The sequence below is a fragment of the Leptospira andrefontaineae genome (assembly GCF_004770105.1).
Lineage (GTDB): Bacteria > Spirochaetota > Leptospiria > Leptospirales > Leptospiraceae > Leptospira_B > Leptospira_B andrefontaineae.
In genome coordinates this window covers 115,343-173,013 of sequence record NZ_RQEY01000005.1, presented here as the reverse complement: position 1 = coordinate 173,013, position 57,671 = coordinate 115,343, and the positions used below count along the sequence as shown (strand labels likewise).

Annotated in this window: 47 protein-coding genes (1 of these 47 cut by a window edge); 14 read left to right on the top strand and 33 right to left on the bottom strand. The window is 40.7% G+C overall.

The window, feature by feature from the left end:
- From EHO65_RS02560 to EHO65_RS02540, 5 genes are all read right to left on the bottom strand, one after another.
- A protein-coding gene (locus tag EHO65_RS02560) for a TIGR04388 family protein (protein WP_135772640.1) crosses the window boundary here: on the bottom strand, positions 1-4,130 show its beginning. Its footprint begins 4,951 nt before the window's first position; the window shows 4,130 of its 9,081 coding nt (coding positions 1-4,130); the start codon lies at positions 4,128-4,130; its stop codon lies beyond the left edge, outside the window.
- Between the two features lie 127 nt (positions 4,131-4,257).
- Positions 4,258-4,923: a hypothetical protein gene (locus EHO65_RS02555; RefSeq protein WP_135772639.1), complete on the bottom strand. Its 666-nt coding sequence runs from the start codon at positions 4,921-4,923 to the stop codon at positions 4,258-4,260.
- Positions 4,924-4,936: 13 nt separating this feature from the next.
- On the bottom strand, positions 4,937-5,518 hold the full coding sequence (locus EHO65_RS02550) for an Lcl C-terminal domain-containing protein (protein WP_244243416.1): 582 nt from the start codon (positions 5,516-5,518) through the stop codon (positions 4,937-4,939).
- Between the two features lie 11 nt (positions 5,519-5,529).
- Entirely contained in the window at positions 5,530-8,427 is a 2,898-nt protein-coding gene (locus tag EHO65_RS02545) for an Lcl domain-containing protein (RefSeq protein ID WP_244243415.1), read from the bottom strand.
- A gap of 5 nt (positions 8,428-8,432) precedes the next feature.
- Complete coding sequence (locus tag EHO65_RS02540) at positions 8,433-11,612, bottom strand: Lcl domain-containing protein (RefSeq protein ID WP_167481997.1); 3,180 nt, start codon at positions 11,610-11,612, stop codon at positions 8,433-8,435.
- A gap of 555 nt (positions 11,613-12,167) precedes the next feature.
- Here EHO65_RS02540 and EHO65_RS02535 point away from each other — a divergent pair.
- The 11 genes from EHO65_RS02535 to EHO65_RS02485 all read left to right on the top strand — a co-directional run bounded on the left by EHO65_RS02535 (position 12,168) and on the right by EHO65_RS02485 (position 26,785).
- Positions 12,168-13,721 carry a TolC family protein gene (locus EHO65_RS02535; protein ID WP_425269319.1) on the top strand — a complete coding sequence of 518 codons (1,554 nt, stop codon included), beginning with the start codon at positions 12,168-12,170 and terminating at the stop codon, positions 13,719-13,721.
- Between the two features lie 27 nt (positions 13,722-13,748).
- Entirely contained in the window at positions 13,749-15,569 is a 1,821-nt protein-coding gene (locus EHO65_RS02530; protein WP_135772635.1) for an Ig-like domain-containing domain, read from the top strand.
- 11 nt (positions 15,570-15,580) lie between these two features.
- Positions 15,581-16,285, top strand: a complete 705-nt coding sequence (locus EHO65_RS02525; protein ID WP_135772634.1) for a lipoprotein — start codon at positions 15,581-15,583, stop codon at positions 16,283-16,285.
- Positions 16,286-16,408: 123 nt separating this feature from the next.
- Entirely contained in the window at positions 16,409-16,969 is a 561-nt protein-coding gene (locus EHO65_RS02520) for a tetratricopeptide repeat protein (RefSeq protein ID WP_135772633.1), read from the top strand.
- An 18-nt stretch (positions 16,970-16,987) separates the two neighbouring features.
- Positions 16,988-18,472, top strand: a complete 1,485-nt coding sequence (locus tag EHO65_RS02515) for an efflux RND transporter periplasmic adaptor subunit (RefSeq protein ID WP_135772632.1) — start codon at positions 16,988-16,990, stop codon at positions 18,470-18,472.
- Entirely contained in the window at positions 18,469-21,582 is a 3,114-nt protein-coding gene (locus EHO65_RS02510) for an efflux RND transporter permease subunit (RefSeq protein ID WP_135772631.1), read from the top strand. Before EHO65_RS02515 ends, EHO65_RS02510 begins: the two co-directional genes overlap by 4 nt.
- Positions 21,579-24,473, top strand: coding sequence for an efflux RND transporter permease subunit (locus EHO65_RS02505; protein ID WP_135772630.1), 2,895 nt, complete (start codon positions 21,579-21,581; stop codon positions 24,471-24,473). Before EHO65_RS02510 ends, EHO65_RS02505 begins: the two co-directional genes overlap by 4 nt.
- A 26-nt stretch (positions 24,474-24,499) precedes the next feature.
- A complete protein-coding gene (locus tag EHO65_RS02500) occupies positions 24,500-25,174 on the top strand; it encodes an MORN repeat-containing protein (RefSeq protein ID WP_244243413.1) in 675 nt (224 codons plus the stop codon).
- Between the two features lie 226 nt (positions 25,175-25,400).
- A complete protein-coding gene (locus EHO65_RS02495) occupies positions 25,401-25,856 on the top strand; it encodes a hypothetical protein (protein WP_135772629.1) in 456 nt (151 codons plus the stop codon).
- 91 nt (positions 25,857-25,947) lie between these two features.
- Positions 25,948-26,541 (top strand): hypothetical protein, encoded by a 594-nt coding sequence (locus EHO65_RS02490; protein ID WP_135772973.1) that lies wholly within the window; start codon positions 25,948-25,950, stop codon positions 26,539-26,541.
- Between the two features lie 7 nt (positions 26,542-26,548).
- Positions 26,549-26,785: a hypothetical protein gene (locus EHO65_RS02485; RefSeq protein WP_135772628.1), complete on the top strand. Its 237-nt coding sequence runs from the start codon at positions 26,549-26,551 to the stop codon at positions 26,783-26,785.
- Positions 26,786-26,823: 38 nt separating this feature from the next.
- Here the strand turns inward: EHO65_RS02485 and EHO65_RS02480 are convergent, their stop codons facing one another.
- Positions 26,824-27,960: a DUF1343 domain-containing protein gene (locus EHO65_RS02480; RefSeq protein WP_135772627.1), complete on the bottom strand. Its 1,137-nt coding sequence runs from the start codon at positions 27,958-27,960 to the stop codon at positions 26,824-26,826.
- A gap of 174 nt (positions 27,961-28,134) precedes the next feature.
- On the opposite strand from EHO65_RS02480, the gene EHO65_RS02475 reads away from it, so the two are divergent.
- Complete coding sequence (locus tag EHO65_RS02475) at positions 28,135-30,669, top strand: Crp/Fnr family transcriptional regulator (protein WP_135772626.1); 2,535 nt, start codon at positions 28,135-28,137, stop codon at positions 30,667-30,669.
- Between the two features lie 107 nt (positions 30,670-30,776).
- Here the strand turns inward: EHO65_RS02475 and EHO65_RS02470 are convergent, their stop codons facing one another.
- Both EHO65_RS02470 and EHO65_RS02465 read right to left on the bottom strand, forming a co-directional pair.
- Positions 30,777-31,655, bottom strand: a complete 879-nt coding sequence (locus tag EHO65_RS02470; RefSeq protein WP_135772625.1) for an SDR family oxidoreductase — start codon at positions 31,653-31,655, stop codon at positions 30,777-30,779.
- 195 nt (positions 31,656-31,850) lie between these two features.
- Complete coding sequence (locus EHO65_RS02465) at positions 31,851-32,537, bottom strand: hypothetical protein (protein WP_008592254.1); 687 nt, start codon at positions 32,535-32,537, stop codon at positions 31,851-31,853.
- A 172-nt stretch (positions 32,538-32,709) separates the two neighbouring features.
- Here EHO65_RS02465 and EHO65_RS02460 point away from each other — a divergent pair, with 172 nt between their 5' ends.
- On the top strand, positions 32,710-33,183 hold the full coding sequence (locus EHO65_RS02460) for a hypothetical protein (RefSeq protein ID WP_244243412.1): 474 nt from the start codon (positions 32,710-32,712) through the stop codon (positions 33,181-33,183).
- A complete protein-coding gene (locus EHO65_RS02455; RefSeq protein WP_135772623.1) occupies positions 33,183-33,680 on the top strand; it encodes a hypothetical protein in 498 nt (165 codons plus the stop codon). The genes EHO65_RS02460 and EHO65_RS02455 overlap by 1 nt, the downstream gene beginning before the upstream one ends.
- A gap of 131 nt (positions 33,681-33,811) precedes the next feature.
- Here the strand turns inward: EHO65_RS02455 and EHO65_RS02450 are convergent, their stop codons facing one another.
- The 25 genes from EHO65_RS02450 to dapA form a co-directional block, all read right to left on the bottom strand.
- Positions 33,812-34,867: an alcohol dehydrogenase gene (locus EHO65_RS02450; protein WP_135772622.1), complete on the bottom strand. Its 1,056-nt coding sequence runs from the start codon at positions 34,865-34,867 to the stop codon at positions 33,812-33,814.
- A gap of 3 nt (positions 34,868-34,870) precedes the next feature.
- Complete coding sequence (locus EHO65_RS02445) at positions 34,871-35,812, bottom strand: alpha/beta hydrolase (RefSeq protein ID WP_135772621.1); 942 nt, start codon at positions 35,810-35,812, stop codon at positions 34,871-34,873.
- A 96-nt stretch (positions 35,813-35,908) separates the two neighbouring features.
- The gene (locus tag EHO65_RS02440) at positions 35,909-36,529 is read right to left on the bottom strand and encodes a GNAT family N-acetyltransferase (RefSeq protein WP_135772620.1); all 621 of its coding nucleotides are present in this window, start codon (positions 36,527-36,529) and stop codon (positions 35,909-35,911) included.
- Positions 36,530-37,000, bottom strand: a complete 471-nt coding sequence (locus tag EHO65_RS02435) for a tetratricopeptide repeat protein (RefSeq protein ID WP_086446712.1) — start codon at positions 36,998-37,000, stop codon at positions 36,530-36,532.
- A gap of 47 nt (positions 37,001-37,047) precedes the next feature.
- Positions 37,048-38,961, bottom strand: coding sequence for a 1-deoxy-D-xylulose-5-phosphate synthase (dxs, locus tag EHO65_RS02430; protein ID WP_135772619.1), 1,914 nt, complete (start codon positions 38,959-38,961; stop codon positions 37,048-37,050).
- 21 nt (positions 38,962-38,982) lie between these two features.
- Complete coding sequence (locus tag EHO65_RS02425) at positions 38,983-41,310, bottom strand: adenylate/guanylate cyclase domain-containing protein (protein WP_135772618.1); 2,328 nt, start codon at positions 41,308-41,310, stop codon at positions 38,983-38,985.
- 96 nt (positions 41,311-41,406) lie between these two features.
- Positions 41,407-42,213: a tryptophan synthase subunit alpha gene (gene trpA, locus EHO65_RS02420; protein WP_135772617.1), complete on the bottom strand. Its 807-nt coding sequence runs from the start codon at positions 42,211-42,213 to the stop codon at positions 41,407-41,409.
- Entirely contained in the window at positions 42,210-43,424 is a 1,215-nt protein-coding gene (trpB, locus tag EHO65_RS02415) for a tryptophan synthase subunit beta (RefSeq protein ID WP_135772616.1), read from the bottom strand. The genes trpA and trpB overlap by 4 nt, the downstream gene beginning before the upstream one ends.
- Positions 43,425-43,441: 17 nt before the next feature.
- Complete coding sequence (locus tag EHO65_RS02410) at positions 43,442-45,178, bottom strand: proline--tRNA ligase (protein ID WP_135772615.1); 1,737 nt, start codon at positions 45,176-45,178, stop codon at positions 43,442-43,444.
- A 9-nt stretch (positions 45,179-45,187) separates the two neighbouring features.
- On the bottom strand, positions 45,188-46,879 hold the full coding sequence (locus EHO65_RS02405; RefSeq protein ID WP_135772614.1) for a site-2 protease family protein: 1,692 nt from the start codon (positions 46,877-46,879) through the stop codon (positions 45,188-45,190).
- The gene (gene dxr, locus EHO65_RS02400) at positions 46,873-48,042 is read right to left on the bottom strand and encodes a 1-deoxy-D-xylulose-5-phosphate reductoisomerase (protein ID WP_135772613.1); all 1,170 of its coding nucleotides are present in this window, start codon (positions 48,040-48,042) and stop codon (positions 46,873-46,875) included. Before dxr ends, EHO65_RS02405 begins: the two co-directional genes overlap by 7 nt.
- 8 nt (positions 48,043-48,050) lie before the next feature.
- A complete protein-coding gene (locus EHO65_RS02395; protein ID WP_135772612.1) occupies positions 48,051-48,965 on the bottom strand; it encodes a phosphatidate cytidylyltransferase in 915 nt (304 codons plus the stop codon).
- The gene (locus tag EHO65_RS02390) at positions 48,958-49,683 is read right to left on the bottom strand and encodes an isoprenyl transferase (protein WP_135772611.1); all 726 of its coding nucleotides are present in this window, start codon (positions 49,681-49,683) and stop codon (positions 48,958-48,960) included. The genes EHO65_RS02395 and EHO65_RS02390 overlap by 8 nt, the downstream gene beginning before the upstream one ends.
- A gap of 2 nt (positions 49,684-49,685) precedes the next feature.
- Positions 49,686-50,240 carry a ribosome recycling factor gene (gene frr / locus EHO65_RS02385; RefSeq protein WP_135772610.1) on the bottom strand — a complete coding sequence of 185 codons (555 nt, stop codon included), beginning with the start codon at positions 50,238-50,240 and terminating at the stop codon, positions 49,686-49,688.
- Complete coding sequence (pyrH, locus tag EHO65_RS02380) at positions 50,230-50,982, bottom strand: UMP kinase (RefSeq protein WP_008592152.1); 753 nt, start codon at positions 50,980-50,982, stop codon at positions 50,230-50,232. Before pyrH ends, frr begins: the two co-directional genes overlap by 11 nt.
- A gap of 3 nt (positions 50,983-50,985) precedes the next feature.
- Positions 50,986-51,585: a translation elongation factor Ts gene (tsf, locus tag EHO65_RS02375; RefSeq protein WP_100724224.1), complete on the bottom strand. Its 600-nt coding sequence runs from the start codon at positions 51,583-51,585 to the stop codon at positions 50,986-50,988.
- Positions 51,586-51,596: 11 nt separating this feature from the next.
- Entirely contained in the window at positions 51,597-52,490 is an 894-nt protein-coding gene (rpsB, locus tag EHO65_RS02370) for a 30S ribosomal protein S2 (protein WP_135772609.1), read from the bottom strand.
- 7 nt (positions 52,491-52,497) lie between these two features.
- On the bottom strand, positions 52,498-52,758 hold the full coding sequence (locus EHO65_RS02365) for a hypothetical protein (protein ID WP_208743949.1): 261 nt from the start codon (positions 52,756-52,758) through the stop codon (positions 52,498-52,500).
- Positions 52,759-52,780: 22 nt separating this feature from the next.
- A complete protein-coding gene (locus EHO65_RS02360) occupies positions 52,781-53,164 on the bottom strand; it encodes a bactofilin family protein (protein ID WP_100709399.1) in 384 nt (127 codons plus the stop codon).
- Between the two features lie 9 nt (positions 53,165-53,173).
- Positions 53,174-53,395, bottom strand: a complete 222-nt coding sequence (locus EHO65_RS02355) for a tetratricopeptide repeat protein (RefSeq protein ID WP_008592471.1) — start codon at positions 53,393-53,395, stop codon at positions 53,174-53,176.
- 5 nt (positions 53,396-53,400) lie between these two features.
- On the bottom strand, positions 53,401-53,781 hold the full coding sequence (gene acpS / locus EHO65_RS02350; protein WP_135772608.1) for a holo-ACP synthase: 381 nt from the start codon (positions 53,779-53,781) through the stop codon (positions 53,401-53,403).
- A complete protein-coding gene (locus EHO65_RS02345) occupies positions 53,778-54,842 on the bottom strand; it encodes a YbbR-like domain-containing protein (RefSeq protein WP_135772607.1) in 1,065 nt (354 codons plus the stop codon). The genes acpS and EHO65_RS02345 overlap by 4 nt, the downstream gene beginning before the upstream one ends.
- Complete coding sequence (gene cdaA, locus EHO65_RS02340) at positions 54,835-55,674, bottom strand: diadenylate cyclase CdaA (protein ID WP_135772606.1); 840 nt, start codon at positions 55,672-55,674, stop codon at positions 54,835-54,837. Before cdaA ends, EHO65_RS02345 begins: the two co-directional genes overlap by 8 nt.
- Before the next feature lie 10 nt (positions 55,675-55,684).
- Complete coding sequence (gene dapB / locus EHO65_RS02335; RefSeq protein WP_135772605.1) at positions 55,685-56,491, bottom strand: 4-hydroxy-tetrahydrodipicolinate reductase; 807 nt, start codon at positions 56,489-56,491, stop codon at positions 55,685-55,687.
- A gap of 10 nt (positions 56,492-56,501) precedes the next feature.
- The gene (dapA, locus tag EHO65_RS02330) at positions 56,502-57,386 is read right to left on the bottom strand and encodes a 4-hydroxy-tetrahydrodipicolinate synthase (RefSeq protein ID WP_135772604.1); all 885 of its coding nucleotides are present in this window, start codon (positions 57,384-57,386) and stop codon (positions 56,502-56,504) included.
- Positions 57,387-57,671 lie beyond the last annotated feature (285 nt).

The window sequence follows — 57,671 nt, the reverse complement described above, 5'->3', positions numbered from 1 at the left end:
TGGTCGTTTTTCCATTGATGGATCGCATCTTTAATATCTTTTAGTTTGATATCGTTAATCGCATAGCGCAGATCTTTGTTAAAATTTCTTTCTGCACTTTCCCCCACGATGCCTAGATCACCACCTAGATGAGCTAGTCCAGAAAGGATCCCTCCTGCGCCCTCTGTAACCCAGCCGTCCACATAACTGCCAAGCAACTTATTCAAACCGTTTAATGAATTTAGAGAGAATGCAGCACCATCAATTCCCAATGCATGCTTCGCATCCTTCATCTTCATGTAATCTGCAACGAACTGGCCTGCCATCGCAGTTTGGTTTGCATCCCATCCGTGTTCTTGTCCGTATTTTTGGATCCCGAAACTAGCTACATTGTATTTGAAATTATGCCAAGCATCGAGTGCTTTCAAATTATCCGCGTTATGAGTTTTATCCGCTAGGGTTACGGCTTCAAATCCCCAACCAATCGGATTACTATACTTAATATAATCTCCGATCACGCCCATATTATCGACCAAGTCTTCATACTTATGCAGAAGCCAACCATGCCCGCCATACTGAGTGTTCATCTCATGTCTTGCTTGGTGGGCCGCTTGGTTTGTCATATACATACCGGCAACGAATGATGCCGTTTGTGGATCCAGATCGAATACTTTTACTAAAGCAGAAGCATACACGTCTTGAACCGCTTGGTTTACTTGGCCTGCCACCCATTCCCCTGTGCCCACTCCTCCAAGTAGTACACTTTTTACATAGTCTACGACCATATTGGCGACCTTGACCTGGCTCATAGCAGAATTAGAAGCCATATTAGAAAGTGAACTATTACGTAAATTGAATGCACTAACTTCTGAGAATAGATTAACGGAAGTTTTAGAATTGGATAAATAGCTATTTATATTTCCAAAGCTAGAACTGATATAATCTCCTACACCGTTATTTTCTGCATCGAATACATTTCCTAAACTGGAAATCCCTCTTCCCATCAGAGCACGTTTAGGTGCATTGACTGTAACGACTTTATTCTCTGTATCGAATACATAGTCGTTATAATTGGTGGCATCTCCTCCTGCTCTTAAATGGTTTTTGCCTGTATATGCCTTTGTAGTAGCAGAGATTGATCCGTCTGCGTTTACCGTTACCTCGCTATACTTATTCTCTACAAACTTGGAACAAGCATCATTGCTTAGATCATCCCCACATTTTTCCTGGAGCCAATCACTAACAGTTTTATAAACTAAATTTCCTTCTCCATCCTTCTTTTGGTTCCCGTGATCATCTAACATCGCAATCCTTTGCCCATGATCTAATACGTAAGATTCCCCTTTGACCTCTTTTGTCTGGATATGATACGCTTCTAATAAATTTCCAACTCCGTTCTGTTTGAACGTCTTTTCATTTCTCATAGAATCAGCAATGCCTATCATATAATTCGCAGTGCTATCCATTACGCTATTATTCGTAGCGGAAAGAAGAGAAAGATTAGAAGCTCCAGCGACTAAATTCGAAAAGCTATTTGCAAAATTGCTGAGTAAGGTTGAGTCCGGAACACCACTCGAAGATTTATCATTTAATCCTTTGGATAAGTTCGCAAGGCTCTCCGTATACGATGCCAAATCCGCGGAAGCCTCCGAGTTGGCATTCAAACCGCCTTTACCCTGGTTCAAACCTGCCATGATCTGAGCATACAACGTATCGTAATTGCTTTGGCCTTTCGCATCCCTGAGAGCGTTCTCTGCAGCGTTAAACGCTTTTTCTGCAGAGTTCTGGACAGCGTTCATAGAAGCCATCCAAGCAGATTCTTGTGATTGTAGATCGCTCACACCTTGGCTGTAAGTGGATTGAGCTTCTGCGATTGCTGCTGCTTTTTCAATCTGCCAATTATCATACTGAGCCTGGTAGTTCGCGACCTGAGCCACCCAATTCGTGATAGAAGGCATAACGTTCTGGGTCCAATCGTATTGGAAAGATTGCAATTGCAAAACCAGATCTTGGTAAGTGGTTACGTTTGCACTTGAGTTATTATTCTGAGTATTGAGAGTCAAATCGATCCATAGATGATCCTGGATTTGTTCTACACCTAATACTCCTCCTACAGGAACACCTCCCCACCAAAGGAACACGTCTGCATGGTATTTGGCAAAATCCGCTCTTGCTTCCGAATAGCTCTGATTCGTATCATAAATCCAAGAGCAACCTCCCCAATAATGACAATAATCGTTCGACCAGTCCCCAGCCCAACCATCGAAAGTATAATTCTCATCGTTAAATGCGACCAAGTCTGCATCCGCAATGCTCGAGATGGTAGTGCCTGGATTTAGCCCAAGCATCGCAAAAAAACCACTGTCCTTTCCGGTAAGCAAACTGTCTGAATAAGCAGACATGATCCAATTGACTAGGTCGATTTGAGAAACGCTTCCGTCGATATAGTTTGCGATCATTTTCGAAAGACCGGCCATACCAGTCGTATTAGCTGAGTCATTATAATCGGCCATACTGACTGCAATTGAGGAGCCGGCCGTAGGAGTTGCAAAATTGCCACAATCCGCACTATAAAAAGCGGTAACACCCAAACAACGATCCTGGTATTCACTTGATCCGGCATGGATCTGCCCACTTCCATTCCCTCCATTGATCAAATTTTGTAGACCGGTCTGAACCACGCCTAACTCGTTATTTAAGAAATTCATCATCTGATTGGATGCATATAACAAAGTAGCATCCATTGTCTGTACCTTGCAAGAATGACCGCTTGCACAAACCACACAAGATGTATCTCCTACATTACAGGTGGTAGCAAAATAAGTTCCAGTAAGAGAACTGCCACTTGTATTCACAACAGCACTATAACAAGTCGAAGTATTACTGCAAGTCCCTGTGGTAAAACTACTCGTGCTGGAATCATACCAGCCCTTAACGCAAGTATCTCCGTTCAGACAGCCAATATTATAATTGAGCATTGTCCCGCTTGTGGAATCAAAGATCGCAGGCATAGTATAACCTGTCTGTAATGCACCTATTACATTATTGATCGCAGTTTGGAAAGCCTTACCATCCGCATTCAAACCAGTACGGATAGAAATGTTTTCTTTTTCTTCTCCGTCGCAAGTGTGACCTGTTGGGCAACTTGCTTCTAAATACTTTTTGTCTGTCGTATCATATAGAACGCTAACGCAAGATTGGCCTAGAGGGCAAGCACCCTGGCTGAAAAACTGTCCCGTTGCCTTATCGTATTCATATGTATTACAAACATGGCCCGAGGCGCAGGCTGCGATCACATAGGAATTCACATCATTATCATAGACTACATTGATCGAATTCCAAAATAGATCGTTATCGTTCAGATAAGTCTGGTAACCATCCAAACTAGATTGGATCTGATCTTTTACATTCGCTTCTGTTTGTTGCACCATAGCCAAGTAAGCTTGGTATTGACTCTCGGTTTGGTTGATCTGGTTTAAAATATTCTGATAACTTTGCGTAAGGTTTTGAAGTGCTTGTTGGTACGTCCAAAGACCGTTTTGGATATTATAATTGAATTGGTTCCACCATTGTGTTTCCATATTCTCCAAATTTTGTTGAGCACCGTTTAGAGAAGCCTGGTTATTCGAACCTCCTTGATTCAAATCCATACCTTGTCCGTTTACAAACTGTTCCCATTGGGTGGAAAAAGAATCCATCGCTGCTTGGGTAGAAGCACTATTTTCCCCGAATACATCTCCTAAATACTTACTTCTTTCTTGAGTGATCTCTAACTCTGCAGCCTGCTGCCATTCTAAAAGAAGTTCATTCGCTTGCCCTTGGAGAGAATCATACACATAACTTTGGTAATCTGCGACAGTTGCGTAATGATCGCTTGTATCGATCGAATTCACCATCTGAGTGATCTGCATCTGTAGTTGGATTTCCCATTGGGACTGCAAAACACCCAAACTCTGGAAAACAAAAGCATCCCAATTGCTTATGGACTGCATCTTATCCGCCAAAACAAAAGTTTGGTCCAGAGAAGTTCCGTTAAAGACTGGAGCGTTTAAAGTAGGAACAGTAACGCTTTGAGGAAAGGAGCGATCCAGACCTATAAAAAGAAGAAAAAGTAGAAGAATATATTTAGTTTTTTGAATATATCTACTCATAACGATTGAACTCCGGCAAAAAGGGTGAGAAAGAAAAATGAGAACTGGGATCCGGAAGACGCAGTAGGAAAACCGTTTCGGCTTAGCGACTTCGCATGAGAAGAAGTGAGTAAGTAAGAATACGACATTAAGCGATTTCCTCCGGATCTGAATGATGTAAACGTGCAAGATAGCGGGATAATTTTTTATTTTTGGTTAACGCGATCTGAGAATATTTCGGATAGCAAAATCCGATCTGATCCTCAAAGCCTAAGAAAGTATGAGAAAAGCAGGATAGTCCGAATCGATTTTGCTCTCTATTTGAAAATGAAAAATTAAAGCTGATTTTTGAGAGCAGTCTCCAGGTCGGAAAATTCGCCACAGGCTCATCTTTTCTTTTTTCAGAATAATCCTGGCTCTTGGATCGATTACCATCGGCGTAAGAAGTAGATACGGCAAAATAAAATTCATGTATCTGAGATAGATTATAGAAATACTGGATACGATCCAAATAGACTTCCAACTCGAAGTCTTCCTTCTCCAAAGGTTCAAATCCTAGACTAAAAAGATCGTTAGGAACATTCGAATAGGAAACCGACTCCGAAGAACTAGCTGGACTAAATTCCGAACCGATATGGAAATTTTCTGTAGTTTCCCAAGAAGCAACAGAAGTGAAGGACGATCCCATTTCGGGTTTTTTCTTAAAACGATTCTCTAAAATAAAAACTGCAAAAACGAAAACAAATAACACGAATACATAATGGATTCTACAGACGGAATTGATTGCCCTATGTGTATTTATCGATCTTATCATCTACAATAATCTCCTACTGAGTCACGCATCTCACGTAATAAGCGGAGACCTTCTGAGCATTATAATACGAATAACCGTAGTAAAAATTAACAGTCCAGGCCGCGGAAAGCTGGTTATAAGAGGTGGTAGAAGACCAGAAAAAATCCGGGCTCCCCGTTCCAATGACGAAAGAACTTGTATCTAAGGAAGGATTATAAACGGATCGATCCACAATGCTTAATAATTCTCGAATATTAGGAAGTCTCCATGTTTTACCCGCAAAACTGCCCGTCAAAGCAGGAGGTTTTACTGTACCGGTCCCATTGCAATAGGCCAACGCCTCCTTCCAAGTAAAGGTAGAAGGAGCACCGTTAGTATCGCTTCCGCTTATATTTCCAGCACCGCAAGTAGAAACAGGAGGAGTGCTTGCATCTTTCGAGCCCACTCCCGCCGTACATTTCTGCCAGATCAAATTCGTAATTTTATCGGTGAGCGTACCATCTCCGTTATCCGTAAATCTAGAAGGAGCAGCTCCTAAATCGGAGGAGAAAGAAATGAGAACGAATAAAAATAATACCAAATAACGTCTCAACATACTCTCAACCAATGTCCCCATACCGAAAAGCCTCAATTTCCGCTCACACACCTTACTTTTCTCGGAGTAGAACCTACGGCATCAAAATAGATACTACCGTTTGCAAAAGTTGCGTACCAACCGCTGGATAAATTCGGCGCAAAGAATGTGGAAGACCAAAACTCCATAGTGGAACTGTCAGAATCAGGGAATTGGGTAGAATTCAATCCGGAATAAGTGTAGGAGATCAAGTATTCCAATTCGTTGATTGTAGGTAATCTCCAATTCGTCAAACCTGCGTAACCTTTAAACGCTCCACTTCCATCCGGATTCATTGTATTCAGTGAAGAACAGGCAGACCATGCATTTGCAAAACTGAATTTACCTTGGATGCCAGCTTTCCAAACGAGAGAATATACAAAATCCTTGATCACTACATCGCTCGGATAAGAACTCGAAAGAGCAAACGGAGTAGAAGAAAGATTTAATGTAGTTCCATAACCAAAATATGCATCCTGCCCCTTTGTAGGAACCGAAGTCCCTCCTGAACCTACAGTCGTATTTACCCCGGAACAAGAACTATATACCGCATTACCAGAAACATTATAACAAGTGGTTTGTGCCGTTTTTAAGATAGGATAGTTCAAACTTGTTCCTGCGGCAATTGCAGCAGAGATCGCCGCCGCCTTCGAAGTAGTAGTTAAGAATACTCCTCTTAAATCCCCGCTAGGATCATTTCCTTGAACAAAATTCCCATTTAGATCCTGAAGACTGGATTGGCTGATCGTCCATCTTAAATATGCATTTTCCGGGAAATTCACCCAATTGAACAGAACAGTTAAAACATTATGCGAAGCTGTATCCCAAGAATAGGACCAAGCTCCCGTAATATCTACTGCCACCCAAGTCGACCCGTTAAAATATTCCACCGTTAGAATAGGAACTACGTTATTCGACATAGGCTCGCTAAAAGAGATCTGCAACTTAGAAGGATTCGGATTCACTGCCTGCGCGTTAACTGCAGGACTGATCGTACTGGACTGTGGATCCTGAAGATCTTTCCAAACAATCAACTCAGAACTACCGTATTGAGGACCATAACCCGCTGCCGCATTATTCACACAGATTAAAAGAGTATTCTTGCCTAAGGAGAAATTTAAAGGATCAACACTACTAATAACAGGAACCGTAGCAGGATCGCTTACTGAGAAGGAACCGCTTGCATTGGTATTCGCACCGATCAAAGAAGTCCCGTTACTACAGAAACAATCTCCTGCAGTCGAATAAAAAACGCCTGAAGTATCTTTATAATAGTTTTCTGGGCAATTATTTGTATCATTCGCCAAACAAACTGTGCAGGCATTACTTTTCTTTAGGAACAGTGAATATCCTGCCTTATTACCCGTAGCCGACCACGAAACCTGAGGACTGGAACTATTATCTATAATTAAATTATTATAAACTAAAGCAGGAGTAGTCGAGGTAACGGAAACTGTCGCTGTACTTGTATTTACCGAGTATGCCGCAGAAGTAATAGAACTTAAGTTGCCTGCCTTATCCCTACCTACATATTTAACCGTAAAATTATCCCCATTATTCAAAGGGATTCCGCTAGAATAAGAGATACCGTTTGTAATCGTCCCAGTAATGCCAGATACTACCGGACTGGAGTTATCTAAGGTATAAACAACGCCGGCACAATCCGTACTAGCTAGATCAGCGCAACCTAAAGTAATACTTTGGGTCTTACCATAATTACCTGCCCCAGGAGAAGGAGTGACTATTGGAGGAGTATCATCTCGGACCACCGAAAAACTCGTCTGACCGGTAAAGCCTGCAGTTACGCAAACATAGATAGTATTCGAACCAATCGAAAGAGAACTCGCATTAATAGTTAAAGAATTCGTAATATTTGCACTTACTGTGCCTGACGAAAGAATAGAGCCGTCGCCACAACCTGTTCCACCTCTGCGAATGGAAAAATTACCGGCTTGATTGGAAGTCCACTCGTAGGTTAATGATGAGATGGCTCCTGTTTGTCCGCTCAAATAATTATTCGCGGGACTAGTGGTCATACTAACGTTCGGAAGATTAAAATTAACCGTATAAGTAGCGGATTGTTCTCCCTCAAGATTTCCCGCCAAATCCCTACAACGGAATTTTACCGTGTATGTACCTTCTCCGAATCCACCTACAGTAAAAGAAGTTTTAGGCGGATTGACTACCGTTCCATTTGGAGAAAAATCCGGCGAAGAATTATCCAAAGTATAAACAATATTACCTGGGGCTAGGTTATCACTACATGTAATAACAACTTTTTGGGCTCCACCATAAATTCCTGGACTAGGAGTAATTGAGGAAATAGGAGCCATTGCATCGCCCGCAATTTGTGCCAGAATCGGATTATCTATTACTCCATCTCCATTCTCGTCGTATCCCAACCCAGGATAGATCGTGACCTGATTCCCGGAACAATTAAGCCCGGTACTTAAAGTGATACTTCCGTCAGCATGAGCACAAAGATAATAATCGATTGTCCCGTTTCCGTTTGTATCTACCGCATACGGATTCCCATCAGCATCATTAATAATGATTAGTTGAGGAACTCCGTTGCCAGTAATAGAAATTCCTTGAGTCGAACCGTTACCACTTGGGTCCACTACAACCCCATTCGTACTACCTCCATTACCGTTCAGATCTACTCCTTGCCCCGGAGAAAGAACGATACCTGGATTACTAGGAGGATTTGAAGAATTATTAGGGCCAGGCATTCCCAAAAACATTCTTAATGCATTGAATAAAGCCATCCTGGAAATTCCTGGATCTATTCCACAATTTGTATAAAAAACGAATAGAAGTAACAGAGGTGCAAATCCGAATCCACGTAACGCCCCTTTTCCGGAAAACAAACCGGCGAACAAATTCTTGAAATTTCTATATAATAAAAACATAAATATCATGGCCCCGTAGCGACACATCTAACATAGCCTAAAACGCTTGTCTTAGCAGAGAATGGAGTCGTATTTCCATTTTGGAAAAAGACCGTCCAAGCATTCCCAGGAGAAGGGGCGTAAGACGTGGAAGTCCAATAATAAGAATTTTTAGTATTTGGAAATAAGCTCTGATCGATGGCATAGGCTCCGCTAAAAGATCGATCCACCAAACTGTTCAATTCAGTTATATTCGGCAATCTCCAGGAACGACTAGCTAAAGTTAAATTGGCGCAATAGTTCATCGCATTGTCCCAATTATATTTAACTGCGGAGCCTGTATCACAAGCGGAAGAAGAACTAGAAAGACCGGCACTACATTGCTGCCAAACTAAGCCTGAAGAAACGTCTCGAACAGTTCCGTTCCCTAATGAAGAAATGGAACGAGAAAGACTAGGAGAACCGGAAACACAACGAACCTTGTACGAATTTCCCCGAACAAAAGAATCTGAGGATCCGTAATTGAAATTCACTCCCCAATCGTAATACTGATTGGACATCCTTAAGGTAGAAGACCAGAAATAATCCGATAAACTATTCGGAAAAGCAGAAGAGACAATACTTGGGAACCCCGAAGAAGAGCCGTAAGAAACCAAGGTTTCCAATTCCTTTTGATTCGGTAATCTCCAATTCGTAATTCCTGCAAAACCTGCGTTACTATGAAGAGAGTTTAGATAGGAGCATGCGTTTACAGCAGAAATATGATTCAAACTGTTGGAATTCTGAAAATCATAAAAGGCCCAAGAGCATAATGGCTTATTGGAATTATTTGAATCGGTTCCGTAGCAACTAGACAATTCGGTAGTCACTTCCGAACTAGCGATCTCTACACAACTTGTATTATTCGAACCGTCTAGAGAAGACTTATAACCCTCCGGACAAGTTCTCCAAGTAAGTCCTGTAGTGGAATCAACAGTGATCGCATCTGCGATATAACCTGAATTATAATTAATAGAATAACTTCGAGTCGCTCCGTATTGAGTAAGACCGTCTTGGTAAGTACTAACGCAAGGATTCAAATTTCCATTACTATCCCAACAACTGGTCTGTCCCGTTTTCAAAGGAGAGAAAAATTGAGTTCCTAGCCCGGTAGAGAATGTCTTTTGAACATCAACAGCTAAAGGATTTCCAGAAATATCTTGAACACTAGATTTGGAAAGAGTCCAAGTCAGTTTTGAATTCTCCGGGAATTGGATCCAAGAAAGATCGATTTGCAAATTGTTAGAATCCGTCCAAGTAAACTTGGCTTTGAAATCCAAACAATCCCAGTTTGCACCATCATAAACATAAAGGCTCAATGTCGGTGACGTAGGAGCCGGATAACAAGGATTAGAATATGTAGAACCTGTCGCAGTAGCAGAATAACTAGTATTCATACTTTTGCTGAATTGGATCGAGATCCTTGCGGTAGACGGAGAATAATTCGTGCTCAAATTAGCAGGAGTAACTGAACTTACAGTAGGCAAAACACTATCTTTTGTAACGGAAAAGGACGTGCTTCCATACTGAGGTTCTATTACCGCATTTGCAACGCAGATCCAAATAGTATTTGCTCCATCTGATAAATAAGAATTTAAGATCGTACTAGTTACAGAATTCCCTGCAGTCACAGTTCCCGCACTATTCGTTCCACCCACAGAAGTTCCGCTCGTACAATTTAATCCTTTTTTAATGGAATAAATTCCATCTTGGTCTGAAACCCAAGTAACACTTTGGTTCGCGCTGGAATTCACGGATAAACTCGCTGGGCTAAAACTATTTGTAGTAACATTAGCCACACTAGTATTGATATAATAATTCGCGGTCTGCAAAGTTGATAAATTTCCCGCTCCGTCGGAAGCTATAAACTTCAAAGCAACCGCAGTATCCGTAGGAATAGAGATCGAACTGCTATAAGCGGTTCCACTAGTTACAGTGCCATTCGAAACATCAATCACAGGATCTGCTGCATTAATAGAATAAGCGATCAAACATTGGCTTGCCGAATTTTCCGTGCAAGATAAACTAACGTTTTGATTTGCACCATAACTTCCTCCACCGGGAGAAGCGGATGTCGAAGGAGAAGTATCATCTCGAGTAATCGAAATGGATTTGAAACCGGTATATGCGGCGACTAAACAAACATAGAATGAGTTAGAACCTAAATTCAAAGTATTTGCATTAACGGAAAAAGTTTTGTTTACTCCCGCTAAAACGGAACCGTTTTCCACAATTGTCCCACTAGAACAATTACTTGCATTTTTGCGAATCGTATAATTTCCCGATTGGTTAGAAGACCAGGTGAAAGTACTAGAAGAGATTGCGTTCGATTTTGTACTTATATAGTAAGTATTCGGAGAAGAGATCGTAACGTCTGGGACAGAATGATTGATTATATAATTTACAGTCTGTATACTTTCCTCTAAGCCTGCCAGGTCCCTACATTTAAATTTCACGGTATAAGTGCCGTCTCCTCCTGAACCCAAAAGAAAACTTCGTCTAGAAGGATTAGATACAGTGCCTTCCACAGGAAAAAGACTCGGAGTATTTCCATTCAGAGTATAAACAATATTACCAGGGGCCACGTTATCGCTGCAAGCAATCGTCACACTCAAGGCTGAACCGTAAGTAGATGGACTAGGAGAAATTGTAGAAGCAGGTGGAATAGAATCCGAACTTACACTAGCTAAAATAGAATTATCCGCAATTCCATCCCCATTCGTATCGTACCCTTGCCCCGGAATGACTTTTACGGAATTGCCACCACAGTTTATCGCTGTCATAAGTTCATAGGAACCGTTCGCACGATAACACAAATAATAATCCGGAACTCCATCCCCATTCACATCCACCGAATTCGGAACTCCATCACTACCGAATATAAAGAAAATATCCGGAAAATTCGAACCCGAGGTAGAAATACCTAGTGTGGAATTACTGCCATCGACTGAAACAACAGAGCCTGTTTGGCCCCCCAAAGACCCGTTAAGGCTTACAGAATCGCCAGGATCAAAAGGATTGGTAACAGGACGATAAATCCCTGAAGAATTTACGTTACCTACAAATAAACCTAAAATGCTCCAATCAGTACCCTTTCTTTCACATCCGATAGAAAGAAGAATACAGATCGTAAGTAAAACATGACGCATAACGAGTGCGGAGCTCATGCCTTCTCTATCCATTTTAGAAAGATTCGAGTCACTATGTCATTGACCATGGAAATTGTGGCAACACTAGTCAAGAATGTTTTCGAAAAAGGCCAAAGTAATGATATACTTCATTTGAGATAACAAGTGAAAACGGAATCCGCATTCCATTTTTCCAGATCAGTTCATCCAGAAATCTAAATTAGAAATGCAAGTAAGAGAGATCGATCTTAGGATCAGAAAATTGAAAAAAAAAAATTATTTCACATTTCGCTTATCAGTTAAGTAATAAAATAATTTTTTAGGAACCTTTTCATCTAAATTAAGCATCAAAAAAGCATCGTTAAGCGCATTTCCATCCCTCAGATGGGATATGAATCTCACAAGGCTTGGAAAGTTTACTAGCGGAATCAATATTCACATATAAAAACAATTTCTAAGGTACTTGCACTTGACTAAAAACAACATTATGAAAATTCAAACAATTAGACATTTTTGAGGTGAATTCACATAAACTATGATTTGAATATTGCCAAAAAGGCATTTCAGTCATTTTTTCGTTCTTCCGGCAAAGGAATGGCCGACTCGCGTTTGTCTTTGGATAGAGATAAAAAGAAAATGAATCGATACGTTCTCAAGACAGCCTGCCTCTTTCTTGTATTTATTCTTCCATATCATTTATTTCCTAAATCCGATTCTCTCAATCAAAGCCAAGACAAACTGATCAGCCTATCTTTAGAAAAAGCAGTCTGGATCGGAACAACTAACAATGTAATCTTAAAGGTATTAGAAGCCAGAAAGGATGTCACCAAAATGATGATCACTGAAAGATGGAGGGAATTTCTTCCTAAATTCGGTGTACAGTATTTTGGTCTTAGAAATCAAAATATAGGTTCCCAAGACAATATATACAACGATATCCGACTAACGGTCCAACAGCTGATCTTTGACGGTGGAGAGGCTAACTTAAATTTAGAAATTGCTAAGCTCGCCGACCTGATGAATGAGCAGGATTTTAAGATCAATTTATCTAAAGTAAAATTGGAGATCCAAAAGGCGTATTTTAAGGCTTTAGCGGCAGGGGCAAAGGTATTCGTAGGACAAACCACAGTAAATAAAATGCAGGAATCCTTGAAAAAGGGCCAAATCGAGCTCAAACAAGGGTTTATTACTAAAATCCAATTGATGGAGATAGAAAGTAAACTTAAACAAGCCGAGTTCAATCTTCAAAAAAATAAGACGGAAAAAAGCCAAACCCTCATGGATCTAAAGCAAGCCATGAACTTGGACTATTATGTCGAGATCGAATTGGAAGAAAGTTTACTTTTCGATTTCGTAATGAACCAGCCACAAACCGACTTAGATCTTGCAATTGCCAAAGCCAGAGAAGAAAGAGAAGATCTCAAAAAAATGCAATTGATAGTTAAGAAGGTCAAAAACGAAAAAGAGATCGCTGATAATTATTATATGCCTAAACTATATTTAGGCGGATATGCAGGGCGAAATGGCAATAATAATGCATTCCAACACGATGCATACGGATTGAACTTCAACTTGGTCTTTCCTTTCGGAAGCAGTAGCGTTTTATCAAATGGGAATCTAGGCGTTCAGAAAGATGGAACAGGTATCCAAACTTATCCTGGATTCGGAAATCAAACTGTAGGAGCCGGAACAAACAGCTATAACTCAACTACGGTAAAACTTTTCGAAAATCTTGCCCAATCCCGAAAGGTAGTTGAAGGCGAGATCCAATTTGCAGAGGCACTTTTAAATTATAAAAATATGGAAAACCAGATTGGATTCGAGATCAAGAAGACCGTTGATCGCCTGAATCAATCCTGGGAATTGATCAAGATCGCAAATTCGAGAGTGAACCTACAATGGGAATCGATCAAGGTTGCTTCTGCAAAACATGGCAGTGGCCATACAAAGAAGGAAGATCTGATCAATTCAGAATTGGAATTAGTCAAGGCGCAAGAAGAACTCACCGAGGCACTGGCTGGATTCGCCACTACTTGTTACGAATATGCGCACGTAACTAAAGACGAAGTAGGCCTTCATAAATTCCTGTCCTACGAAAAAGGAAAAGGAAATTCGATAATAGCGAATCTAACGAAGGGAAAACAATAATTCCCTGAAATAGGCTGGAGTAATCAAATGAGAAATCAAAGCGAAAACAAAACATTGAAAAAATATAATTTATCTTTCTTTCTATTTTTTGCAATATCCCTTGGAAATATTTTTACTATAGGCTGTCAAGATTTAGGCCAAAAAATGTTAGGACTACCTAGCTTCTGGGGAGATGAACCGCCTAACGTAATATTTAGTAGCCCTATTTCAGGAAGCTCCGGTTTACCATCAAGCCAAAGATTCAGCGTCGCCTTTGATCGAGAAATGAATATGCAAAGTTGTAGGATTGGGTTCAGCATGTCCCCTACTACCACTGGATTTTTCGATGATTTAAATGGAACAATTCTCACTTTTGTCCCTTCTTCCGCATTAAATGCCGGAACCTACACGTTCACCGTAACGAAGAACTGCGAAGATAAAAATGGATTAGATCTCAAGAATCCTTTTAGCGCTTCCATTTCCATCGGAGATTCATCAACAGCAGGAGTGAATCCGGAAATATCCGGAATGTTCACCTATGCTGGTACAAGTGCAGCTTGTAATGCCGGATCAGCGACTATGACTAATTTCTTTTCAACAAGTATTAGTAATGCATGTATGGGAAATCCTACTCAAAACACGATCGTAATCAATTTTTCACATGCCATGAATGAATCAGCCACCCTGGCCGCTTTATCTATTAGCCCGAGTATATCGGCAAACTATGTTTGGACAACGAATAGTATATTAACTATCCAACCGGATTTCCCCTTAACAGCAAATCAAAGATATATCATTAGTATAGGTTCTTCTGCAAAAGACCTAAACAATCTTCCTCTTACTGGGAATGTGATCGGAACCTTCTTCGTCGGCTCTGGAAATGCTGCCCCTCAAGTTACCTCGATGAATGTTCTTACCGGTTCTTTAGCCGGATGTAATGCTGGCATCGGTACAAACACAGATATACTGACTAACAATGTTTCGAATGGCTGCCTTGGGAATCCGAGCACGAATAGTATAGTCATGAATTTTAATACCCCAATGAAAACCAATGAGACCCAAGCTGCATTCGGAGTTTCTCCTTTCGTAAGCGGAAACTTCCAATGGTCTTCCGGAAACCAAGTTCTGACTTACGTCACTGACGAAAAATTGCAATACGGAACTAGATATACTGTATCTCTTTCTACCGCAGCTCAAGGAGGAAACCAAAGTTTCCTTGCTTCGAGTGTTTCCGGTAGCTTTCTTGCGGGAGGAAATAATCCTTCACCGATAGTACAAGCGATCGGACTAGCTAGCCAGGGAGGATGCGCTTCTACGTATCCCGGAGTAGGTAGTTCTTCAGGAGGGAATTGGAGCGCAGCAAGCTGCTGGTGGGATGATAGCATGGCAATCCTTGCTCCGAACAATTATACATTTAGAGGCGGAGATAATGCCGTCGGAGATAGCACTTCTTGTACAGATAGGAACACGGATAATTTTAGGATTATATTTAATAATCATATGAAATCTACTGCTACAGATTCCATATCTCTCACAAGAACATCTGCTGCTTCTACGGTGATACGATTGTCTTCTTGGACTTGGAGCGATTGCCAAGCAGTCTATCCTTTCGGATGTAGGGTCTTAGATCTTGTATTCTCTGAGATCGAGTCAAGCTGCGGAGGAAGCTCTGCATTCGGAACAGCCGGAGACTTCAATCTTACCAATGCAAATTTCGATTTTACTTGGAATGGTACACCTGCTTTTCCATATCCGACAATCGTCCCTTCTCCAAATTCTCCTGTTTATAATTTGCAGATTGGAAGCGGAGCTTTCGATGCAATGGGCAGATCTATCACACCATTCAGCTTCTCTTTCGTGAGCCAATAAGGAATAGAAAAATGAAAAACCGGATACTTAATCATAAATTCATAATCTTTCATATAGCAACTATTTGTTCGATTGTTTATCTTTTCCCAGGATGTTCCATACTATCATCGATCGGCTTCGATAAGTTTACGAATATTAGATCGGCTGATAAACCGGAAAAGGCCAAGTCCCAGATCATGATCGGATATATTGAGAATCGCGATCTAAGATTCGATCCTTATCGGATCAAAAATTTCGTAAGTATGCTCAGATTCGAGATCATTCGATCTGGAAACGCTGTCATACAATCGGACGACTCTGTTCCGTCCCAGGAAGGCTCAGCGAACAAACAAGGCAGTAGTAACCCTGCTTCTTCGAATCCAGTAGCAGAAACGGATACAAATGTGCAAAACGCGATGCAGGAAATGACCAAAAGTCTTCAACCTTCAGCCCCCGCTGCTAAACAGGAAAAAAGTAATAAACTATTGAGCGAGTCCGAGATCAAGGGCTTGAGCTCTTTCGGATTCGATTACTATCTGCAAGGATCTTTTTCCTTGGCGGATAACGGGAATATTTTGGACAAGAAAACAGCAACATTAGTATTTATTGATGTTTTCGACAGAACCGGCAAAATGGTACGAACTATCTCCTATACATCCGAAAATAAAAATTTTTCGGATGCTGATCATTTAAAGGACATCTGTTCCAACATAGCCGATAAGTTGAACAAAAGATAACTGAATAAACCAAGGCAGCTTAGCTTGAAATTCCATTCTAAATTTCTTATCAAAAATTCCGTTCGTATACTCATAATACTACTTACACTAGAAATCTACTCCTGCTCTCCTTCCGAAGAGGAAATGGACAAAAAATACAAACAGGGCTTGGATCTGTTCTTATTGAACAAAAGACAGGAAGCGTTAAAAGTTTTTCGGGAAATATATTCGGAAGATCCAAACTATAAAGAAATCAGGCTTCTCATCGGAAAATTACTTTATTACGATAGAAAGTTTAAGGAATCCGAAACAATTTTCAAGGAAGCATTCGAAGAGGATGAAACCAATTGGAACGCCTTAAATTGGATTATAAAATCCCAATTCGCTTCCCGGCCCTTAAGCAAGGAAATCGTAGATAACCTTCATCTATATCTTTCCAAAGAATCAGAAAACCCCGAGGTACTTTTTATAAGCGGACGATTATTGGAAGAGTCCCAAAAAACGGACCAAGCAATCGCTACTTACGAAAGAATAGTTTCGCACCGATTTAAACTTGCGCTTGCACACGAAAGACTGGCCGAGATTTATGAGAAGGCTAAACTGGGCAAGAAAGCGGAATTTCATAAAAACCAATATAAACTTCTTTCCGGAAGAGATATGGATGGAACCTCCGAAAAATCGGAAAAAATCTCTCGTAAACATTAACAAATTCCCGTAAAAATTATGGCATTCATAAGAAAAGTATTAAGTTCAAAAATCGGGAAAATCCTCCTAATCTCTTTTGGTGTATACATTGTTGTGTCATTCCTTATTAGCAGGATCTCTAAAAGATCCGGTAGTAGATCCTTAAAAAAGGTTTCCTCGATATTAAGTAAGCCTTTTTCCTTTGGATCTTCCGAATCGGATATCGATGGCTCTGAAATACAAACCGATGCATTATCCGTATCTGTAATAACCGTATCACAAAAACCTTTTACTCCTTCCGTAAACGCATCAGGAGTCGTGGATTACATGGAAAAGGTGGACGTATTCTCGAAAATAGCCGGCAGAATAGAGAAAATGTATGTAAAGGAAGGGGAAGAAGTTTCTCTCGGCCAAAAATTATTTAAAATGGAAACAATGCCTTTAGAGCTAGAGCTTATGAAGCAGGAAGCTACTATGGAGTCCTCCAAAGCCCAAGTAAAATTGGCAAAAGAAAAATACGAGAAGGCTAAAGGTGCCGTAATAGCAAGAATACACGAATACGAAAAAGCTAAAACGATCCTTGAAAAAAACAGACAAGACTTGGAAAAATCCAAGGTCACCTTCCAAGGTATTGAAGAAATTTATAAAGCCGGAGGATTTAGTCGGGAAGAATTTGAAAACGCCAAACTAAATTTAAACGGCAAAGAAAGTGCATATCAAATCGCAGAAAGAGATTTAGAGATAAAAAGAATAGGACTTACGGACGAAGACATTATTAGAAATGGTCTCGCCGTTCCGGACACCAAAGAAGAACGAACCAAGACTCTGCAAGAAATCAATACTCTAATGGAGAAAGCCGAATTAGAAGTCGCAGAGGGAGTATATAAGGCCCATGCGGCTCAGGCTAAATCCACAAATTTACTTCTTAAAGAATCGATAGCTTATTCGCCTATCAACGGAGTAGTAGCAAAACAATTTAAAACAGAAGGGGAACTTCTTGCAAGCAGCGGATCCGGACAGCATGTTCTTTCCGTTATCAACGTTAGATATGTTTATGCTACCTTCAATGTTCCGGAAAGTGAATCTGTACAATTAAAAAGAGGGATGAAGGTCGACTTCTCCGCAGACGTATATAAGAAAGTCTTATTTTCCGGAAAAGTCCAATTGATCAGTCCTCTAATCGATCAAAAGAGCCATACTGTAGAGATAAAAGCAATCGTAGATAATGGTGATAAAAGATTAAAACCCGGAATGTTCATTCGGGCTAACGTTTCCACCGGAACTGCAGAACCGAGTATAGTTTTACCGAATACTTCCGTTTTATTCAATGAAGACGGTATCACGGGAAGTGTGTTTGTCGTTCGAGATGGAAAAGCGTATAAAGCGGAATTAAAATTAGGGCAACAAAAGGATGGGAATGTAGTCGTTCAAGAAGGATTACAAACCGGTGATTTGGTCGTAACAGATAGACTGTCCCAACTTAGAAGCGGTATTTCCGTAAATCCTATATCCAGCGATAGATGATCGGCTTCATTCGATTCTGCACTGAAAGACCGGTAAGCGTCCTAATGGGTTGGACCGCTGTAATTCTTTTCGGAATTATTGCTTTAGGAAAAATTAAAATAACACTTCTCCCCGAGATCTCATTTCCGAGAGTCACAGTCATTACGGATTATCCGAACGCTTCTCCTCAAGAAGTGGAAAATATGATTACAAAACCTTTGACGGATTCCATCGGAACGGTTGGAGGGATCGAGAAGATAACCTCCGAATCATTGGAGGGGTTGTCCATCATCACCGTACAATTTTCATTTAACGTTTCGGTAGATTATGCAATTATCGAACTGAGAGAAAAAATAGATCTTATCAGGGATGCCCTTCCCCAAGAAGCGGGAAAACCGATCGCGACTAGATTTGATCCGTCCGCTTCTTCCTTTCAGGAAATTGCCATTTTTCCTAAAAGTGAAGAGGATTCCAAATCGATACGAACTTTTGTCAGGGATAATGTAAAGGTTTATCTGGAAAGGATCGAGGGAATGGCTTATGTGCAAATTTCCGGAGGGTTTGAGAAAGAAGTAAAAGTAGAAATTGATTCTGAAAAAATGAACGCTTATGGGATATCGATCCCAGATATAAAAAGATATGTAACCTCTTCCAATATCAATTCACCCGCTGGGAGTCTTCAGGTCGGGAACAAAGATCTATTACTACGTACTATTGGAGAATATTCTTCCTTACAAGATATTCGAGATACAATCGTAGGCAGTAATCAGCAAGGTGTCCCAATAGATCTCGCATCTTTCTCGGAAATTAAGACCCTGTATAAGGAACGCACTGGGATTTCTAGATATAACGGAAAAGATTGTGTAATTTTATATTTATATAAAGAATCCGGAAAAAATGCTGTAGAACTTTCGGAAAGGGTTTCTCAGGAATTAGTTTCCGTTAACGAACGTTTTAAGGATAAGTTAAAAGCAAAAGTTGTTTATGATGAAGCAGTATTCATTAAGGATTCTGTTTCAGGCTTGGTGTCTTCACTAATTGTTGGAGCACTTTTGGCATTCTTAATTCTTGTTTTTATCATTCGTAACCTAAAAACCCCCTTCATTCTTCTTAGCATAATTCCCACTTCCCTGTTAGCGACCTTTCTATGTTTTTACGTAACTGGTATCTCCTTAAATATGATGTCCTTAGGAGGGTTAGCTCTTGGGATAGGAATGTTATTCGATACAAGCAACGTGATCTTTTCTTCGATTGAAAGGAATCTAGAAAAAGGAAAAGGAGTTTCCGATGCTGCAGTTCAAGGCGCGAATGAGGTAATTGGCTCAGTAGTTTCAGCTACCTTGACTACAGTGATCGTATTTTTGCCGATCATATTTATAAAAAGTTTTATTGGGATCCTATTTTCGGAAATGGCAGTAGCCATTGTGATTTCTATTTTGGTAAGCTTTATAGCTTCGATTTCCATAATTCCTACACTTTACGTTACCTTACAAAATTTCTCCATCGAGTCTCCATGGTTAGAAAAGAACGTATTCCTCAAATCCGAATCTATATATGAACAAATACTTGGAAATTATGAAAAAAGGATCTCTGAATATCTAGATAATCCTAAAAAGTTAATATTCTATTTAGGATTGGGCCTCCTATTATCGCTTCAATTCATATGCGTATTGCCCAAAGAATTTATGCCGAATGTGGACAACGGGGAATTCACGATCCATATAGAAACACCTCAAGGAACATCTCTCCAAAAAACTACGGATATTACGGAATCCATGGAAAGGACCTTATCCGAGAACTCATCTATAGAACATTTGATTTCGAAGATTGGATACGAAAAAGATGATTTCATCGCTAAGAAAAAAGGCGGAGCCGGGTCCAATAAAGCAACAATAAGAGTGATCCTAAAGGATAATAGCCGCGCCTCCACCAAAGGACTGATAGAAAAATACCGAAATAAATTTAATTCTTTATCTGGAGTAAAAATTATTTATGAAAATGGGGGAGATATCGTAGCTAATATACTTTCTCCCGAAGCAGGTAGACTTAATCTAGAAATTCATGGGGAAGATCTCTTAACCTTAAGAAATATCGGAAGTTCGATCATACAAAAAATCCAATCCGCCAAAGCGGCAGTCGACATTCGCTCCAGCATGGAGGAAACCAGGAAAGAATACGCGATCGAATTCGACCCAGTAAAAGCGACTTCCTTAAACCTAACGAACGAATATCTAGCAGGTTACGTAAGGACCGCAAATTTCGGATCGAATATAACAAGAGTTAAATTAGATGGAGAAGAGTTGGATGTTCGGATTAGTTTCAGAAAAAAAGATATAGATTCTGTTGAAAAATTCTTCTATATGAATGTAAAAACACCGACAGGAGAATTGGTTCGCCTTTCCCAAATCGGAGAGATCAAGGAAATAGATTCACAAAGTTCTGTTTTAAGATCGGGAAACTCAAGGATCAATGCAATTTATGGTGAATTAAAAGAAGATTCCGACATCTCCACGATAGAAAGTATCGTATCGTCGATCAAATTACCGCCAGGTTATTCCATACGTTTCGGTGGGGAAAAGGAAAATATCGAAAAGTCCTATAAGGATCTATTATTTGCATTCCTCATGGCTGCGTTGTTGATCTACATGCTTCTTGCCAGTCAGTTCCAATCTCTAAAAGTTTCTTTAGTAATGATCTGTACGATCCCTCTAATGTTTATAGGGATCTTTCCCGGTTTATTCCTTTTCGGAAAAAGTTTCAATATAAGCGCTTTCTTAGGATTAGTGTTGTTATTAGGCGTTGTAGTCGATAATGCATCCTTATATTATGAATACTTAATTCTTATGAAAAAGGAAGGTTTAAGTAACAAAAAGGCCGCTTTGGAAAGCGGAAAGATTGTCCTTCGCCCGATTCTCATGAATAATTTGACCAGTATGTTGGGTTTACTTCCCGTCGTATTCGAACTCCAACGAGGCGCTGAATTTCAATCCCCAATGGCAATCGTAGTTATCATAGGACTACTTTCCTCTTTCGTATTTAGTCTATTCTTACTTCCTGTCTTCTTCTATCGTCTCCATTCCATAAACATCATTCCGATCGTTCTTCACCCAGAAAAAGCCAAAAAGAAATGAAGCTAAATCCAATAACCTCATGGATGATCTTATCTGGAATCCTTGTTTTAGGGTTAGCTTCTTCCTTATCTTTGAGTTACGGGCTATTCCCAACTTTCAAATACCCAGGATTTACGATTAGCGTAGAATATCCAGGAGCAGATGCTGAAACGGTAGAAAGTATAATCACTGTTCCAATAGAAGAACAGATCTCCGGGATCGGCGGGATTGTCGAGATGAGATCATATTCCGAAAAGGGATTATCCCAAATAAGGATAGAGTTTGAAAGCAATTCGGAAATGCTGATGAAAGGTTTAGAGTTAAGGGAAAAGATAGAGATTGCGAGCGCAAAATTTCCGAAAGACTCAAGAAAACCTCTCATCCTTAACTACGATCCGGATGAAATGCCGGTATTGGTCCTATCTTTGAATTCTTCCCAAATCAGTTTAAAAGAATTAAGGACATTCGCCGATAACGAATTAAAAAAGGAAATCGAAGGAGTAGAAGGGATCAGCAAGGTTTCCATTTCCGGAGGAAAGATCACTGAAATACTTATTTCTTGCGATATGCAGAAACTAAGCGGTTATGGAATTAACTTTTCGGATCTTCAAAGAAGTGTTCAAGGTTATAATATCAATTCAACGATAGGAGAAGTAGAAGCAAGTGGCATTTTGCGAAAAGTCCGTTTAACGGGCAAATTCGAAAGTTTGGATGAAATCCGTCGTTTGCCTATCTTAGGACTCAATTCTAACCGAATAGTATTAATAAAAGATGTCGCTGATGTAACACACTCTTACAGGGACGAGGATAGTTCTTCTAGGATCAATGGAAAAGAAAATATAGGGCTTTATATCTACGTAAAACACGGAGCAAATGTTTTAAGACTATCTTCCGAAATCCAAAAATTAATCGAAAAAAGAAGAAGTGAGGAATATCATATTAGATTAATATATGATCGTGCTGAGGCGGTAGGAACAACCTACCAAAACATCATATTCTTCAGCTTCATCGGTCTTTCGACCCTACTCTGCCTGCATTATTTAAAAAATAAAAAGGAAATTTCCGGAAGTTTAATTTCTGTCGTAATACAAAGTTTATTACTCTTTTTTATTTTTTCTTTCTTAAGTTTCATCCGAAAAAAGGAGTTCGATCTACTGCCTATTATATCGATATTAGTTGGTGTTTTCTATTGCCTGAATCTCAAGAAGATGACAGGCAAAAAGAAGGAAATACCCCGTATAGATTTGATCTTTTCATCAATATTATTGCCTGGAATTTTTCTAACATCCTACTTACATGATCCCTCCTTGATGAAAAATCTTTTTGAAATAGGAATCTTATCCACGATCAGTTTCCTTTTTATCTTTTATACCGGCGATTTTCTCACAAACTCGATCAATCATTTAAAGGTAAAATATGGATTTGCATTGTATTCAAATCCGGTCGGAACAATAAATTATCCAATCGTTGTGTCCCCTAATGAAGTATTGAATAAAAAAGAATTCATTAAATTTTTATTATGCCTTGTTCTTTTACTTTTTTCCCTCCATAAGATTTGGTCTTCAAAAAAGGAACTTTTTTTTAATTTAGAAAATGATCGAATTTTCGGTTATATAGACCTTCCTTCCGGTACAGGGTTCTCCTTTACGAATGAAACGTCTCAAAAGGTCGAAGATAAGATACTAACTCTAAAGGGAGTTAAAGAAGTAATTACCCAAATAAGTCCTTCTCACGCCTTCTTAATAATTAACTACAAGACTAACAGCTTGTTCGAAGGAAATAGGATCGAAAACCTTAAAAAAGTAGTTGGAGATCAAAATCCTGCCTTTTGTTATTTCACTCAAGAATCCGAAATGGGAAGGGTCCAAGAGATATCAATGGACGTAATCGGAGATTCTAGTGAAAAATTAAACGCAATCGTTCCGGAGATCGCGCGGTCTGCGGGAACGGTAAAGGGTGTAAAAGAAGTTGTAATGAATTTCAAATCCCCCAGAGATGAACTTAGATTAGAGATTAATAATAGGGATAATCTGATCAACAGCGCTGAAATAGGAGGCTTCTTAAAAACAATCGTTCAAGGAGCAATTGTTAGCCGCTACACGGAAGAAAGCAGAGAAACAGATATAAGGATCAGATCTGCGAAAGAATATAGGCAAACTGAAAGTCAGCTAAATAAGTATTTGATCAGAAGCCAATTCGGCAAATTAGCTTCCTTAGAAGGTTCCTATGAACCCAAAGAAGGAAAGGCCCCGGTAAAACTTTATAGAAAAAATAAACGACCAGTCCTCTCCTTTTCTGTAAAAACCGATTTTACTTCCCCTTCTTCCGCATTATTAGAAATCAAAAAGGCAGCCGCCTCATATTTACCGGAAGGTTATCGCATAGAACTAAACGATAAAATCGGAAGAATCTCCAAATCCGGTTCTAGATTTTTACTTTCCGTATTCTTGAACTTAGCGATCCTGTTCTTCGCGTTCGCGTCGTATTCAGAATCCTTAACACTCGCTCTCAAACATGTATTTTCCATTTCTATCATATATATTAGTACTTTCGCAATATCCGCATTTGCTGAGGGAAAAATCGATCTAGGTAACTATATCGGATCTAATATCTGCCTGGTATTCCTGTTTTCTCATATTATATTTTTAACCGATAAAGAGAACATATCTCTATATACGGAAAAAATCGATGAGCTATTAAAATGGATCTTTTTATTCTCGCTTCCTCTACTTATTTTCGCAAGACAGGGAGGTGAATTTCTACGAAATATAGAACTTCAGCTTCTTTTAGGACTGACCTTGGCAAAATTTCTCTTAGTTCCATCTTTCAACTTTTCAAACCGTCTAGTTGAATGGCTTGTGAAGGAATTTAACAGACGGAATGTAATAAAATTTCAATTTAGAACCAAATAATATACTGCTTTTGGGATTAACGGATTATGAAAATAGATTTTAAACCAACCATTTACAGATTTTTAGATACGACAAGATCCTTTTTATTTTCAACTAAACGGAGAAAACTAATATCTTTAGCGATATTCATCCTGCTACTTCTTTTCGGTTTCGTACAATATCGGGTCTCCACAAGATTTGATTGTCTTTCCGGAGATTGTACCACCGGTTTCTCCAAAATGAAATTTAGAGGAGGAGATTATTACGAGGGCTACGTATTAAATTCTCGCCCCCATGGATTAGGTTTGTTTAAAAATGAAAACGGCGATATGTATAGAGGCGAATGGCGAAACGGATTAAAACACGGAAAAGGACTTTATAGATATCCGGATGGATCTACCTACGAAGGGATCTTCTTCTATAATAGAAAGCAAGGAGAAGGTATCTTTACTTGGAATGATGGAAGCCGCTTAAAAGCCAGATGGAATGAAGATGAACCAGATGGTATAGGGACCCTAACCTTAGCTGACGGCAACAAATTTAAAGGTATTTACAAAAAAGGGGTTATCTTCGACGGCAGTGGTGCTTTCCGATATGAGAATGGAAGTGTTTATTTGGGAGAATGGAAAGCAGGTAGAAGAGAAGGTATTGGAATTCTCAAAAACGAAACCGGAAAATTATTATATCAAGGAAAATGGATAAATGATAAACCAGCTAAGTAAATTTTTACAATATTCCAGCGGAAAGCTGCGTAATAATATCCTTACAAACGGATTCAAAGAAAATCTAAATTACAATCTTAAACCCGAATCTGTCCTTAAGGAAACTCCGACCGATTTTCTAAGAAAGACCCGGCAAATACACCTATGGTTCCTTTTAGCTTACTTCCTCTTTAACTTTACCATTTCTCTCTTTAATTTGGATTATCTCCTGACCTACGGAGACATCATGAGAAAGAACATGGAAGAAGGAAGAATATCGAGACTAATGTATATGTTAAATGCCTTCCCATATAATATTTTCCTGATTTTAGGCTCCCTAGTTGTTTTCGAAATTTGTGCTGGAGCCATTAGCTATTTTGCATTATATATATTCGGAGAAAAGGAAAGGTCTTTTAAACGGATCTTAGGGATTGTATTCTCGAGTAATCTTTACGTATTACTTTCCTTTTTCCCAATACTCATACTTTTAAACATAATTCCACCTAGCTTAAAAAGAGATATGTTCACCATGGTTGCTTTTTTGGGGTTCGTTTTTATGTTCTTCGTTGTAGGACTGATACTTCAAGCCACTTTTTTTATTCGAATGTCTAAACAGATCTTTCAGCAAAACTACGGCAGAGCATTCTTAACTTGGGCCTTTCCGTTAATTTTGTTTTTTTCGATCATTTGGATCAGCGGTTGATATAGAACGAAAGTTTTATATCTTTTAGGAATGCTTGCAATCTTTTCTAGGAGAAAGTAATCTATGGAAAAAGGACCTAGGACTATCTAAAATGAGTAAAGGTTACCATTCCCGCTCTCCGGAAGAATTCAAGGATTTCCTGCGTAAAAGTAAAGATGCAGGCAAATCAAATAACCGTTCCAAGTTGATCCTGTTTTTTGACGTTATACTATTGCTGTTTATCTTTTCCGTAGTGGCCAAACTTTTAAATCCATTAGCTTTTTCAGGACAAACGGAATCCAAGGAAATTTCTTCCGGATTTGTAAGTTACCGCCTTTCCTCCAGCAAAGAGAATTCTAAGGAGTTTCCTATCTTCTTTCTTTTTTTAAAGAACAAGGGAACTGAAAGTTTGTCCTTTCCGAGCACAGGAGATAAGATACGGGTTTTTATAAAAAGCGGAGATCTGAATTGTTTAGAAGATTCTTGGTCTTTTGTTTCTAAAAATTTAGCACCAGGAAGTACGAATTTTTTTAGATACGAGATTTCTTCCGAACTTCTTTCGAATCTTCCTCCTGAATGTAAAACTCAGGAAAAATCAATTTTGAATAATATTACCAATGTTTTCCAAGGCGGAAAAAAAAGATCCTTTCATGCTGAAATTCTACGTAAAGATGAAAACATTTCTTTAGAAATTCCTAATTTTTGAGACATTAATGAACGAAGAGATCCAAACATTAAACAAGATAGTCGCGATCGTAGACGAAAAAGCTTCCTTATTTAAAAAGGATTGGAGTCATATGCCTAAGATCAGGGCAATAACTGAGAAAAAACTGATCTTAGATCTAATAGAGAATGCTCTACAATTAGCGAAAAATATTCGTCCTGCACCCAATGATCTTTTGGGTGATTTGCAGAAATTAAAGGCAGAGTTTTCCAGGCTTCCGCTCTAGGAGTTCTATGATGTAGGAACTCCTACAATGGCCTTCTTTCAGTTATAACTCTTTGTGACCTTCTTCCATTTCTTTTCCGAATCTTCCAGATAATCTTGGATCTCCGAGTAAGTTCTTTTTCCGTCTAGATAATCCAGAAGGAATTGGTCTCCTACCAAAAGTTGGATCGCAGGTAGATCGGATCTGAATTCATATGGTCCTTGTAGAAATTCAAACTTGTCCGGATAAAATTCTCTCAATGTCCGGATAAGCAATAATCCGAATAGTAAGCTATGGAATTTTTTAGGTTTATCTAATAATATTTGATAACCTCCGCATACTTTTCCTGCATGTTTATGGAAAGTCGGGATGAACTTTAAAGGCCTGAGTCTGAAAATTCCTTTTTGTTTTTCTTGGAGTTTTCCTATAAGTGATTTATCCAGATCGTCGATATACGGAGCTCCAAAAGTTTCGAATGGACGAGTGGTCCCTCTTCCTTCCGAAAGATTTGTTCCTTCTAAAAGACAAAGTCCTGCATAAACATAACAAGTTGTTTGAGCAGGTATATTGGGAGAAGGTGGAACCCATAAAAACTCCGAGTTTTGTTTGGGATAAAGATCCAATCGATAGAATTCTAGATCCAGTTTAAATTTATCTTTATAATATTCAAGAAGACCAGCTGCAGACAGACCATGTCGATGCAGTGTACCTTCTACCCCAACGAATGATGAAAATTTTTTCTCGAGAGGAGAACCTTCAATCTTAGAGCCTGCAGGATTTTTTGCATTCGAAACTAAGATACGAGGTTTTGGTTTTCCTTTTTTGGAAAGTCGATCCGCTGCCTGCATCGCATACAGTGCAGTAGTCAAAAATGTATAATAGCGAGCGCCAACATCTCTGATATCTATGATCAATGCGTCCAGATCGGATAATACTTCTTCTGCGGGTGCGAGACTTTCTTCGTTGTCTCCGTACAAATTCAAAACTTGAGTTTCTCCCAAATTATAGATGAGTCCACTTCCAGAGACCTGGTCTTGTAGCTCTGCAAAAAGTCCATGCTCGGGCAAAAATAGTTTTTTGAGTCCGTATTCTTTCTGTATGATCCGGAAATGATAGTCGCCTTTCCAACCGTATGCGCTCTGGTTAGTAAGCATCCCGATGGATTTTGCACCGGAGAGAATTTTGCTTTTTTTCATTTTCTAAAGAGGTTTTTTCCGGGAAACTATAGGAGTCAAGCAGGACTATAAGCGCCTTAGTCTTGGAAATCTTTTGCCTTATCCACAAGGTCCTTTTTAGAGAATCCTTTAAAAAAGAGTTTCCATTCTTAGGGAAGGATAGTTTTCTTCTTAATTTGCCCCAACAGCGATCGTATGGCATTAGATACAAGCGTACCAAATCAAAAAGTAACAATCAAAGCCGGGACGGTTTTATTTCCGGAAGGAAGCGCCGCGAATTCTCTCAACGTATTGCATAGCGGAGCATTACGCTATTTAGTAGAAGCTCCGGGTGGCAGAAAACTGGAGTTATTCAAAATTTCAGGAGCCAATTTAACTCCTGGTGCATCCGCACTTTTCGGCAGCGGACGTTATCCTTTTACGATTGTAGCAGAACAAGACTGTGTGCTCTCCACATATGTTATGTCCCAGTCTACTGTGGGTCGTTCCCTCGCAGCCAGAAGTTCTTTAGGGATTATGGTGGGTCGTTCCCTTTTGAGAGAGATCACTGAGTCATTCAAAAGAGTGAACCAACTCAGAAAGATCGCTTCCGATATGGGAAAAACAAATGATAATCTTTCACTTCTATATTATCAATTCAACCCAAGTGTTTTTCCGGATATCAAGCCAGGACAACCGATCGCTGATCCAAGTTCGGAAATTGTGGATCCTGTCTTAAGGCTTGCTCGCGAAAATTTAAAACATTATTTCGATAATGGTGGGATACTTCCGGAACGACCAACCGCCAATTATGTGGAAGAAGATCATTCTCAGCTTCTAGTTAAATATTATCCGGAAGAGATAGAATTCCAGGATGGAGAATTCAATTTTGTCCGTAAGGTCATATTAGCAGATCCTAATCTTCTAGCACAATTATTCGCACCGGATCCAAGCATGGTTTCTTATGTTTGCGATAAACTTGGCAGAGTGCAGAACAATATTACGGAAAACGCAAAAAGTATATTAGAAGAATTAGATGAAAACTTCTCTCTTCTTTTAGGCGGAGTAGAAAGCCTTACTGAAAAATATTTCCTGATCCTAGACATGGCAGCGAACGGATATGCAACCGCTCCTCCGGAGTTTGTGGTCCCTATTTTGCAAGTTGTTTCTCAAAAGATAGAAAGAGCACTCGCAGGCCATCAGGCAATTTTCGGTTCCGCGATCCCGAGCCCTTCTCCTAATATTAAATCGTTTTTGGAAAAGACTGCAGGTCTTGCTAAAAAATTCGAGGCTTCTAATCCTACTGCAAAAGCAGCGTCGAATGGAAGCGGAATTTCTGTGGATGGTTCTGCGGATGCGACTGCAATTCGAAAAGAATTAGCTAACTCTGCATCTAGTATCATCCAATTCTCCGGTATGGGCGGAGATGCAATTAAAGAGTTTTCCGCAATGATGGTAAAACTCAAGTCTTTGAAAAATCCATTGGATTCAGACAACGATACTCGTAAACTAAGAAGGTCCATTACAAAAACCTACTTCGATATTTACGCTGCATGTTTCCAAAAGTACGTGAACTCAGGTAAAAATGTTCCCAAACCTGTGGACCTGATGTTGAAATACGGCTTTTTCGATGAAACAATGCTCGATGATTCTCAGTTAGTTTTCATGTCCACATTCAAGGACGCGATCACTTCCGTTTCGGATATTCCGATCCATTATGGAACGGAATGGCTGGAAAAAATTTATAAAAGAGAATGCCCTACTTCACTCGATGAACTCGGTCAGAACTTTTTCGACAAAGTCAAGATGGATAATCGGAATGCTGTATTCAAAAAAGAATCCGATCTTCCTCCAGATATAGATAATCCGGAAGCAAGATTAAAATTCGAATTCGGCGCTATGTATGAGGCGAACGTTCGACTCACCACGGGCTCCTTGGCGACTTATCTTCCGATCTTAACCAAATATCATTCTCAGATCCCTCTCGGAAAAGCATATGTTACCAAAAAAATGCTTACCGATACGATCCACGATATCATGGCCGTAGACTTCTCCGTATTTAACAGAGAGGTAATCTATAATAACCCTGAGATGGGGATTAATAAGGAATTCGTTCAAAGAGCGATCGTTCCTGACTTTGTAATTGTTCCTTCTATCGGAAGTAAGATAATGATGTGGCAGGAGCTTTCCATCCATAGAGGTTCCGGCTCCAAAGAAAGTAGAGGTAGGATCGTTCTTCCTATTTTCGTACAAGGTGATCTGAAATCTCTTTTGATCGACGCATTTGCAGCATTCCGTTGGGAACTTTGTAAAACGATCTTAGGACCTGAATGGAATAACGTAGGAAATCCATCCATCACTGCCGACTATATGGACTATGTTCAGTTCTATAAAAAGAACAAAGATCTTTCCATAGAGATCAAAGAAAAGTTGGCAGCCGAATTCAAACGTTTCCGGAATGAAAGGGATATTTTTGCGAACGATTACCAACTTTGGATCAAATACGAAGCTGAAGGTGTGCAAAGATTAAACCGAGTCGTCCGAGGAATTTTCTATCGTCATATTCCTTTCGCAAGAACGATCCGGGAGAAGGTTTCTAAAATGCCTGCCTTCGGTGAGATCAATAACAGATTCGTGAATATTCGAACTCGTAAATTTACTGAGTTGGAAAACAGATATAAAAAATATATCAACGCGTTAGGAAGTCTTCCGGACCCTCTACGCGAGAATATGGAATTTTACAGAGTTTAATGAGGCAACTCCTCGCGAACGACCCATAGGGATGAGCGAGCCCGAGATAGCCAGAGGCGTTTATCGAGGGCACACCAAGCAGTCCTCCGCGAGGCCGGGCTTAAACTTTAGGAAACCAAAGCCGCCTTATTTTCTTTCAAAAGTGCACTTACATCCTGAAGTTCTTCTCCAATAAGATCTTTTACTGAAGAGTTCACATCTTTCAAATAACCTTCTCGTATAGACACATCGAAAGAAGCCAAAGCATCCGCCATTGGTTTTGGAATTCCGGCTCCTGCTAATGCCTTAGAAAGTTCCTCAGCAGGAAGGTCCACATAGGAAACAGAAATGTTTACTAGTTCTGAGGTAAATTTTGCAAGTTCTGCGTAGGTCCAAGCCTTAGGACCGCTCACTTCTATAATTTTATTTCCTGGGTCGGATGAAAGTAGAGCAGCCGCGGCCACCCTAGCACAGTCTGTTCTGGAAATATAGGCACAAGCCCCATCTCCACCAGACCCGTAAATGGAACCACTGGCAACTGCATGTTGTAGTTTAGGTATTAAATAATCCGAATACATGTTATTACGAAGAATTGTGTATGCCAGACCACTTTGTTTGATCTTTTCTTCTGTTCCTTCGTGTTCAAAAGCGAATGTGACCGGAACTTCGTCAGCTTTGGCAAGAGAAGTATAAAGAATTCTTTTTGCCCCTACTTTTATTGCAGCATCCACAGCGGCACTATGTTCAGTGATTCTATTTCCTATATTATCAGTACTGATAATTAAGATACGATCCGCACCTTGAAAAGCTGAAACAAGACTAGCCGGATCGTCGAAACTTGCTTTCCTTACAGTGACTCCCCTCTTTGCAAAGTTTTCCAAGGTTTCAGGCTTACGAGTTGTAGCGATGATCTTGTTATGGCCTCTTTTTAATAATTCTTCTAGGATAATTTTTCCTAAATGTCCGGAAGCTCCGGTCACGAGTACTGTTTCGGAAAATGTGCTCATTTGGATCCTTAAACCTAAATCGGTTTGTGTTAGATTATATTCTTAGACTACTTGAAACAACAAAAGTTACAAGTTAAAAATGAAATTAACACACGCGGCAAGGATACTGAGAGCTTTAGTCCAGGCGGAGCCTGGATGAGCGGAACGCGAACTCGTAGTAGCCTGGTCTGAGCAAAGCGAAGAGCCGCCCTGAAATTAAACTTCTTCTAATAGATAAGGTCGAGTGTATTCTCTTACGATCTCTACGACAAAACGTCCCCAAGACTTAGGATCTTCTTGAGAAATTTCAATTTGGCGGATCTTTGGAAAGTAGGCCTGAGGTTTAAATGCAGTATGAGTGAGCTCCATGGCTCTTAGATAATTATCTACTCGTTTCACTCGAACGAAGTTCAATAACTCACCTTGGATTTTATCCTGAGGCATATAGCCAATGATGATCAGACGTGGAAATAATGACTTTTTGAGAAGATTGATGAAGTCTCCGAAACTATCTACTCGATCTATAAATCCTTCGTAAGCACCGCCACCCAAGTTCATGATCTGAGTAACGATGTCCATAGTGAAAGAAACACCTTCTGCAGAAGTCATGTCGGAGATGATCACGATACCTTCGTCAGGTTGGAAAGTTTTGAATTCGCTAGTCGGCTTAAAATGACGTCGAAGTAATTTTGCGGTGGAGATATCTATCTCGGCAGCTTTCGGAACCAAAATTTTTCCAGATGAATCGGAGATAGGTTCTCTAGTAATAAGGTATCTTTTCTTAGCTGCGTTCTGGTTCATCACCCGGAAGGCTTTCACCTTCTCTTCCAGCTCGTCCAGAGTACAATACCCTATTTTTAAAACGTTTTCTCTCGCGCGTTTTTTGAGATCTATATCTTCCATACGAGTTTTTGGTGGCCCGGAGGAACCAGGTTAAACGGGGTTCCGAATTTCGCGAGAATTTACCGGGTATCCGGGGAGAGTATATAAAAAAAATCCCAGTCTGAAAAGCCCTCTTTTGGCTATGCAAAAAAACCGCTTGTCCCCGGAATGTGCGCTCCTTGAATGGGGAGGAATGGCCATTCTACCCATTTTAACTCGCTTTAGGACCGGAATAAATATTCAGTTTTGGAAGGGGCTCCTGCTATTCTCTTGCCTAACCTTAGTTTCCTGCTTTTCGGTAGAATTTATCCAAGAAGGAAGCCAGAAAGAGACTGTGCTCGTTTCTCATAAACCTCGTTGGGAGCAAATAGAGATCCTAAAACATCCTCCTAAACGCAGGAACTACAAAACTTATGGAAGGCTCATCGTTAGGAACTTCGGTGACGGTAGAATAGAAAAGTTCTATTACGAAAAAATTAAGAAAGAACTTTTTGATAGGGGTATGGATGGTATGTATCTCGCAAATGTCGGGCTCGTTCCTGTTCCTCCTACAATTTTCCAAACAGGTACAACGGAAGGTTATACTACAAATATGGCGGAGATTGCAAAGGACGCAAAAGTTTTAGAAGGAGTCGCATTCCGATACAGAGAAAGGGATGAAGAATAATGGCAAGACGTTTAAACAGCGAGATCAAGGTTTTGCCTAACGGAGATTGGATCTTCCGTGAAGCCAAGATTGAACAAAAAGATATTCTGGAATACTTTCGTAAGAATTTGAAAGAAGCAGAAGACGGAATTTATATAGATAATCAATACGGAGAATTTTCCGAAAACGGATATTTAGAATTATTCGGTTACCCTCTAAACCTAATCCGAGTCTGGGAGAAGGAAGAGGAACTTTATTTTTTAAGCGATTCAGGCGAAGAATTACCCCTCTCTTCTTTGCAGATCGCAGCAGATTCAGAAGGAGAATTATTTGCTAGAAAAAAAGGAAATACTTTTCTAAAATACAAGTTAGCCAGGAACGTATCCTCTGTTTTAAGCGAACATTTATCTGAATCTGCGCATGGTCTAAAACTGGTTTTTCCAAATAGAGAAATTTCCATCTTGGAAACTAATGAAAATCCAAAGGTTTCACTTCCTAAAGAATTCCAAAATTTATAAGCTATGGTTTTCACGCGGAGCTGCAGAGTTTTTTAAGACTATATCTTCCTTTCTTAGCGCCTTTGCGTGAAATAAAAATAGCTGCATTAAAATGTACACACTAAGCCGCTAAGCGAAGAAGGTCTTGGATCTCATTTTCCGGATAAGACCACTCTTCCTAGAATTTTCCCATTAGCTAAATCGTTTAATGCAGAATTCGCTTCTTGAAAACTTCTGATTTCCACCGGAACAAGTCGGATTTTATTTTTAGAAACCAATAGTAGTAGTTCCTTCAGTTCTCCCGGAGAACCTGTATAACTCCCACGGATTGTTAAACTTCTCAGAGAAAGAATTGGAGTTGGGATTTTCAACTCTCCACCAAAAAGTCCAACACCGATCAATGTTCCATTTTTTTTCAAAAGTGAAAATCCCAAAGAAGAAGTAGCACTATTATTCACAAAATCGATTACCGCGGAAACCCCCAAAGGGCCGGAGATATTTTTGACTTCCCCTATAGGATCAGGATGAGAAGAAAGAACAGTATAAAATCCAAGCTCCTGTAATTTTTCCAAACGAGATCCATCAATATCCAAGAAAATCACTTTTGCATCGGTGAGAAGTGGAACCAATTGAGACGCAAACATCCCAAGTCCTCCTGCACCGATAATCACTAAAGAATCCATTTTTTTAAGAGGAAGTGCTTTTTTTAAGGCACCGTAAGCAGTGAGTCCTGCACAAGCGTAAGAACATGCAGCTTCAGGAGAAAGATTGTAAATATCCAAAAGCCATTTCCTATCAGGGACCAAGATACGATCGGAATAACCACCGTCTTGGTAGATTCCTAAAGATTTAGGAGCAGAACAAAGTTGCGGATTTCCTGATTCACATTCTTCGCAGGTTCCGCAACCGATCCAAGGATATACTAATTTTGTTTCTCCGATTGAGACGGAACGGACCTTAGATCCTACTTTCAAAACTTTTCCTACAACTTCGTGGCCTGGAGTTAGTGGAAGTTTGACTCCTCTGTCCTTTACGAAAAGTTTTTCTTCCCCGCCAATTTTATAATACCCGTCCCTTAAATGGAGGTCCGAATGACATACTCCACAGGAAATTACTTCTAATAATACTTCTGAATCTTTTGGCTCCGGGTCTTGTTTTTCTTCCCATTGTAAAGAGGACCCGAATTCCACTAATCTAATACTTTTCATTTTTTAAAGATAAACCTCTTTTCGTTTAAAGATACGATCCATTTCTTCTGAGATCATTCTTAGGCCTTCTTCAGGAGCCTTAAGTAGATTTACCTTGGTAAAAAATCCGTGAGTATATCCTTTGAATTCTTTGAATAAAACCGAAACTCCGGCTTCCTTTAATTTTTCTGCATATAATTTTCCATCGTCTCGAAGCGGATCTATGTCTGCTATAAACACAATCGCAGGAGGAAGTTCCTTCCAATCGGTTTGGTATAAAGGAGAAGCTTTCGGATCAGATCTTGTGTGGTGGTTAGGTAGATACTGGTCAATAAACCATTCCATATCTTTTTTAGTAAGACCAGGGCCTAATTCAAATTCTTTATAAGAATCAGTATCACATATCGCTTCAGTGACCGGATAGATCAGAATTTGAAGATCGATTTTAGGACCGGATGTTTCTTTAGCTTTTAGAATGGTAGAAGCAGCTAAATTTCCTCCGGCACTATCACCGGCAATTACCAAGGGAAGATCTTTCCAAATATTCTCATTCTGAGAAGAGATCCATTCTAAAGAAGTATAAGCATCTTCTAATGGTAAAGGAAATGGGAACTCGGGGGCTAATCTATAATCTACTAAAGATACAATGCTTGAAGTGATCTCTGCAAGTTTGCGTGCAAATGGATCGAAATCTTTCAATCTTCCGACTACCCATCCTCCGCCATGGAAGTATAGAATTTTGGATTTAGGGTCCGTTTTTGGAATATAATTTTTTATGAATATATTTCCGCTTTTGGAAGGGATCGAGATATCCTGGATCTCCCGCATAAGCGGACCTTCTCCCAAAAGTTCCCCGATTGCCGAATAACCGTCTCTTCTCTTTTGGATACTTCCTTGGGTAAAACCTGTGAGTCCCTTAGAGGAAATCAGATTTGCATAGTCCAACATCTCCGGAGCAAATTCCATTCTTTTCTCCCTTTAGAAAGAGTAAGGAAAAAAGTATATTATGGATCCGAAGATTTGTCGTTCCAGTTTATAGATCGGGAAAGGATAATATATGGTTTAGAAGGAGGAGCGATTTGCTTCCATATAATAATGGTTAGGCACAAGCCCCTTAGGTCCGGAAAAATTCCTGGCTTCTACGATCTCGAATCCTAATTTTTTATAAAGACCTTGAGCGTTTGGATTTTCCTGGGAAACATCCAGAGAAATTTTATCGTAACCTGGGTAAGTCGACACAGCAAATCTCATCAACTTCTCCGCTATCCCTTGTCTTCTTTCTTTCCCCGGAACGGCGATATGGCCCAAGTATAATCTGCCGGATTTAGGAGGCTGGATCATTCCTTCCATGCTGAGTCCGCGAACTGCAACCTTAGGAGCTTTGAACCCATAAATCCTGAAAATATTTCCTGCAGTTGCGGCGTTTTGAAAGAAGAAGTTCTCGGACCGGAATATAACGATACTCCCAACTACCTCTCCCTTCTTTTCCGCCAGATAATGATTCTTATAGCTGAATGTGTTTTTGGTTCCTTGGAAGGACTTGATCAGAAAATCCTGAGCAGAAATTTTTCCCTCATTAAACACGTAATCCCAGGCAGCAGGCCCGGAACTATAGATCAAAGGAACAGCAGCGGCCGCATCTTCCGGCCTAGCAGGGCGAATTGTGATTGTTTCGTTAGACATTTAGATCGCTGAGTTGAGTTCTTCTCTTAGGCGTTTCGCTTCTTCAAAATCAGGCTTCATTACGATTGCCTTATGCAGATATTGCAAAGATCTTTCCGGACGATTCCAGATCTTATAAAGAGTAGCCAGGTTAAAAAGAGAAATATGAGGTGCATCGTTTAAAGTGCAACGAAGTGATTTTTTGAGCCAGAAAACGGATTCTCTTTCTCTTCCCATACGAAGTAGAAGTATCCCGATCTCGTTGCAGGGATTTCCGTATTCAGGATTCACTTCTACGGAACGGTAGAAATAGTACAGACCTTTTTTCCAATTGCTTCTTTGGTTTTCGATCAGACCTAGAAAAAAATAGGTCTCATGGCTTTCGGTATCTTCTAAAGAGGATTTTAGTAGGAATTCCGCACGATCCAAATCGCCGGTTCTATAAAAAAATTTAGATGCTTCTAGCTTGTCTTCAGGCGTCAGGTTTTCCAATTATCTACCCGTTTTTATTTTTATTTTCGGACGCCTCTTGAAATAGCTTAATTCCGTTTTCCGTGTAGGACTTCCTTCTTTACATTTTCCTGGAGAAACTTGGAGATACTCTGAGCATCCAAACCGTACTCCGCGAAAATTTCCTTCCTCTCCCCGTGGTGGATCACCTCGGATGGGAATGCGAATGTTTTGATAAAACGTCCCAAATATTCGGGAGAGATCCGATTCAACAGATATCCGGAAGCTCCCCCGTCTAGATAACTCTCATCCAGGATCGCAAAATGACGAACATGAGAAAGTTCTTCGTCCAAAGCCTCTTTACCCAGAGGGCGAAGCCAAACCAGGTCGATCAATGTGACTGAATATCCTTCTTGTTCTATTAGACTAGCCACCTTCTTGGCCTCTTCCAACATGGAACCAATGGAAAGAAGAGCGATATCCGTTCCTCTTTGTAGAACTCTAAAACTTCCCGGTTTTAGATCCTTCTCTGCACCAAAATCTAAACCGGAAAGTTCTACACTTGCTTTAGGAAATCGGATCGCTATCGGAGACTTATCATAATTCTCCATATATTTAAGTGAATCCACCAGATCCTGTCCGGAAGAAGGTACAAACACATCCATATTCGGCAAGGATAGAAGGTAACTTAGATCGAATAATCCTTGGTGAGTCTCTCCATCCGGCCCAACACAGCCAGCTCTATCGATCACGAATCTAACAGGTAGGTTCATTAGGGAAACATCTTCCACCAATTGATCCATCCCTCTGGTCAAAAAGGTAGAATAAATACACATATAAGGGATCACATCCCCGTTAGTCATGGCTCCCGCAAAAGCAACTGAGTGCTGTTCTGCGATACCCACGTCGTACACATGATCCGGGAATTTAGAAACATATTCCCCGAGTCCGGAACCTTCTATCATTGCCGGAGTGATCGCTGCAATTCTTGGATTTTTTTCAGTTAAATCCGAAAGCACCTTACCTACGATCTTAGAATAAGAAATTTTAGAAGAATCGCCTGAATCCATGGCTCCATCTTCTTTGCGGAATGGAGTTACTCCATGGTACTTGATCGGGTCCTTCTCTGCGGGAACGTAACCTTTTCCTTTTTGGGTGATCGTATGGAAAAGTACAGGCCCTTTCATTGTTTTGATCTTTCTGAGCATCTTAACTAAACGGACCACATCGTGACCGTCTTCAGGTCCTATATAAATAAAACCTAAATCCTCGAATAGACCGCCCGGAGTGAAAACATCTTTGAATCCTTTTTCTACCCTTTTGAAAAAGCTTTCCATTGCAGGTCCAACAATCGGAAGCCATTTTAGAAAAGTGTAAAATACCCTTTTCCAATTCAGATAAAAATGGGAGCTGATAATATTATTCAGATAATTGGAAATAGACCCAACGTTCTTAGAGATGGACATGTAGTTGTCGTTTAGAACAACTAACAGATCTTTTTTCAGATGCCCTGCATGGTTCATTGCTTCCAAAGCCATACCGGTAGCGATGGATGCGTCCCCGATAATTGCTGCTACTGAGTAATCTTTCCCGGTCAGATCACGAGCAACCGCTTCTCCCAAGGCTTGGGAAATAGAAGTGCCCGCATGACCCGTATTATATAAATCGTAAACCGATTCTTCTCTTTTTGGAAATCCCGAAAGTCCCTGAAACTTACGAACTGTGGAAAGTTTTTCCTTTCTGCCGGTAAGGATCTTATGTGGATATGTTTGATGTCCTACATCCCAGATCAGTCTGTCTTTTGGAGTATCAAAAACGTAATGTAAAGCGACTGTGAGTTCTACAACTCCTAGGTTACTTGCGAAATGCCCTCCGATCCCGGAGAGAGTATCAATGATATAATTTCGGATCTCGGAACAGAGTTTAGGCAGTTCCTCGAGAGGCAATTTTCTGAGATCCGCCGGAAGGCGGATCCCGTTCAATAACGAATCTTCCTGTTGCATGTATTCCGTCTTTAACGGTCATCAGGACTGCTCTACCGAATGCAAAGGTCTCCTCAGAAGTTTTAGGTCTTCTTCGTTCACTAAGTCGATCAGTTCATAGATCCGGACAGGTTTGGTTTTACCCTTTACCTTGACTAGGTCCAGTTCTCTGGCAATTATGCGGTCCTTGACCTTTTCGTATGTATATTCCGAAATAATAATATTTGTGGCATATTCCTTGTTGGATCCTTCCAGACGAGATCCCAGGTTAATGGTATCTCCCATACAAGTATAGTCCATCCGGTGAGAACTTCCCATATTCCCCACGACAGCCGGTCCGGAATTTAATCCGATACCAATGTCCATCACAGGAAGGTCTCTTGCTTTCCATTCTTCCTTCAGGACTGCGAGTCTTCTCATCTGAGCGAGAGAAGCCGCGCAAGCGTAGTAAGCATGGTCTTCTAGAGGAACCGGAGCCCCCCAGAAAGCCATGATCGCATCCCCCATGTATTTATCAATCGTTCCCTTGAACTCGATAATGATCTCGGTCATTTCTGAAAGGTACTGATTCAGGAATTGGACCAGTTCTTCCGGTCCCATTTTTTCGGACATGGTGGTAAATCCGCGGATATCCGAGAAGAAAATCGTGATATCCTTCTTGGATCCACCCAAGTTTAGATTTTCCGGATTTTTAAGAAGTTCGTCCACAACGTCTTTAGAAACGAATTTGGAGAAAGTGGTACGGATATATTTTACATTCTCTTCTTCCGTTAAGATCTTATAGACTATGATACCCACAAATATGAAGAACTGCTCCATAACCACTGCTGGGAATACGTGAACTATATTGAATTCAGAGAAATCGTATAATGTGATAATGCTGTATAGTAAAGCGATACCGATGATGAATAAAAATCCCCAGGAGGTTTTCATTCTAGGCAAGATCAACCCTACTACAAATGCCATGGAGAAGAAGATCAGGAAATTCCCTGCCAAAGGCATGTCCCAGAGAAAGTCCTGGTTTAAGATAGTATTGATTGCATGAGCGTGGTGTTCGATCCCGGACATATCCCCGAATGGAGACAAGTGGGTATCTTTTGCTGCACCTCTTCCCGTAGCGTAGAACATTGCAACGAGGAAGATATTATTATTCACCTGGGTTGCAGTTTCGTTATCCCAACCTTCTGAAACTTCAAAGAACTCGGTAGTATTATAAGAATATAATCCTCCAGGGAAGTTGATCTCCATCTGGCCGTACTCGTCTATTGGGATTATGACCTCTCGAGTATCATTCGGCTTGGCCATGATATCTTCGGTGACCATTTTTAAGGTTTTGCGGTCGAAATAGCTGATATTCTTTTGGGGAATATTTTTGATTTTCACATATTCGCCCATCACAACTTCTACATCTTTTTTAACATCTACTCCGTAATAATTACAAGCGATGATAAGATCGATAGAAGGATAGTATTCATCTCCTCTACCGGGGCCCGATCCTAAGATCTTAGCAACGATAGGCATTTTGCGATTTAAACCGGATTCATCTTTTTTAATATTCGCAAAACCTAAACCGGAAGATTTTTCGGCAATCGGTTCGATAGGAGATTGTGGGAATTTCAACCAGGAAAGTCCGGTTTCTTCATCCTTTACATTCTCTAATTTGAACTTACGTAGGATCTCGGTTCTTTTTTCTAAATTGATGATCGTACTCTTGGATTCCAAGCTGGTTTCCATCGGATAGTCGAACATTACCCTTTGGTTTCCGGAAAGTGCTTTAGCCATTTCATCCGTTTGTCCCGGCTTATAGTCCAGGAAGAAAACGTCGAACATGAGATGATTGGTAGAAGAAGAGAATTTATCTATTATCTTTGCGTAATATTTCCAAGGAAGAGGCCAAACACCACCAAGTTGGTCCAAGGTTTTGGTGGTAATACCGATGATATTGATGTCCCTTCTTGCTTTTTCAGGGGGTTTTAATTGGATCTGTTCCAAGTCACCCTTATCCGATTCCTTCTCCACTCTTGCGTCTGTTTGGTTACGAAGAACGTTAAATCTCCAAGAGATAGAATTTTCTTCTAACTCGGAAACTGGAGTGAATGCAACATAAAGATCAAACCAAACTAAGGATACAATGATCGCTAACCAAAGACTTCCGATCACTTGCGGATTTTTGGCAGCCTTGGTAATAGTTTTATAGAAGAAGTAAGAAGGCGCAAATAAAAGAAGCGCACCTAATAGTAGAAGTTGAAGTGCGTAATCCGCTTCGGAAAAAAACGCGTAATAAAAATGTGCCAGAATTCCGAGGGTTGTAGTGACCCCGAAAATAATATCCACTAAGGTAAATTTCTGGGCTGGTTTGGACTCGCTCATTCTTTCCTCCGATCCGGAAGATTCTCTCTACCGGGACGGTTTCGTCAATTTTCTTCCCAGGTTCAGGAAAGAAAATATCGACTGGAAGAAAGAGTTTTAGCGGTTTTTTCCTCTCAAAGAACCGGAAATCGATTGTGCGTATTCTTCCAGTTTTTTTCTGCAAAGACTAGGATTAGAACCATTCTCTTCTATGATCCTTTGTACCGCGGAACCTATAATGATCCCGTCGGCATATTGGGAAATTTCTTTCGCCTGATCAGGAGCAGAGATCCCAAATCCTGCACTCACAGGAAGGGAAAAAACTTCCTTAGTAGTTTTGATCCTGTCTTCCAGATCCGCAGAAATGGATTTTCTTTCTCCAGTTACTCCATAAGAAGTTACGTAATAGATAAATCCTGATGCAAAATCACGAATTCCTTTCATACGATTCAAAGGAGTAGCAGGAGTTACCAAATGGATCAAATCCACTCCTCTTCGTTTCAAAGATTTGAATAATTCGTCAGTCTCAGGGGTATCGTAAGGAAGATCAGGGATGATCATACCTTGTATACCTGCTATCTTGGCCTTCTCTGCAAACTTCTCGAAACCATAATGAAAGATCGGATTAAAATACGTTAGATACACCAGAGGAATATGAGGATGTAAAGAATGTATCTTCTCAGTGGTTCCCAAAATTGTATCCATAGAGAATGGATTCGCAAGAGCACGTTTGAATGCCTTTTGGATCACCGGTCCATCTGCTACTGGATCAGAGAATGGGATCCCCAATTCTAAAATATCAGCGCCACCTCTTATAAGAGCATCCGCCCAATCTACGCATAGATCATAGTTCGGATCTCCTAAAGAAATATAAGGAATGAATGCGCTTTTTGAATCTGAAAAAACGCTCTTAATCGCGCTCAAATCAAATCTCCTTGAGAAAGACCAACAAGTCTTGCTACTTCAGCCACGTCCTTGTCTCCTCTTCCGGAAAGACAGATCAGAATATCTTTTTTCTTTCCAAGCTCCTTTGCAAGGTCTTTGGCAAATCGGAAAGCATGAGCAGTTTCTAATGCAGGGATGATACCTTCTACCCTACATACTTCCATGAATGCGTCCAAGGCTCCCTGGTCGGAAACAGTTTCGTATTTCACTCTTCCGGAAGAATGTAAATGAGCATGCTCCGGCCCAACACCCGGATAATCTAATCCAGCGGAAACGGAATGAGCAGGCACTACTTGTCCACCATCGTCTTGGATAACCAAAGTTTTGGTACCGTGTAAAAATCCTGTCTTACCAAAAAGCATAGTAGCGGAATGTTCTCCAGGAGAAGGTCCCCTTCCCCCGGCTTCCACTCCGTACAGTTTTACTTTTTTATCATTTAGAAATGCATAATACATTCCCATCGCGTTGGAACCGCCGCCTACACAGGCAACGACCGCATCCGGAAGTTTATCATTTTCTTTTTTGAATTGTTTTTTGGATTCGTCGCCCACCACTTTTTGAAAATCGCGAACGATAGTAGGAAATGGATGAGGCCCGATCACCGAGCCTACTATATAATGAGTATTAGAAACATTTAATGCCCAGTCTCTCATCGCTTCTGAAGTGGCGTCTTTTAAAGTTGCAGTCCCGGAAGAAACTCCGATCACTTTTGCGCCAAGCATCTGCATGCGGATCGCATTCAACTTTTGGCGGCGGAGATCTTCTTCTCCCATGAAAATAGCAGTTTCAAATTCGAATAATGCACCTACCGTTGCGGTTGCCACTCCGTGTTGGCCTGCTCCAGTTTCCGCAATGATCCTACGTTTGCCCATTGCCTTTGCAATAAGAGCTTGGCCGATCGTATTATTGATCTTATGAGCACCAGTATGATTTAGGTCCTCACGTTTTAGCCAGATTTTAGCTCCGCCCCAGGCCTTGGTCAGCTTCTCTGCGTATGTCAGAGGAGAAGGTCTTCCGATATAATTCCTTCTATAAAACTCCAGATCCTTTTGGAATTTTTTATCCTTACGGAGTTTATTGTAAGTATCTTCCAACTCGATCAATGCTTCGGTCAAGATCTCAGGGGAATATCTTCCTCCAAAATCTCCGAAGTATCCTTCTTTTTCAGTGAAGCTGCGTTCTTTAGCCATGACAGTTTTTGAAGGGATTAATCTCCCAACAACTCCTGGTATAATTCCTGACGTAGGTTTTCTACTCTTGTATTCAGATCATCGAAGTCTGTGAATTTGAAAGTTTCATCCTTATCGGCTTTACGATTATAGATGGAAATTTCTCCGGATTCGAAAAACTTTTTACCAACAGTGATCCTGATTGGAAATCCGATCAATTCAGAATCCTTGAACTTGAATCCAGGTCCGAGATCTCTTTCATCCCAAAAAACCTCGAAACCTTCGTTCTTTAAATTTTCGTAAAATTCTAACGCTTTTGCATCTTGTTCATCACCTTTTGTGAGAGTCACAAGACCGATCTCAAAAGGTGCAATACTGATCGGCCAGTAAATACCCTTATCATCATTACATTGTTCTATAACTGTTGCCATGGTGCGATTTACACCGATACCATAACACCCCATAGTAAGAGTTTTTGCCTTACCTTGTTGGTCTAATACCTGGATCTGAAAAGACTTAGTATATTTATCTCCGAGTTTGAAGATATGACCTACTTCTATTCCCTTCTCTGCTTTTAAGGTTTTTGCACAAGTAGGACAAGGATCTCCCTCTCTAGCAAGAGCCACATCTGCAGTTTCGTATGGAATTTTGATCTCGGAAGAAGGAACATATCCTTGGATATGGAAATCTTCTTTTCCTCCGCCCACAATATAGGCGCCGTCTTTTTGGATAGAAGAATCTAAAATTATCTTAAATCCGGCACCTACATCTGAAGGACCGATAAACCCAGGAACTAAATTAGAACTTTTTAATTCTGGTTCTGGAATCATGTCCAGGTCAGACCATTTTAAATAAGATTTAAGTTTATGCTCATTCAGTTCAAGGTCCCCACGTAGGAATACCAACAGTTTCTCTTTTCCGTTATGAAAAGCAACCGCCTTGATAGTATCCTGAGGGCGAACATTTAAAAAAGAAGCAACATCTTCGATGGACTTTTTGCCTGGAGTTGCTATATCCTTTTTGTCCTTAGGACCCTTAGGAGAATCTTCTGCTTTTGCGATAAAAGGAGTTTTTTCACTATTAGAATTATAACCGCAGTCACCACAAAGAAGAAGTGTCTCTTCTCCAATAGGAGAAACCACCATAAATTCTTCGGAGGCGGAGCCACCCATTGTTCCAGAATCTGCTTGGACAGGAATTGTTTTCAAACCGCAACGTTGGAAAATTTTGCGATACGCAGTTCTCATATCCTGATAAGTAGCGTCTAAAGAAGCCTCGTCCAGATGATAAGAATATGCATCTTTCATAATAAACTCTCTAGAACGGATTACTCCGAACCTAGGGCGGATCTCATCTCTAAACTTGGTGTGGATCTGATACACATTGATAGGCAGATCCTTATATGATTTCAGTAGAGGTTTTACTAAATACGAAAAAGATTCCTCGTGAGTTGGGCCAAGAGCATACCATTGGTCATGACGATCTTTGACTCTCATCATTTCCGGACCCATTACACTCCATCTTCCTGATTGTTCCCAAAACTCGGAAGGTGTCATGATCGGAAGTTCGAATTCCAATGCACCGGTTGCGTCCATTTCTTCGCGGACAATATTCTCTATTTTTTTAAGGATACGTAACCCTAATGGTAGGAAAAAATAAAACCCAGAGCCTGATTTTCTAACCAGGCCGGCGCGTATCATCAGCCTATGGGAAGCGACTACCGCGTCCGAAGGATTTTCTTTTTCCGTAGGTACTAAATATTTAGATGCTCTCATGACTCTCGATTATCTTAAGAAATCGTGATAAGTCACATAGAGGCCTAAGGATAGAAGGAAGAAGAAACCCAATCTCAAAACCTGTTCTTGAACAGCCATCGGCAAAGGTCTACCGGCGATCGCCTCGTATGTGAAAAAAACGATATGTCCACCGTCGGCCACAGGAATCGGAAGTAAATTCATTATCATTAAAGCGATCGAAATAAATGCCACGAACTGAAAGTAAGAATAAAAACCGTCTTCTAAAAATTGAACGGAAACTTTAGCAAGTCCCACTGGGCCGGAAACGCTGTCTTTTACCTTCAATCTTCCTGAAAAGATCATCCCGAGTCCTCTCAGGTTATCGCTGATCATTTTCCCTACGTCTTTGCCGGATTGTAAAAATGCCTCTCCGAAGGAAAGTTTTCGGTCCATACTTTCTTCTTTCACGTGCATCTTAGCAGTGAAACCTAAAAGACCAATTTGGTAGAATCCGAGTGTTGTATCCCAGACCTGACCTTGGACTTCTAACTGAACCCTTTTGCCGATTTGAGATTGGACAGTTTTTTTGAAATCTTCCAGATCCGCAAAAGACTTACCGTCTATTTTTAAACTTAGAAGTTTAAGCTTAATTTCAGGATCATGGCTTCTGAGACTGATTGTGCTAATTGGGATCTCAGGATATTTTCTATCTCGAACATCCTTTAATTCCACAACGAATGCGGCAAGAGGAGTCATCTCCACTTCTGCTTTTTCACGAGTCCATGGATTGAGCAATGGATACGTTTTACGATCCACTTCTAATTTAACTTTTTCGTTTTGGAATTTTCCGAGAGTACGTTGTAACTCCGGAACGGTATGGACTTCTATCCCGTTTACGGATAAGATCCTGTCTCCGTCGTTCAAATAATCCAAGGCTCTGGATTCGATTGCTTCTTTGTTTAGTCTTGCTTCTTGTAATGCGAGTTCACGAGGAGAAAGTTTAGGATCCAACGCTGCCTTTCTTTCTCTTTGTTTTCTATATTCTGCCGCTTCTCCATTCGGATCCAAGAAGGAAAGTTTTTTCAAGAACCAATGACTAAGAGTGGAACCGTATCCGAAGTCCACTTGCACGAGTCTTTCTCCTGCAAAATCAACACCGATCTGAGGATCGGCAAAATGAAATTCTAATTCTTTTCCTTCTCTCTCTACCTTGAGTTGGATATCTTTTCCACGAGCAAGTCCAAGCTCGGATAATAATTCGTATTTGGATTCCGTTTTGGTCCCGTTTACGGAGATGATCTTATCTCCACTTCTTAAGCCTGCTTGGTATCCGGAAGAATATTCATTTATCGCAGGTTCTATATAAATTTTAGTTCCAGCAGGAGAATAGCCGATCGCGTATAAACCGAAGATGATAAAAAATCCGAGGATCAAATTGAATAAGGGACCGCCGAAAACAGGGATCATTCTTTTAAGAGGAGGAGTGGATAAAAATTCTCCTTTTTCCCCTTTTAATGCTCCACCTTCATCTCCCTTGAATAGAACATAACCGCCTAACGGAATTCCTGTGACTTGAAAAGTAGTCTCACCGATTTTCTTTTTCCAAATCCCTTTTCCATATCCAATGGAGAAGATCCTGGCCTTTACGCCTACGACCCAACCCATGATCAAATGGCCCAGCTCATGGATAAAAATACAAAGGGCCAGCATAAATACGATGCCGAGAATATCTGCTAACATAAATTCACTACCTTATCTTTAGAGAAATGGAAGGCCAACTCTCTGGCCTTTCTATCCGCTTCTTCATATCCTTCTAAATCGTTTGGAAACGAATTTGGGATTTTTTCCAAAACATTCCGTATGAGAGAAGGAATATCGGTAAAAAGAATTTTACCTTGTAAGAACAATTCCACAGCTACTTCGTTAGAAGCATTGAAGATAGAAGGAGCGGTGCCCCCTGCCCTTCCTGCCTCGTACGCCAGCGCCAAACCTGGATATCTTTCCATGTCCGGCTCTAAAAATTCCAGAGTTCCCCAAGAAGTAGCGGGATGAGATCTCAAAACGTTGGGAACTATTTTAGGATAATATAATGAATGAGCTACAGGAAAGATCATATCAGGATAAGAAGCATATACAAAACTCGCTCCATCCTTGGTCTCGACCAAACCATGGGCCACACTTTGAGGATGAATGACCACACCTATCTTATCGTAAGAGAATCCAAAAAGGAAATGAGCCTCTATCACTTCTAATCCTTTATTGATCATCCCTGCTGAATCGATCGTGATCTTTGGCCCCATATTCCAGGTAGGATGTTTGAGAGCCTGTTCAATCGTTACTTTTGGAAGATCCTCTACCGGAAGTTTACGAAAAGGCCCACCGGAAGCAGTTAGGACTATTCTTTCGAGTGAATCCTTCTTCATATTTTCAAGAAGTTGAAAAAGTGCATTATGTTCCGAGTCTACAGGAACCAGAGATGATTTAGAATTTTCTAATAAACTTCTGATATAAGGTCCGCAACTTACTAAGGTTTCCTTATTTGCGATCCCGATCTTTTTGCCGGCACGGATTGCTGCAACAGTAGGACGAATCCCGCTCGCACCGACAACTGCAGTAACAACGGTTTCACATTCTGGATCAGAAACGATCTCTTCTAAACTTTTAGATCCGTATAATACCTTAGTATTTCCGATCTTATTTCCGAGAATAGTTCGGTCTGCAGTTTCCGAACTGATACACAAAACATCCGGTTGGAATTCTTTCGCAATAGATTCCGCTTTTTGTAAATTAGAATGTACGCTAAAAGATATTAACCGAAACTCTTCCGGAAATTGGCGGAGTATTTTGAGAGTGGACTCCCCTACCGATCCGGAGGCACCCAGTATAGAGACGCCTCTTTTCATATTGTTAGTTAGACCGGAAATCCCAGAGCGACCTTGATCTGGAGATAAAAATAAAGGATAGGAACTGTTAAAAGTAAGGCGTCAGCTCTGTCCAAAATCCCACCATGTCCCGGGATCAAATTCCCAGAATCTTTTACCTTAGCGTCTCTTTTCATCGCAGATTCTAATAAGTCCCCTACGATGCCCACTAAAGATAAAATCAAGGAAACTAAAAATACTTCCGCACCTGAAACTAAAGGAGTAACGCCGGTGCTTCTTTCCCAAAGAATATTCAGTAAAAAAACGGAACCGATCGCAACTATAATCCCGGAAACATAACCTTCCCAGGTCTTTTTAGGAGAGATCGCAAGTCCTGCCGGATTTCTACCGAACCAACGTCCGCCGAAATATCCTCCCACGTCGGTGAGGAATGTTGCAACGGAAACTAGGAATACATAGTATATCCCTTGGTTCATTCCCAAAAGAAGAAATAAATGCCCTAATGGAAGTGCCGCATAAACCACTCCTAAAATCGTGGAACTAACGGAGAAGATTGCACCATCCAATGGCCTTCTTAAAATTTGGAGAAGGAAACTGAAAAAGAAAAGTAATACAAAGGAGAAGGTTACCGCGTCAAAACTAGGTACAAACAGTTTAAAATGTGTCTGGAAGAAAATAGGCGGCTCGAATTTATTCTGAGAAGCTACAAATCTAAAATAATAAATTAATAATATTATAATAAAGAAGAATATTCCGGTTCCCTTGAAAGGTCTTCCATCCTGGCCTCTATCGGAAAGCCTATAAAATTCTGTCAGACCTATCACTCCTGCGACCAGAAGTATTACCAGAGTTTGTAAATAATAAAAATCCCTGTAAAAGATCATGAACAGGTAGAGCGCTACGAGCACAGCCGCAGAAAGGATCCTTTTTGTAGTTTCACCCATTCTCTAAACCTCCGAATTTTCGGGTCCTTCCCCGGAACCAATCCAGCGCCTCTCTCAGATCCTTGTCTCCGAATTCAGGCCAAAGATTTTCAGTAAAAAAAAGCTCCGCATAAGCGGATTGCCATAGAAGGAAATTGGATAATCTCCTCTCCCCAGCAGTTCTAATCAATAAATCTACTGCCGGAAGGGGGTACGTATACAAATATTTTTCGAGTTCTTTTGTGCTGATCGGTTTTTGGATGGAGATGGACTTCTTCTTTCTTTCTTCCGCTAATCTGGAAAACGCGTTTAAAATCTCTTCCTGTGACCCGTAATTTAAACAAAAGTTCACGGTTAATTTGCGGTTTTTGCGGGTGATCTCAGCTGCATGATCGATTTTAGATAAAACCAAAGAGCTTAACTTTTTTCTAGAACCTGAATGTAATATTCTGATCCCCTTGGCGTTGATCGTATCCAAACGGGAATCTATAAATTCCACCAAAAGATTGAATATGGATCTGATCTCCGTGATCGGACGTTTCCAGTTTTCTGTGGAGAATGCGTATAGAGAAACTACTTCTAAACCTAAGGAAAGACTGGAGTCCATGAGACGGTCAATTGCGTCCGCTCCTGCTCTATGTCCTTCGGATCTGGAAAGTCCCTTAGATGTCGCCCATCTTCCGTTCCCATCCATGATGACGGCCACGTGACGGGGGATTTTTTTTTTGGAAGAAGCCAAGCTTAGACCGTAGTGATTTCCTTCTCTTTTTCAGCGGTAATTGCGGAAACTTTATCAATATAAGAATCCGTAATTTTTTGCACCTGGTCTTGTAGAGTTTTCAATTCGTCTTGGGAAATTCCTTCGGAATGTTTTTTAAGATCTTCCATAGCATCACGGCGGATGTTTCTTACAGCGACCTTCTTCTCTTCCGATTTGGATTTTACCACTTTTGCCAATTCTTTACGTCTTTCGCCGGTAAGTTCCGGGATGATGATACGAATTACAACCCCGTCGTTCGTAGGTTGTAGTCCTAGTCCGGAAGCTTGGATTGCCTTTTCGATATCTTTCATAGTTCCCTTATCATAAGGAGAAACTACCAGAAGTCTAGGTTCCGGAGCGGAGATATTTCCCAACTGGTTGATTGGAGTAGGAGTTCCGTAATATTCCACTCTAAGATCTTCGATCAATGCAGGGTTCGCCCTGCCCGTCCGGACTCCCGCGAAATCCTTTTTTAGGAGTTCCACGGTTTTATCCATCTTGGACTTCATTGCGCTGATTACTTCTTCATTCGCCATCGATCCGAATATCCTCCGAGTTAGAAATCAGGGTACCTATTTTTTTGTCCCCGAGAACCAAATCTTTTAAATTGCCCCGCTTAAAAATGTCAAATACGATTATTGACATATTGTTTTCCATACAAAGGCTGAGAGCAGTAGAATCCATAACTTTCAATCTACGTTTGATGGATTCCATAAAGGAGATATGAGTATATCTTTTAGCACTTGGATCTTTTTTAGGATCCGCTTCGTAAACCCCGTCCACCTTAGTGGCCTTAAGGATCACTTCGCATCCCACTTCTACCGCTCTTAAACTTGCTGCGGTATCGGTAGTAAAATAAGGGTTACCTATTCCGCCTGCAAAGATCACGATCCTTTTCTTTTCCAAGTGTCGGACCGCCCTGCGACGAATATAACTTTCTGCGATAGAATGAATATCGATTGCTGACTGAACTCTAGTATAGAGTCCTTTTTTTTCGCATGCGTCTTGTAGAGCCAATGCGTTTTGGATGGTAGCGAGCATCCCCATATAATCTGCGGTGGCTTGGTCCATCCCCACCTTAGCGAGATTTGCTCCTCGGATCAGGTTTCCCCCTCCGACAACCAGAGCAATCTCTACTCCTAAAGAATGAACTTCTTTGATCTCTTCTGCGAGTGAATGGGCTTTATTACTATCAATCCCAAACTCTCCCTCCCCGGCAAGAGCCTCGCCGGAGAGTTTAATTAAGATCCGCTTATACTTAGAAGTTTCCTCGGCCAAGGTTTATGCGCCGCCTACCTGGAAACGAGCAAAACGAGCTACGATGATATTTTCACCGAATTTCGCAATAGCTTCCTTAACCAGATCGTCAACGGTCTTAGTGTTATCCTTGATGAAGGCTTGGTTCAAAAGGCATACTTCGGAGAAATACTTTTTGATTTTTCCCGGAATGATCTTTTCGATCTGTTCCGGTTTTTTACCTTCTTCTTTTAATTGAGCTTCTAAAACCTTAGTTTCGCGCTCGATATCTTCTGCAGGAACTTGTTCTTCGCTTACGTATAATGGAGCCATAGCTGCGATTTGCAGACAGATCTCTTTACCGAGAGCTTCGAAAGCCTCGTTACGTGCAACGAAGTCAGTCTCAGAGTTGAGCTCGAGTAGAACTCCGATCTTTCCGTCTCCGTGGATATAGGAAATATTTCTTCCTTCTTTGGTCACGCGTCCTGCTTTTTTAGAAGCCTTAGCGATCCCTTTTTCACGCAACCAATCTGCAGATTTGTCTAGATCGTTATTATTCTCTATAAGAGCTTTTTTACAATCCATCAATCCCGCACCGGTGCGGTCTCTTAATTCCTTAATAAGGTCGGTAGTAGATGCTGACATTATCTTCCCTCTTACTCGCCTTTATCGATTTCAATAGCAGCAGGAGCTTCTGGTGCTGGAGTCGCAGCTGGAGCAGGAGCCGCCGGTGCTTCTTCTTTTTTAGAAGCAATTGGATCCTCGTCCATAATGAACTTACCGCTTTCGTCGTATTCACCTTGGTATTCAAGAGCAAGTGCTTCTGAATCAAGATCTTCGCTGAAGCGAGGTTGTTCAACAACTCCACCTGTTCCTTCAATTACCGCGTTAGACATGGTTTCGAGGAATAAGGAGATCGCGCGAATCGCGTCGTCATTACCTGGGATTGGATAGTCGATCAACTCAGGATCACAGTTAGTATCAACCACTGCGAAAATTTTCAAACCAAGTTTACGAGCTTCTTTTACTGCGATCTCTTCTTTCTTAGGATCGATCACGAAAAGAATTTCAGGAATGCTATTCATGTCCTTGATCCCGCCCAGAGTTTTGCGGAGTTTGTCTAGCTCTCTACGAAGAGATAGAATTTCTTTTTTAGTTTTAACTTCTTTTTCGAAGCTATTATCCGTTTCCATTCCCTCTAGTTTTTTCAAACGAGCGATGGATTTTTTAACTGTATTCCAGTTAGTTAAAAGTCCGCCCGGCCAGCGGTTATTGATGAAGAACATGCTACAACGGAGTGCTTCTCTTTCGATAGCTCCTCTCGCTTGTTTTTTAGTTCCTACAAATAGGACTTTTTTTCCTTCGGAAGTAATCTTCTTCAACGCGTCGTAAGCTTCTTTAGCTTTTTGAACGGTCTTTTGAAGGTCGATGATATGGATCCCGTTTCTTGCTGTGAAGACATACGGAGCCATTTTCGGATTCCATTTTCTTGTCTGGTGACCGAAGTGAACTCCGGTTTCCAGAAGGTTTTTCATGGAAATTACTGACATGAGTTGTTTACCCCTTTTTTAGTACGAAGAACAATGTCGCCACAAGTCCCAAGAGACTTGCAGGGGTAACTTGTGCTTCGACTTTAATTACGTAAAGTTCCAGCCGAACCGGTTCTTGTAAGAGGTAGACGGAGAGGATATGGACCCCAAAAACGTTGTCGATGATTACTCCGACTACGGCTCCGGCCAAGGTTCCTAAAAATATGGCTAATGCGATTTTGGCCGCTTTTCCGCCATCTATAGGTCGTTTCGGGCTAGCAGATACCAATTTTCCAGGTCAAACCTAAGGGTCAATCCTTATTAGGCAGGATCATCTCGCAGTTGCCTTCGAAGATCACACCGTCAGCGATCTGCAGCTTAGCAGTTTTGATGTTTCCGTTTACCTTACCGCTTGGAAGCATTTCTAATCTTTGGGTAGCGATCACATTACCTGTGATCTCTCCACCAACGATTACAGTCCCTGCCTTGATATTGGCTCTGACCTTTGCTCCTTCGCTTACTAAAAGAAATCCTTCGGATTCTATTTCTCCTTGGAATTCACCCGAGATCTCCAAAGGTTTTTTGAAGTTCAGGATGCCTGAAAAATGGGTTTCTCTTCCTAAAACAGTGGAGATAGTCCCGAATTCGGTTACAGTGCGACTTGGTTTGGATGCGGTTGCGGCTTTTTTTGACATGATACCAGATTATTTCGTTTTCATCTCGAAAACCCCATCCCAATCTTCAGGTGGAGGATTCGCGATAAATGCTTCGCAGCGTCCTATATATTTTTTAGAAGGCCCGTCGTTCGGAGTGATCTCTACTGCTTTTTTGAACAGTTCCCAAGCTTCCTTGAACTTTCTATTCTTGTACAGTGCGAGACCTTCGTCGTACAATTTAAGAGTTTGTTTAAAAGACTCGGTGACCATCTAGCTCACTCCTTATAGAGAACGACAACTGCAGTGGAATAATTTTCCGCATGGCTGATGGATACGGAAACACCGCTATAGCCTTTCTCGAGGAACAATTCTTTCGATTTTCCGTGAAGTACCAATTCTTTTTTTCCGAATTCTTTCCCGAAAAGTTCGATTTCTCTCATATCAAGGATCACCTTATGCCCAGGTTCTATCGCCTTGATGAATGCTTCTTTTACACAGAATCTTCCGCTAAGATGAGGAACAGGATCTTTTCTGCCGGAACAGTAAGCGATCTCAGTTTCTGAAAATACTCTTTTCAGAAATCTTTCTCCATGTTTATCGAGTAAGTCCCTGATCCTGGAATTTTCTACAATATCATTCCCAATGGTGATCTTCATTCTTCCTCAGGCTCCGGCAGAGGTTCTTCCGAGCCCGGATCCGAGTTTCCATCTCCCCCATCTTCACTTCCAGTTCCACCTGATCCTATATCGGGGCGGACTCGATACAGTATGGAAATTCGATCTGGAAAAACTCCTTGGATCTCAACGGATTTTAAACTAGGTGCTTTTTCCAAACGTACTTTTGCGACCACTGGTTTACCATCTGGAAGGATCTTTTTGGCTTTGGGATCATATTTATGAGAACATACTACACTTGCATTCAGACCCTTGATGATCTGGATACTTCGTAACGGAGTTTTGGATTGTAGTTTTACGGAAACTTCCTGTTCAGAAAATTCCGCTTCCAGACTTTTATCCAAGTTCTGGCATTTTACAGGAACACCTAAGACTATACTTTCTCCTGGAGTAGAAGAATCCGCTACGATATTCACTGTTACGGAAACTTCTTTTACATTATCCCTATATCTCAAACCTGCAGGAAGGTCCGGGACCTTAAATTTCTGAGTGAATGTTTTGGTTTTATCTTTCAGAGAGATAGAAGGTAGATTGACTACCCTTCCCACCTTATCGAACTCAGAAGGATTTCCTACAACTACGAGACTCGTAGGGGAAACAAAATGAGAAGATTTAATATAATCTTTAGGAGGATCTCCAGCAAGTTTAGGCTCTATTATAAGAGTCCTACTTACATTAGATTCAACTATGATGCGGACCTTGTCCTTCCCTGGAATTTTAGAAATTCTTAAACCTGGAGTAGTTCCACCGAATCGGACAACATTTACTATATTCTCCCCCGGATGAAGATCCGCAGGTGAAATATATGCCTTTAAGGAAGGAGTGTAAAAGTTCACATAATCTCGCACACCTTCCACCTTAACAGGAAAAGTAGTGTCCGATCCTTTAGCGATGAGCAATCCACCGCTTAATTTAGGATATTCTATCTTGATATTCACTTCTCTTACGAGAATTTTAGAATTTTGTAAATTGATATAGAATAGTGTGGCAAGAATAATAGAACCGAGTTTTGCCTGCCAGTTATTCAGAAGGGCCTTAATCATGAGACTCCCCTGCTTCTTCCGATTCAAACTTTTTATCCGTACTTGGATTTCCCGGTCCTACTTTCTTTTCTTGAAGGATTGTATTCAAAAGATTTTTCAGCTCGATCGGCTTTACCGGATGGATCATTTCGCCATCATGACAGACTGAAATTTCTCCAGTTTCTTCGGAAGTTACTACGATAACTGCATCGGATTCTTCTGCGATCCCGAGCGCGGCTCTATGTCTTGCACCCATACGAGCATCGTCCAAGTTCTGCGCCATCGGCAAGAACGCACCTGCACATGCGATTCGGTTCTGTTCTATAATGACTGCACCATCATGGAGTGCGGTATTCTTTTTAAATATGGTAAGAAGAAGACTTGTAGAAAGAATTGCGTCCAGTTGGACCGCCTGCTCTGCAATATCTTTGAGACTATGCTCTCTAACGATTGCGATCAAAGAACCGGTTTTGTTTTTAGCCATGATCTTGGATGCTTCTACAATCTCATCCAAGTCGGTGGCGGTTTTTAAAAGGAAAGGGCGGAATAATCTGAGCCTTGCCATATCGCCGGTGATCTTACGAAGTTCCGGCTGAAGCAGAACTATGATCGCGAACACGAGAGCAGGACGGATATTGTCTATGATCCAATCTAAAAGTTCAAAATTCAAAGTCTGGGCAAAAATACCAAGCACCCAGATAAGACCGATACCCAAAAGAAGTTGGACCCCTCTTGTCCTGCGGATGGTGGAATAGAATTGATAGATTAAAAAACTAACGATCAGAATATCCAGGATCATTACGATCCCGAACTTATCATTTTGGAATAAACTGATATTTTTTAAAAAATCCATTCCAGGAACCTTATAACCCTAATACGGAGAACATATCGTAGAGGCCTTTTTCTCTACCGATCAAAAATTCGGCGGCTTTTACGGAACCGACTGCAAATGTTTTTCTGTCCTGGGCCTTATGGGAAATTTCCACCCTTTCCTCTGGAGTGAAAAAATAGACGGTATGATCCCCTATGACTTCTCCGGCTCTAAGAGTATGGATCGCTATTTCCTTAGGATCTCTCTCAGGAAGAATACCATGGCGGCCATGTACAATATTTGACTCTGTTCGAGAAAGGGTCTCTAAAAGGATTGCTTTTAGTTTTTCCGCAGTCCCGGAAGGAGCATCTTTTTTATGACGATGGTGAATATCTTGGATCTCGATATCCGCCAGATCCCCCATCACTTTCGCGGCTATCTCAGTCAGCTTAAAAAGAAGATTCACCCCGATAGACATATTAGGAGAATACACGATCGGAATATTTTTAGAAGTTTCTTTTAATAATTCCTTATGAGAATCCGTAAGGCCGGTTGTTCCGACCACAACTGGTTTTTTGAATTCTTTGCAGGTGGACAAAACATCCGACAAAACTTCTCTGATAGAAAAATCGATTACAGTATCCGATTCTGAAATGGATTTAGAAAGATCGTCCGAAAACAAAATTTCATTCTGCTTGAGTCCGGAATGTAAACCGGAATCCAAACCTAAATAAACGGAACCCTTACCTACAACTGCAGCGGAAAGTTCCGAAACTTTAGAATGGGCAAGGACTTGGATAATAGCCTTCCCCATTCTTCCGGAGGCACCAATGACTGCGATACGATTCTTACGAGCCAAATCGAATTCCTTATTTATAACCTTTTGCTAAAAGATCGGAAACCGTTTTTTTCAAACGATCCGCACCTGGACCAGCACTTAGAGAAGTCATAGGAAGACGGATCTCCCCCGAACAGAATCCATGCCAACTCATCACTGCTTTGATCGGGATCGGATTTGTTTCTATAAATGCTAATGCAAATAATTCTATAAAATCGTAATGGATCTTTTGGGCAGAAGTCACATCCCCTTTTTGAAAAGATTCCACTAACTTAACCAAACTTTCCGGGAATAGATTCGAGATCACAGACACCACACCTTTTCCACCTAAGGAAAGAAGAGGAAGAGTCAGATTATCATCTCCGGAAAGAACAGTCATCTTATCTCCAACAAGAGAGATCAATTTGGACATTTGTCCTAGATCTCCAGTAGCTTCTTTCATGGATCTGATCTTAGGATGTTCTGAAAGACGAAGAACAGTTTCCGGCAATAAATTCACAGAAGTTCTACCGGGAATATTGTACAACATCACAGGCACGGAAGAATGATCCGCGATCTCCTTGAAGTGAAGATATAATCCTTCTTGGGTTGGCTTATTATAATACGGGTTAACCTGTAGTATTCCGTCCACTCCGTCCTTGCAAGCTGCTTCGGTCAGTTCCACAGCCTCTCTAGTAGAGTTAGAACCAGTACCTGCAACGACCAAGATCCGCTTTTTAACATGTTTCACAGTTTCGCGGATCAGTTCCGCGTGTTCTTCATGAGAAAGAGTAGGAGATTCGCCAGTGGTACCACAAGGCACCACTCCGCTTACCCTTGCTTGGATCTGTTTGTCCAAAAGGGAAAAATAGGAATCATAATCTATTTTTCCGTTCCGGAAAGGGGTAATAATGGCAGTAAATACGCCTTGAAACATAATATATAAATTCCTGATCCCTGGGCGATTTGGCAACCGTTTAATAGTGAGGCACAGAGTTGAAAAGAGCCTTAGAGGGGTTTTCGCACGGAGGCGCGGAGGCACTAAGGTTTTTTGGGTTAAATCTTATTTCTCGCGTAGTTAGTTCTATCGACTAACCAGATCTATATATTTCCACGCGAAGCCGCGAAGTGAAAAAGAGCCTTTTACTTAACTTATATAAGAATCTTCCCTTCTTTGCGCCTTTGCGTGAAAATTTAGCAATCTAACAAAATCAAAAGAACA

Bases quoted from the DNA above. Each gene is read 5' to 3' on its own strand.
- dxr (WP_135772613.1), bottom strand. From the start codon at position 48,042: ATGAAAAGAGGCGTCTCTATACTGGGTGCCTCCGGATCGGTAGGGGAG.
- cdaA (WP_135772606.1), bottom strand. From the start codon at position 55,674: ATGGATTTTTTAAAAAATATCAGTTTATTCCAAAATGATAAGTTCGGG.
- EHO65_RS02490 (WP_135772973.1), top strand. From the start codon at position 25,948: ATGAGTAAAGGTTACCATTCCCGCTCTCCGGAAGAATTCAAGGATTTC.
- EHO65_RS02545 (WP_244243415.1), bottom strand. From the start codon at position 8,427: ATGTTTTTATTATATAGAAATTTCAAGAATTTGTTCGCCGGTTTGTTT.
- EHO65_RS02360 (WP_100709399.1), bottom strand. From the start codon at position 53,164: ATGTCAAAAAAAGCCGCAACCGCATCCAAACCAAGTCGCACTGTAACC.
- frr (WP_135772610.1), bottom strand. From the start codon at position 50,240: ATGGCGAATGAAGAAGTAATCAGCGCAATGAAGTCCAAGATGGATAAA.
- EHO65_RS02460 (WP_244243412.1), top strand. From the start codon at position 32,710: ATGGCCATTCTACCCATTTTAACTCGCTTTAGGACCGGAATAAATATT.
- EHO65_RS02495 (WP_135772629.1), top strand. From the start codon at position 25,401: ATGAGAAAGAACATGGAAGAAGGAAGAATATCGAGACTAATGTATATG.
- EHO65_RS02405 (WP_135772614.1), bottom strand. From the start codon at position 46,879: ATGTTAGCAGATATTCTCGGCATCGTATTTATGCTGGCCCTTTGTATT.
- EHO65_RS02525 (WP_135772634.1), top strand. From the start codon at position 15,581: ATGAAAAACCGGATACTTAATCATAAATTCATAATCTTTCATATAGCA.
- EHO65_RS02500 (WP_244243413.1), top strand. From the start codon at position 24,500: ATGAAAATAGATTTTAAACCAACCATTTACAGATTTTTAGATACGACA.
- EHO65_RS02550 (WP_244243416.1), bottom strand. From the start codon at position 5,518: ATGGGGACATTGGTTGAGAGTATGTTGAGACGTTATTTGGTATTATTT.
- EHO65_RS02470 (WP_135772625.1), bottom strand. From the start codon at position 31,655: ATGAGCACATTTTCCGAAACAGTACTCGTGACCGGAGCTTCCGGACAT.
- EHO65_RS02445 (WP_135772621.1), bottom strand. From the start codon at position 35,812: ATGGAATTTGCTCCGGAGATGTTGGACTATGCAAATCTGATTTCCTCT.
- EHO65_RS02475 (WP_135772626.1), top strand. From the start codon at position 28,135: ATGGCATTAGATACAAGCGTACCAAATCAAAAAGTAACAATCAAAGCC.
- EHO65_RS02520 (WP_135772633.1), top strand. From the start codon at position 16,409: ATGGACAAAAAATACAAACAGGGCTTGGATCTGTTCTTATTGAACAAA.
- EHO65_RS02505 (WP_135772630.1), top strand. From the start codon at position 21,579: ATGAAGCTAAATCCAATAACCTCATGGATGATCTTATCTGGAATCCTT.
- EHO65_RS02540 (WP_167481997.1), bottom strand. From the start codon at position 11,612: ATGAGCTCCGCACTCGTTATGCGTCATGTTTTACTTACGATCTGTATT.
- EHO65_RS02410 (WP_135772615.1), bottom strand. From the start codon at position 45,178: ATGAGAGCATCTAAATATTTAGTACCTACGGAAAAAGAAAATCCTTCG.
- EHO65_RS02510 (WP_135772631.1), top strand. From the start codon at position 18,469: ATGATCGGCTTCATTCGATTCTGCACTGAAAGACCGGTAAGCGTCCTA.
- acpS (WP_135772608.1), bottom strand. From the start codon at position 53,781: ATGAAGATCACCATTGGGAATGATATTGTAGAAAATTCCAGGATCAGG.
- EHO65_RS02480 (WP_135772627.1), bottom strand. From the start codon at position 27,960: ATGAAAAAAAGCAAAATTCTCTCCGGTGCAAAATCCATCGGGATGCTT.
- EHO65_RS02485 (WP_135772628.1), top strand. From the start codon at position 26,549: ATGAACGAAGAGATCCAAACATTAAACAAGATAGTCGCGATCGTAGAC.
- EHO65_RS02455 (WP_135772623.1), top strand. From the start codon at position 33,183: ATGGCAAGACGTTTAAACAGCGAGATCAAGGTTTTGCCTAACGGAGAT.
- EHO65_RS02530 (WP_135772635.1), top strand. From the start codon at position 13,749: ATGAGAAATCAAAGCGAAAACAAAACATTGAAAAAATATAATTTATCT.
- EHO65_RS02395 (WP_135772612.1), bottom strand. From the start codon at position 48,965: ATGGGTGAAACTACAAAAAGGATCCTTTCTGCGGCTGTGCTCGTAGCG.
- EHO65_RS02515 (WP_135772632.1), top strand. From the start codon at position 16,988: ATGGCATTCATAAGAAAAGTATTAAGTTCAAAAATCGGGAAAATCCTC.
- rpsB (WP_135772609.1), bottom strand. From the start codon at position 52,490: ATGTCAGTAATTTCCATGAAAAACCTTCTGGAAACCGGAGTTCACTTC.
- tsf (WP_100724224.1), bottom strand. From the start codon at position 51,585: ATGTCAGCATCTACTACCGACCTTATTAAGGAATTAAGAGACCGCACC.
- EHO65_RS02440 (WP_135772620.1), bottom strand. From the start codon at position 36,529: ATGTCTAACGAAACAATCACAATTCGCCCTGCTAGGCCGGAAGATGCG.
- EHO65_RS02450 (WP_135772622.1), bottom strand. From the start codon at position 34,867: ATGAAAAGTATTAGATTAGTGGAATTCGGGTCCTCTTTACAATGGGAA.
- dapA (WP_135772604.1), bottom strand. From the start codon at position 57,386: ATGTTTCAAGGCGTATTTACTGCCATTATTACCCCTTTCCGGAACGGA.
- EHO65_RS02345 (WP_135772607.1), bottom strand. From the start codon at position 54,842: ATGATTAAGGCCCTTCTGAATAACTGGCAGGCAAAACTCGGTTCTATT.
- dxs (WP_135772619.1), bottom strand. From the start codon at position 38,961: ATGCAACAGGAAGATTCGTTATTGAACGGGATCCGCCTTCCGGCGGAT.
- trpB (WP_135772616.1), bottom strand. From the start codon at position 43,424: ATGGCTAAAGAACGCAGCTTCACTGAAAAAGAAGGATACTTCGGAGAT.
- EHO65_RS02425 (WP_135772618.1), bottom strand. From the start codon at position 41,310: ATGAGCGAGTCCAAACCAGCCCAGAAATTTACCTTAGTGGATATTATT.
- EHO65_RS02535 (WP_425269319.1), top strand. From the start codon at position 12,168: ATGGCCGACTCGCGTTTGTCTTTGGATAGAGATAAAAAGAAAATGAAT.
- EHO65_RS02465 (WP_008592254.1), bottom strand. From the start codon at position 32,537: ATGGAAGATATAGATCTCAAAAAACGCGCGAGAGAAAACGTTTTAAAA.
- EHO65_RS02355 (WP_008592471.1), bottom strand. From the start codon at position 53,395: ATGGTCACCGAGTCTTTTAAACAAACTCTTAAATTGTACGACGAAGGT.
- EHO65_RS02555 (WP_135772639.1), bottom strand. From the start codon at position 4,923: ATGATAAGATCGATAAATACACATAGGGCAATCAATTCCGTCTGTAGA.